Raw genomic sequence first — 56299 nt, 5'->3', positions numbered from 1 at the left:
TTAAGCCGAGTGGAGCACGGTGATGCCGCTTTCACTCCGGCGGCCCATGCATCTGACCGGCGAAAGCTCCTACCGTCCGGACATGCCCACTCTTCTGGATGTGCTGCCGCGCAACGTGGCGGCCGAGCGCGCTCGTCGCGGGTGGCTGCAGAAGGATCTGGCCAAGCAGCTCGGCTGGGGCGGCACCAAGGTGTCGGAACTGGAGACGGGCGCCCGCCGGGTGCAGGTCGACGAGCTCGGCCCGCTGTGCCGGGCCCTCGGGGTGCCGCTGTGGAAGCTGGCCGAGGGAACCGACCCCGAGGAGCTCGAGGCGCTCGGCCTCACGCCGCCGCACTGATCCCTGGTCGCGAGTTGTTGATCTCGGGGTGACGTCCTCCACGCCCGCTGTTATCGTCAGCCGGACGAAAGAGCGTCACTCGAAGGGACCCAGAGCCGTGTCCGGCAACGAGAGAACCGAGCGCTACGACCCGTCCAGCTATCCGCCGGTCGCGGTGACCGTGGACGTGGTGCTGCTGACGATCATCGAGGACAGCCTGGCCGCGCTCCTGGTGCGCCGGGGGGCCGAGCCGTTCAAGGGCACCTACGCGCTGCCCGGCGGTTTCGTGCAGCCCGACGAGACGCTGGCGACGGCGGCGGCCCGGGAGCTCAAGGAGGAAACCGGCGCCGAGGGCATGCACCTGGAGCAGCTCGGCACCTACGGCGATCCCGGTCGTGATCCGCGGATGCGGGTGGTGAGCGTGGCCTACCTGGCGCTGATCCCGAACCCGCCGGCGGTCGCCGGCGGCAGCGACGCCGCCTCGGCCGAGTGGTCGCCGGTGGCCACGTTCCTGGACAGCACGCTGCCGGACTCCCCCTCCCTGCTGGCCTTCGACCACAGCCGGATCCTGCGGGACGGGGTCGAGCGGGCCCGCGGCAAGCTCGAGTACACCGGCCTGGCCACGGCCTTCTGCCCGGAGGAGTTCACCGTGGGCGAGCTGCGCCGGGTCTACGAGATCGTCTGGGGGGTGGACCTGGACGCCCGGAACTTCCACCGCAAGGTCACCGGCACCCTCGGGTTCCTGGAGCCGACCGGCGAGATGACCACGCGCGGTGGCGGGCGGCCGGCCCAGCTGTTCCGGCAGGGGCCGACGCAGAGCCTGAACCCACCGATCCTCAGGCCGACGCCGACCGTGGTCTGAACTCCCTGCGAGACTGATTCGGTGCAGGTAAGGGTTCTGGGGTCGCTCTCACTCGAGGCCGACGGCGCGCCGGTCGACATCGGCGGGGCGCGGTTGCGATCCCTGCTGGTCAGGCTGGCCGCCGATGCCGGGTCGTGGGTTCCGGTGAGCCGGCTGGTGGGGTCGCTGTGGCTCGACACCCCGCCCGCCGACGAGGTCAACGCCCTGCAGTCGCTGGTCTCCCGGTTGCGCCGGGCGCTGCCCCGGCCCGACCTGATCGAGTCCGGCCCGGCCGGCTACCGCCTGGTCGTGGACCGGGACGACGTGGACGCCCTGGCCTTCGAGAGTCTGGTCGGCCAGGGCCGGCGGGCCACCACCCCGGCCGAGGCCGTCGAACTGCTGAGCCAGGCGCTGCGGCTGTGGCGGGGCAGCCCGCTGGCCGAGGTGACCGACGCGCCCTACGCCGAAGCCTGGGTGGAGCGGCTGGAACGGCTGCGGCTGACCGCGATCGACGAACGGGCCGACGCCCTGCTCACTCTGGGCCGCACCACCGAACCGATCGCCGACCTGGAAGAGGTGGCGGCCCAGCACCCGCTGCGTGAGCGCACCCACGAGCTGCTGATCCGGGCGCTGGCCGCCGATGGGCGTCAGGGCGAGGCTCTGGCGGTGTACGAGCGGCTGCGTCGGGCGCTGGCCGACGAGCTGGGGCTCGACCCACCGGCAGCGCTTCAGCAACTGCAGGCGCAGGTCCTGCGGGACGATGCTGCGCTGCGCGCCCCGTCCGTGGCCGAGGACCTGGGCCCTCGCCGCACCAATCTGCGGGTGCCGCTGACCTCGTTCGTGGGGCGGCAGGCCGAGGTGGAAGGCATCACCGAGCAGCTCGGACGCGCGCGGCTGGTCACCCTGGTCGGCACCGGCGGCGCCGGCAAGACCCGGCTGGCCGGTGAGGTGGCCGGGCGCCTGAACACCCGCGACGGCGTCTGGATGGTCGAGCTCGCCCCGGTGATGGACCCGGACGACGTGCCCTCCACGGTGCTGGACAGCATCGGCTCGATCGAGCGCTCCCAGGTGGAGACCTGGGTACAGCAGAAACCCCCGCTGCGCGACGCCCGGGCCCGCCTGGTCGAGGCCCTGGCCGGCCAGGACGCGGTGGTCGTGCTGGACAACTGCGAGCACCTGATCGAGTCCTGCGCCGAGCTGGCCGGTTTCCTGCTGGCGCGGTGCCCCGACCTGACGGTGCTGGCGACCAGTCGTGAGCCGCTGGGCATCGTCGGAGAGTCGATCTGGCCGGTGCGCCCGCTGTCCACCCAGGCGTCCGACTCGCTCGACTCCCCCGCCGTGCGGCTGTTCACCGATCGGGCTGCCCTCGTGCGGCCCGGCTTCACGCTTACCCCCGACAACAGCGCCACAGTCTCAGAGATCTGCCGCCGCCTCGACGGCCTGCCGCTGGCCATCGAGCTGGCCGCCGCCCGGATGCGGACGCTCGGCCCGGAGGCCCTGGCCGGGCGTCTGGACAATCGCTTCCGGGTGCTGACCGGCGGAAACCGTACGGCCATGCCGCGGCACCAGACGTTGCGTGCGGTGGTGGCCTGGAGCTGGGAACTGCTCACCGACGACGAGCGGGCCCTGGCCGAGCAGATCTCGGTGTTCCCGGGCGGGGTCACCGCCGACACCGCGGCGGCCGTGTGCTCGGGCGGCGAGCTGGACCAGGACGTGGTCGCCGACCTGCTGCTGTCCCTGGCGGACAAGTCGCTGCTGGTGGTGACCGGGGTGGATCAGGCCCAGCCGCGCTACCGCATGCTGGAGACGATCCGCGAGTTCGCCCTGGAGCAGCTCTCGGCCCGGGGCGAGATGGCGACGGTGCGCCGGGCCCACGCGAGCTACTTCCTGGCCCTGGCCGAGACCGCAGATCCGTACCTGCGCGGCCCCGACCAGCTCACCTGGCTCGACCGGCTGACCACCGAACGCGAGAACCTCCTGGCCACACTGCGTTTCGCGGTGGAGAACCAGGACGCCGACCTGGCCGTGCGACTGGCCGGGGCGCTGGGCTGGTACTGGACCATGACCAGCCGGCACGAGGAGGCCGGCAGCTGGGCCGACCAGGCGATCCGGGTTCCAGGTGAGAGTCCGCCCGGGCCGAGGCTCTTCGCGCTGATCATGAGCACGATCAGCTCCTCCCTGACCCAGGACTCCCTGCCTTCCGACGACGCCCTCGACGCGATCGAGGAGCTCGCGGCCCAGGTCGACCTGCCCTCCGCGCATCCCCTGCTGGCCGTCGTCGCACCGGCCGTGAAGGCCTTCCGCGAGGGCATGTCCGAAGGCCGTAAGGCCCTGCAGCAGAGCCTTGACCACCCGGATCCGTGGGCCCGGGCGATGCTCAGGCTGATGTCGTCGGTGCTGGCCGAGAACGAGGGCGACTTCGAGGTCACGGCGCAGCAGATACCCCAGGCGCTGGAGATGTTCCGGCAGCTGGGCGACCGCTGGGGCATCGCCACCGCCAGCAGTCAGCTCGGCGAGATCCGGCGCACCCAGGGCGAACTCGACGAGGCGATCACCCTGCTCAGCCAGGCCGCGCGGATGATGACCGAGCTGCGGGTGGCCGACGACGAGGGCTACGCGCGGATCCGGATCGCCCGGCTGCGCAAGGACCAGGGCGACCTGGCCGGGGCCCGGCGCGACCTCGAGGCCGCCCAGCACCTCGCGACCGAGGCCGGTTCGTGGATGACCCGGGCCTTCACCCTCTCCGGTCTGGCCTCGGTGGCCGCGGCCGAGGGCGACCTGGCCACCGCCCGGCGGCTGACCGAGCAGGGCCTGGAGCTGAGCCTGAACGCCCCGCGCGGGGTGCCGCAGCTGCGCGCGCTGATGCTCAGCGAACTCACGCTCTTCGAGATCCAGGCCGGCGACCTCAGCACCGCCCGCAACCGGCTGCCCCAGGTGATGGAGCAGGCCATCGGCAGCCGGGACATGCCCGTTGCCGCCCGGGTGACGCTGACCCTCGTCCACTATCTGGCAGCTACCGATCAGCGGCCCCTGGCCGCCGAAGTGCTCGGCGCCTCGGCCGTTCTGCGCGGTTACGAGGGTCTGCGCGATCCGGACGTCTCGGTTGCCCGCCGGGCCGCCATGCTCGGCCTGGACGAAGGAGTGTTCACCGCGGCCTACGAGAAGGGCCGCTCGCTGGAGCGGCCGGAGGCGCTGGAACTGGCCACCCGGATCGCGCAGCAGAGCGCCGCCGGGCCCTCGGACCCGGCGGCGTCGTCGTAGCTTCTCAGGTGCGGGAGCGGTAGGTCCGGACGGCCAGGGGCGCGAAGATCCCCATGATCACCACGGCCGCGACCAGGGTCTGCAGCACCGGGGTGGCGATCGCGCCGCCGGTGAGCAGGCCCCGGCAGGCCTCGGTGAGGTGGGTGACCGGGTTGATCTTCACCCAGGCCTGCAGCCAGCCCGGCATGGTGTCCACCGGCACGAACATGTTCGAGCCGAAGGTCAGCGGGAACATCACCAGGAAGCCGATGCCCTGCACGGTGCCGGAGTTGCGCACCGCGGTGCCCAGGAACACCGCCACCCAGGTCAGCGAGAAGGCGAAGAAGAGCACCAGCAGACAGGCGGCCAGGGCCTGGAGCAGGTTGGTCTCCACCCGGAAGCCGATCGCGTAGCCGAACGCGAAGAGCACCACGATGGTGGTGACGAAGCGGACCAGGTCGCCCAGCACCGCGCCGACCAACGGCGCCGAGCGCGGGATGGGCAGGCTGCGGAACCGGTCGAACACGCCCTTGCTCATGTCGGTGTTCAGGTTCACCCCGATCGCCAGGGTGGCGAACAGGATCGACTGCACCAGGATGGCCGGCAGCACGAACTGCAGGTAGGCCTGCTGCGAGCCGGAGATCGCGCCGCCGAACAGGTACACGAACAGCACGGTGAAGATGATCGGCTGGATGGTCACGTCGATCAGCTGTTCCGGGGTGCGCTTGATCTTGGTGATCGAGCGGCCCGCCAGGACCAGCGAATGCCGCACCAGGGCAAAGGGTTTGGCGGGGGTCTCGGAGGTCGGCGCGGTGGGTACGTCCGGCGCCTCGGTCATCAGGGTGCTGGTCATGCCGCACGCTCCTCTTCACGGTCGCGGTCACGGACGCCGGTCAGGCTGTAGAAGACCTCGTCCAGGCTGGGCAGGTGCAGCGAGAGTTCGGTGACCGCGATCTGCGCCTCGGCCAGGCGGGCGACCACCGCGGTCAGCGCGCCGTCCCCGTCGACCGGGGTGCTCAGGACCCCGCGGGCCGGTGAGTCGACCGCCTTGCCGGAGACCTGGCCCAGCAGGGTGCGCACGCTCTCCAGGTGGGCCGGGTCGGTGGGCCGCACCTGCAGGGTCTGCCCACCGACCACGTGCTTCAGTTCGGCCGGGGTGCCGTGGGCGATCACCCGGCCGTGGTCGATCACCGTGATGTCGTCGGCGAGCGCGTCCGCCTCTTCCAGGTACTGCGTGGTCAGCAGCACGGTGGTGCCGTCGGCGACCAGACCGCGCACCAGCCGCCACACGTCGTCGCGCTTGGCCGGGTCGAGGCCGGTGGTGGGTTCGTCGAGATAGATCACGCTGGGCCGCCCGACCAGGCTGGCGGCCAGGTCGAGCCGGCGGCGCATACCGCCGGAGTAGTTCTTGGCGGGCCGGTCGGCGGCCTCGGCCAGGTCGAACTGGCCCAGCAGGTGCCGGGCCCGGGCCCGGGCGTCGCGACGGCTGAGATCGAGCAGACGGCCGATCAGGACCAGGTTCTCGGTGCCGGTCAGGTCCTCGTCGACCGAGGCGTACTGGCCGGTGAGCCCGATCTGACGGCGGACCTGCGGGGCCTGGGAGACGACGTCCAGACCGGCCACGCGGGCCCGGCCCTCGTCGGGCCGCAGCAGCGTGGCCAGGATCCGGACCGCCGTGGTCTTGCCCGCGCCGTTCGGCCCGAGGACCCCGAGAACGGTGCCCTCGGTGGCCGCCAGGTCGACCCCGGCGAGGGCGGTGGTCGCGCCGAAGCGCTTGACCAGGCCCTCGGCCTCGAAGGCGAATGCCATGGGTGGCTCCCTCGGATGAGTTCAGGTGGTGCTCTGACTCGTCCAAGGTGGCCGGGCGCGCTGTCAGGCCGCGCACGCCCGGCTGTCAGCCGCTGTCAGCTCACACGTCGAAGTCGCCCCCGCCGAAGTCGCCGCCCCCGAAATCACCGCCGCCGAAGTCCCCGAAGTCACTGCCCCCGGCGTCCTCGAACTCCTGCTGGCCCGCGTCGGCCTGCTGGGTGAAGTCGTCCGCAGCGGCCTCGTAGCCCTCCTGAAACTCGCTCTCGTCGAAGCCGTCGAACATGGCGTCGGCGATGGCGGTGCCGACGAAGGCACCGGCCACCCCGGCCAGCAGACCACCGGCGACCATGCCGCCCATGCCCATGCCGCCGCCCATGCCCATCCCGCCCATGCCTCCGCCGTAGCTGGGGCGGCCGAAGCTGCGCTCCAGGGTGCCGGGGCGGCGCATCTCGGCGCGGGTGGCCATCCGGGCCAGCGACCGCGGGTCGTCGGAGGTGGCGCGCTCGTGCGGCGGTACCTCTTCGGACAGCCCGGCGAGGACCATCCGCCGCTGGTCGGGCGAGAGCTTGGCGAACGCCTCGGCGTGCGCCTCCTCGATCCGCTCGGGCGGCGCGGTCTTCAGCATGTAGCGGTAGCGGGCGATCGCGGCCTGGTCGGCCTTGGCGTCACTGCCCGGCTCGGCACCCGGGCGGGCCGGCTGCGGCGGAGGGTAGCCACCCTGCTGCGGCGCCGGCGAACCCCAGGACGGCGGCTGCTGTCCCGCGCCGTACTGCTGGTAGCCCTGCTGCTGGTAGCCCTGGTTCTGCTGGTGCTTGTCCCGTCCCAGCAGCCTGTCCAAGAAGCCCACGACGGGTCACACTCCTCCGAATAGGTGTCACGGCCTTACACCGAGACACTGCACTCCGAAGAACGAGTCCGCGACAGCAGCGGTTCCTATGGGGTGCCCGAGGGGGCCGGGGTGATCGGCCGGCTGCGCAGCAGGGTCGCGTCCCGGCTCTGACCGCCCGGCCCGACCTGCTCCACCGAGTCCACCCCACGCCCGAACACGGTGCCCACCGCCGCCTGCAGCCCGATGAAGGCGACCAGGAACGTCACCACCACGCCCCCGGCGATCAGCCCGTACTCGACCGCCGACGATCCGCGGTCGGAGAGTGGGCGAGCGGTCACGGGTCCGACCCTACGCGCCCGGTCAAACGCGTGGTCCGACATCGACGGCGCGCCCGGGCCGGGCACCTGGGTGCGTGCGCTCAGGAAGAACCGGGAAACTACTGCGACGGTCCGATCGCCGGGCCGCGGACGGAAGGGCAGTGGTGGGGAAGAAGCGGGTACGGCCCGGCCTGGTGACGGTTCTGCTGGTGGCTCTGCTGGCCGCCTGCACCGGAGGCCCGGACGGTGGCAAGCAGGCTTCTCCGACCCGCACGGCGCAGGACCCCGACAAGCCCAACCTGGTGCTGGTGCTGGTCGACGACATGTCCATGAACCTGATGCAGTACATGCCTTCGCTGACCACGATGCAGCAGGAGGGCACCACCTTCAGCAACTACTTCGTCACCGACTCGCTCTGCTGCCCCTCCCGCGCGTCCATCTTCACCGGCCGCTACCCGCACAACACCGGGATCTACCGCAACGTCGGCGACGACGGCGGGTACGTCACGTTCAAGGCGCTCGGCCTGGAGTCGGACACCATGGCGGTGGACCTGCAGAAGGCCGGTTACCGCACGGCGATGATGGGCAAGTACCTCAACCAGTACCAGCCCGGGTTCCCGGACAAGCCGCGCAAGGTCCCGGCCGGCTGGAGCGAGTGGGCGGTGGCCGGGTACGGCTACAACGGTTTCAACTACAGCCTGAACCAGAACGGTGCGGTGGTGAAGTACGGCAGCGCCCCGGAGGACTACATCACCGACGTCCTCTCCGGCCGGGCCCAGGACTTCGTCAAGCGCGCCGGCGAGCAGCACCAGCCGTTCATGCTCGAGGTCGCACCGTTCATGCCGCACGCCCCCTACATCCCGGCGCCGCGCCATGCCGATGCCCTGCCGGACGTGAAGGCCCCGCGCACCAAGGCCTACGGGGCCCGGCCGAAGAACGCGCCCTCCTGGCTCAAGCGCTACAAGCTGACCAAGGCCGACCAGAAGAACATGGACCGCGACCACCGGCTGCGGGCCCAGACCATGCTGAGCATCGACGAGATGATCACCGCGCTGCGCAAGCAGTTCGTCGAGCTGGGCATCGCCGACAACACCTACCTGGTGTTCAGTTCCGACAACGGTTACCACATGGGTGAGCACTCGCTGACCAACGGCAAGACCACCGCCTTCGACACCGACATCAACGTGCCCTTCGTGGTGGTCGGGCCGGACGTGCCCGCCGGGAAGTCGGTCGACGCGCTGGCCTCCAACATCGACATCCGTTCCACCTTCGGTGATCTGGCCGGGGCGGAGGTGCCGGACACGGTGGACGGCACCAGCCTGGCCCCGCTCTGGCGGGAGGGCGGCCAGGGCGAGGGCCGCGACTTCGTGCTGGTCGAGCACCACGGTCCGGTGACCGACAAGAAGGATCCGGACTACCCGCTGCCGGAAGGCGGTAATCCGCCGGACTACGAGGCGATCCGGGGCGCGGACTGGCTCTACGTTCTGTACGAGAGCGGCGAGCAGGAGTACTACGACATGTCCAAGGACCCGTTCCAGCTGAACAACATCGCCGCCAAGATGCCGGCCAAGCGGCTCAAGGAACTCCAGACCGCGGTGCGCCGGGCAGAGGCCTGTGCCGGCACCGCCGCCTGCACGAAGGCGCAGGGTGCGGGCGGGTGACCACGCTCGATCCGGTCAAGGCGCGGGGGGCTTTCTTCACGCCGGCACCGATCGCCCGCCACGTCACCCGCTGGGCCCTGCGCGGCCCGGGGGGCCGAGTGCTGGAGCCGGCTTCGGGGGAGGCCGCCTTTCTGCTCGCGGCCGCCGAGTCGGGTGGTTCCGAATGGCTTTTGGACGGCATTGAGCTCCACCCAGCGTCAGCGGCGGCTGCGCGTTCGGTCCTGGAGGCGACGGGGGTGCAGGCCAGCGTCACCACCGCCGACTTCTTCACGCTGCCCCCGACCGGCGACTACGACGCGGTGATCGGGAACCCGCCCTACGTGCGCTATCACGACTTCACCGGCGGCGACCGGGTGCGGGCCCAGGAGGCGGCCCGGCGGGCCGGAGTGAAGCTCAGCGGCATGGCCTCCAGCTGGGCAGCGTTCACCGTGCACGCGGCCGGATTCCTGCGGCCGGGCGGCAGACTCGGCCTGGTGCTGCCGGCCGAACTGCTCAGCGTGAACTATGCCGCGCCGGTGCGTCGCTACCTGCTGGAGAACTTCGCCCAGGTGCGGCTGGTGGCCTTCACCGAGCGCGTCTTCCCGGGCGTGGTGGCCGAGATCGTGTTGCTGCTGGCCGAGGGCTTCGGTCAGGGCGGGCCCGCCCCGCACCGGCTGCAGACGCTGCAGGTCCGTAATGCGGCGGCCCTTTCGGACGAGCTCGAGTTCGCCTCGTTCACGGTGCGGGCCCCCGAGCAGAAGTGGACGTCGGCGCTGATCCCGGCCGGAGGGCTGAGGGCATTTGAGAAGCTGCTGCCGAGTGCGGGCTTCGGCGTGCTGGGCGACTGGGGCAAGGTCTCGCTCGGCATCGTCACCGGCAACAACGGTTTCTTCGCCCTGAGCCCGGAGCAGGCCGCCGGGCTCGGCCTGGGCCCGGCCGACCTCCTGCCGCTCTCCCCGCCCGGCTCCTCGCACCTGCGCAACCTGGAGTTCTCCGCCGAAGACCTGGCCGAACTCGGCCGGGCCGGTGCCGCCACCTGGCTCTTCCGCCCGCCGGACCGGCGTACCCCGGCTGCCACTGCATATGTACGAGCGGGGGAAGAGCTGGGAGTGCACGAGGCCTACAAGTGCCGCATCCGTACTCCGTGGTGGCAGGTACGCCTGGTACCCCCGCCCGATCTGCTCCTGACCTACATGAACGCCGATGCTCCGCGGTTGGTCGAGAACACCGCCCGAGCGCATCACTTGAACTCCGTGCACGGCCTTCACCTCAGCCAAGGAGCGGCCTGGGCCGCCGGGCTCCTGCCGATGGCCGGCCTGTGCTCGGTGACCCTGCTGGGCTGCGAGACCATTGGCCGCTCCTACGGCGGAGGACTGCTCAAACTGGAGCCGAGCGAGGCCAAGCAACTGCCCCTGCCCTCCCCTGAGCTGCTGCGCGACGCAGCCCCGGCCCTGCTCGCCGTCCGCCCGGCGGTGGCCGCCGCCCTGGCCCAGGCCCGGCTCGCCGACGCGGTTGAACTGGTGGACGAGGCCCTGCTGGTCCGGACGCTGGGCCTGCCCGCCGAGACGGTGCACCACCTGCGGGCCGCCCACGCGCACCTGCAGGCCCGCCGGCAGGACCGGGCCAGCACCCGCTTCGCCCTCAATAGGTCTTCCGGCTGATGACGTCGGACCCGGCCGGCCTCAAACTGTCTCCGGCCCGGGTGCACCACCCGGACTGTCCCACCCCCGAAGCAACAGGGAGCTCGAAGCAATGGTCAGCGCCAGCACTCATTGGACCGGCGATCTGCAGAAGGGCAAGGGCCAGGTCGCCCTGGACTCCTCGGAACTGGGCACGTTCGAGGTCTCGCTGCCGACCCGGCTGCAGGCTCAGAAGGGGCACACCACCCCCGAGGAACTGCTCGCCGCGGCCTACTCGTCCTGCCTGGCGATGAACTTCTCCGGTGTCCTGGCCGCAGAGGGCCTGGAGGCCGAGCACATCGACGTCTCGGCCGACGCCCGGCTGGGCGCCGACCCGGCCGGCGGCAACCGCATCACCATCGCCCTGACCGTGCGGGTGAAGCTGGCCGGCGTGGACGCCGACCGGTTCGCCGCCCTGGCCACCAAGGCCAAGGACACCTGCCCGGTGGGCAAGGCCCTGGCGAGCGCCGAGATCAGCCTGGACGCCGCCCTGGTCTGAGCATCTGTAGAGGTCCCGGGCCGGGCGGCCCGGGACCTCTACAGACTGACCAGACCGTGCTGGTGGGCGAACACCACGATCTGCACCCGGTCGCGCAGCGCGAGCTTGCGCAGGATCGAGCCCACGTGGGTCTTCACCGTGGACTCGCTGGCGAACACCCGGGCGGCGATCTCGGTGTTCGACAGGCCCCGGGCCACCGCCTCGAACACCTCACGTTCCTTCTCGGTGAGCGAGACGTAGGCCGGCGGCACCGGGACCGCCTCCTGGAACTGGTTGTCCAGCAACGTGGACAGGTCGCTGGGGGCCAGCACGGCGTTGCCGGTGTGCACCGTGCGGATGGCGTCGCGCAGCATCAGCGGGGTGGTGTCCTTGAGCAGGAAACCGCTGGCGCCGTAACGGATCGCCCGGGCCGCGCGGTCGTCCAGGTTGAACGTGGTGAGCACGATTACCCGCACCGGCCGGGACCGTCGGCTCATCCGGTCGGGCTGGAAGATCTGCCGGGTGGCCTCCACCCCGTCCATCTCCGGCATCCGGATGTCCATCAGGACCACGTCCGGTTCCAGCTCGTCGACCAGCCGGACGGCCTCCAGGCCGTCGCCGGCCGAGCCGACCACGCTCATCCCGGGCTGGGCGTTGATGATCACCTGCACGCCGGCCCGGAACAGCTCCTGGTCGTCGACCAGCAGCACACGGATGTCGGTCTCGCTCATCTTCCGCTCACGGGCACCCACGCGGTCACGGTGAAGACCTGTCCTTCCGGCTCGGAACGCTTACGGACGTCGAGCTTGCCACCCACCGCCTCCAGCCGGCGACGCATCCCCTCGAGGCCCTGCCCGCGCCGCGGCCCCGAGCCGTCCGGGTCGATCGGGATCTCGGCGGTGTCACCCAGCGGCCCGCCGGACCAGTTGCGCACCTCGATCCGTAGATCCTGCCCCCAGGCGCCCTCCGGCCAGTGGCGTTCGACCTGGACCGGGCGGTCCCGGCGGCCGTGCCGGATCGCGTTGGTCAGCATCTCCTGCACCACCCGGTGGGCCACCACCTCCAGCTCCGGCGGCAGCGGGCGGGACTGCCCGATCTCGGTGGCCTGCACCTCGTGCCCGCTGGAGCGCACGCCCTGGATCAGTTCCTCGTAGGAGCCCGGCGAGGCGGCCGCCGCGGCCTGCTGGGCGCCGGCCAGGACCTGGCGGATGTCCTGCAGGGACGAACGGGCCGAGGTGGCGATGGTGGCCATGGTCTGCTTCAGCACCACCGGGTCGTCGTCGAGGAACTGGGCCGACTCGGCCTGGGCGAGGATCACCGCCAGCGAGTGCCCCACCACGTCGTGCACGTCGGAGGCCAGCCGGGCCTGTTCCTCCCGCAGCGCGGCGATCTCCCGGGCCTGCTCGGTCTCGCGCTGGGCGCGGGCGGTGTCGGCCTCGGCCACCTCCAGCGAGGCCTCGGAGGCGTGGGCCCGCACCCCGAACCGCACCGCCAGCCCGATCAGCCAGGGCACCAGCAGCAGCGTGAGGATGAACGCGGCCGACATCACCGGCCAGGACAGCCCGAGCGCCTCCGCGGCCAGCTCCACCGGCACCCCACCGGCGAACACCGACATCGAGTCGCGGCCCATGGCGGTCATGAAGACCAGGCCACCGAGGACCCCGGCCGGCACCGACGCCAGGCTCGCCCACAGCGTCACCGTGCTGCCCCAGCGGGCGGTGGCGAAGGCGATGTACGCGATCGCGAACTGCACCAGCATGATGTCCAGCTGGCTGGACAGCTGGACCAGGCCGACGACCCAGACCACTCCCAGCGCCACCAGGGGGTGGTGCCGGGCCAGGGCCACCGCCACCGCCATGCCCAGGACCAGCACCCCGACCTGCGGTCGGCCACTGATGTAGTAACTGACGAAGACCGTCTCGGCGAAGCCGGCGAAGAACACCACGAGCCCGGCCAGCAGGTCCGGCCACCAGGCGCGCAGCAGCCGCAGCAGGTCGTCCTGGGAGATGTTGCTCTGGTTCACCGGGTCCGCCTCCTCGATGCGGTGGAGCTCATGACAGAGCGTCCCGCACCAGCAGGTCGACCAGGGCCGGGTAGCCGGTGCCGCCGGCCGCGAACATCTTCGGCACCTGCGACTGCTCGGTGAAGCCGGGCACGGTGTTGACCTCGTTGAGCACCGGCCCGTCGGCGGTCAGGAAGAAGTCGATCCGGGCCACCCCGGCACAGCCGAGCGCGTCGTACATCGCCACCGCGGCCGTCTCCAGCGCCTTGCGCTCGGCCCCGGTCAGGTCGGCCGGCACCCGCAGGTCGGCACTGCCGTCGTACTTGCTCTCCAGATCGAAGATCCCGGTCCCGACGACGATCTCGAGCGCGGGAGCGATCAGCCGGGAGCCGTCCGGGCGGCCGAGCACGGCCACGTCCACCTCCCGCCCGGCGATCAGGTCCTCCACCAGCACCCGGTCGTCGAGACCGAAGGCCACCTCGAGCGCCTTCGCCAGCCCCGCCTCGTCCTCGATCAGGGCCACCCCGTGACTCGACCCGGCCGACACCGGCTTGACCACCACCGGATGGCTGAAAACGTATGAAGCGGCCGTGTTCCGGGTAAGCAGCAGGCCCGGGGCAACCGCGATCCCGACCGCCTGGGCCACCAGCTTGGTGACCCATTTGTCCATGGCGACCGCACCCGTCCGTACGCCTGAACCGACGTAGGGCACCTGGGCCAGCTCGCAGAGTGCGGCCAGCGTCCCGTCCTCGCCGTGCGCCCCGTGCAGCATCGGCAGCACCACGTCGCAGGTCCCGATCACCCGCACCGCACCGGCCAGGCCGATCGGACGCCACTCCTCGTCACGCCACACCCCGGTCCGGTCGACACTCAGCCGGACCACCTCGTAACCCTCACTGCTCAGGGCTTTCTCGACCGCAGCGGCGGAGGCCAGCGAGACCTCGTGCTCACAGTTCTGCCCGCCGCCGATCACGGCCACCCGGATCCTGTCGTTCATCTCTGCCTCCCCGGGCCGGCGGACCGCACCCTACGAACCGGCCGGGTACCCAGACCGGTCACTACTTCGTGCTCGATAGTTCCTGCCCACGAGGCCCATTCGGCCACCGTCGGCTCGCCCTGCTCGCCCGGTCCGAAGACGGTGACCAGATCTCCCGGCCGCGCCGAACTGCCTGGGCCGAGGTCGATCACCGCCATGTCCATCGAGATCCGGCCGACCAGCGCCCGCCGCCTTCCCCCGACCAGCACCTGCGCCTGACCGGAGGCTGCGCGGGGCAGCCCGTCCGCATAGCCCAGGGCGATCAGCCCCAGCACGGTCGCTTCCGGCGCTACCCAGCCGTGGCCGTAACCCACCCCGGTGCCCGCACCGACCTGCCGCACACTCACCAGCGGAGCGGTCAGGGTCAGCGCCGGGCGCAGCCGGTTCAGCGGGTCGATACCGAACAGTCCGGCCCCGATCCGGCTCATCGTGTGATGGCTCAGCGGGTCGTTCAGAGTGCCGGCGGTAGCGGCCAGGTGGAGGTGCTGGGGTTGCAGCCCGGCCGCCCGGGCCACCTGCACACCCCAGTCGAAGCGCTCGCGCTGCACCGCGTTCACCGGGTCGGCCGGCACATCGGCGCTGCTCAGATGGCCCATCACTCCCACCACCCGAAGGTGCTGGGCCTGAGCTGCGGCGGCACACGGCGCGGGCCAGACCGCCGGTTCGGCGCCGTCGCGGGCCAGGCCGCAGTCCAGGTGCAGGTGCACCGCGGTGCCCGCAGGCAGCGCAGTCAGGTGCTGCAGGCTGGGCACGGCCACCTCGACCTCGGCCGCCACCGCCTGGCGCCAGTCCGTGGCGACCGGGTTGAGCCAGCTGAGAACGGGGGCTCGGATGCCGGCCGCGCGCAACGCCAGGGCCTCGGCCAGGCTCGTCACGCCCAGCCGGGTGGCTCCGTTGACCAGGGCGGTACGGGCGACCTGGGTGGCACCGTGGCCGAAGCCGTCGGCCTTCACCACCGCCATCAGTTCACCGTCGATCAGCCGGCGGAAGTGCCGGGTGTTGGCGGCCACGGCGGTCAGGTCCACGCTCAGCTCGGGCTTGCCCGTTTCCGCCCCGCCGAGGGGGAGGGAACGGGCATGATCAACAAGAGTCATGCCGCACTCGTCTCCCGCACCGGTCCGTAGACGGCGTACCGGGCGCTGACTCCCAGGGCCCAGTAACGGTCGCCGAACGACCAGTGCCACCACTCGGTGGGGTAGTTGACCAGGCCCACCGAGTGGAGCGCGGCGGCCAGGAGGCGGCGGTTGTAACGGGCCGCGGCGTCGATCAGGGGAGAGTCGAAGTAGCAGGCCCCGTTCGAGGTCTCGGGGGTCGCGTCGATCTCGGTGCCCAGATCGAGCTCTTGCCCGTCGCTGTCCACGATGGTCAGGTCCACTGCAGCGCCGGCGACGTGCGGAGCCACATCGATCGGTGACACGAACCGGGCCACCAGGCTCTTCAGCGCCTCAGGGGGAGCATCCGGATGAGCGGCCCGCACCTCGGCGCTGTAGCGGTCGATGATGGCCTGCTGCTGTCCGACCGGACGGTGCCCCTCCACCACCCGAAGCCGCAGCCCCCGGGGCAGCATGGTCTGCGCCGAGGCCAGCCGACTGGCCAGACTCGCGCGCACCGGGGCCTGAGCCGGTCCATAGGCGGGAGACAGGCGCACCATGGGTTCGCCGGACTCACGCACCGGGACGGCGGACACCCGGGGGTCGGAGAGAAGAACTGTCACGATGAACAACATCGGCGTTCGGACGGATTGATCGCGTCCCCCTCAGGTACTAGAGGGCTGCCCATTGGGACAGCAAGTGAGACCTAGGTATGACGCGCTGACCCACCCTCGCGCGAAAGAGTCGAGGAATGATCCCGATGACTCTCGGCGAGATCGCCCTTACCTGTGGCGGTGAGGTCCAGGGCAACCTGGGCCGGCGCACCGTCCAAGTGACCGGCGGCGCCTATCTGGACAGCCGTAACCCGGTTCCCGGTGGTCTTTTCGTGGCTCTGCAGGGAGCCGAGTCGGATGGGCACGACTACGCCGCCGGCGCGCACGCCGTGCTCGGATCCCGCCCCACCGACGCACCGACGGTGGTGGTCCCCGATCCGGTGGTGGCACTCGCGCTGCTCGCCCGCCGGGTGGTGCAGCGGGTGCGGCCGCGGGTTTTCGCTCTGACCGGTTCGCACGGAAAGACCGGGACGAAGGACTTCCTGGCCGCCGCCCTGCCGGGTGCGGTGGCCACCGCGGGCAATCGGAACAACGAGCTCGGAGTGCCCCTGACCTGCCTGGGCGTGAGTGCGACCACGGATCAGCTGGTGCTGGAGATGGGCGCCCGCGCGGTGGGGCACCTGTCCTGGCTGACCACGATCGCCCCGCCCGACGTGGCGAGTGTGCTGAACGTGGGCAGCGCGCACGTGGGCCGCTTCGGCTCGACGAAGCTGATCGCGCAGGCCAAGGGGGAGCTGATCGAGTCGCTCGGAGCAGACGGGGTGGCCGTGCTGAACGGGGACGACCCCCGGGTGATGAGCATGGCTCCCCGGACCGTGGCGCCGGTGACCACCTTCGGGCGACGGGGCGAGGTGACCTGGAGGCGCACAACAATGGACGATCTGGGCCGGCCGGCCTTCGAACTCGGGTACCAGGGGCGGTGGGCTCCGGTGCGGCTGCTGCGCAGCGGCGAGCACCAGGTCCGGAACGCGGCCGCAGCCGCGGCGATGGCGCTGGCCGTGGGCGAGGCGCTGGAGGACGTCGCGGAGCGGCTCAGCCAGGTCGGCCCCACCGCGCACCGCCTGCAGCCCCGCACCCGCGCCGACGGCCTGCTGGTGCTCGACGACACGTACAACTCCAACCCGGATGCGGTGATGGCCGCGCTGTCCTGTCTGGAGCGGATCGGCCGGGGCCGGTCCGGGCGCACCGTCGCGGTGCTCGGTGAGATGCACGAGCTCGGCTCCCACGCGGCCGAATCCCACCGTCAGATCGGTGCTTTGGCCCGGATCTTCGACATCGACCGGGTGGTGGCGATCGGCCCGGGCGCCGGACCCACCGCCCGCGAGGCCGGCGGGGAGCACCTGCCCGACCCGGAAGCGGCTCTGCAGTGGCTGCGCTCGAACCTCGAGCCGGAGGACGTGGTGCTGGTCAAGGGGGCCCGGGCCGGCGCGCTCGACGAGCTGGTCGAGTCGCTGCTGGAGTTCGTGCCGTCGAGGCCCCGACCGGTCGGCGCAGCGCGGTGACGCTGTGAGCTGAGTTTGCCTGGTGTGAGGTGGGTAACGTTGATGGTGCCGCCTCACACCGGCGTTCGTCGTGACCGGACAAAACTCAGAAGGCCCCCGGTTTCCCGGGGGCCTTCTGATGTGCGGTGCGCGAGGGGGGAGTTGAACCCCCATGCCCTTTCGGGCACACGGACCTGAACCGTGCGCGTCTGCCTATTCCGCCACTCGCGCTTGCTGCATGCAGAACGTTAGCACGGTTCGGAGGGCGCTCAGGACGGCCCACGAGCCGGCCGCCCCCGCCGTCGTGGGGGAGCCGGGCATCTGGGGATAATCGTGGTGATCTCCGGTACCCGTCGCATCCGCGAGTTGGACCGGCTCGCGGATACGCTGGAGGTGACCGGTTCCATGACGCGGATCGTCGCGCACCCCTCACCCGTTGGGCGTAGGGGAACGACGCGGCGGCCGCCGAGATACGGACTGGTCGTGCACTGCGCAGTGACTGCGGCAGGATCTACCCCGACCGCCAGTCACTCACCGGACCGGGAGGAGGTAGCCGTGGGAATGTTCGACCGCATGGAGAAGGGCATCGAACGCGCCGTGAACGGCGCCTTCGCCAAGGCCTTCAGAAGTGAGGTGCAGCCGGTCGAGATCGCCAGCGCTCTGCGCCGCGAGATCGACGACCGCGCCACCGTGGTCGCCCGTGGCCGCACGCTCGCGCCGAACACCTTCGTGGTGGAACTCGGCCAGGGCGACTACTCACGCCTCGGCGAATGGCAGGACACGCTCGGCGACGAGCTCCGCGACGTGGTCGCCGAGCACGCCGGCACCCAGGAGTACTCCTTCGTCGGGCCGATCTCGGTCCGCTTCGAGGAGGCGCAAGACCTCGACACCGGCCTGTTCCGGGTTCGCAGCACCACCACCCGTGGCACCCGTCCCCAGCAGGCTCACCCGCAGCAGCAGGCGCTCTCCCGCGCGCCCCAGCCGCAGGGCTACGAGCAGCCGGGGTACGAGGGCTACGGTCACCAGCCCCCGGTCCACCAGCAGCCGGATCATCCGTCTCTGGTCGTGGACGGCCGGGTGTACCCCATCACCGCGGCGGTCACCGTGATCGGCCGCGGTACCGAGGCCGACGTGATCGTCGACGACATCGGTGTGTCCCGGAGGCACGCCGAGGTCCGGGTCGAGGGCGACCGCCTGGTCGCCGCCGACCTGGGGTCGACCAACGGCACCTTCGTCGACGGCGAGCGGATCAGTACCGCCGAGGTCGTCGACGGGAGCCAGATCAAGATCGGCCGTAGCACCCTCGTCGTCCGCTTCGGATCATGGTGATGAAACCGCGATGAGCGAGCTCACGCTGACCCTGCTGCGGCTGGGTTTCCTCGCACTGCTCTGGCTGCTGGTGCTGTCGGTCGTGGCGGTCCTGCGCCGCGACCTGTTCAACAGTGCCCGGGCCGGGCGCCGCCCGGCGATGGCCGGAGCCCCGGCCCCGATGCCGGGGGGCGGTGGTGGCAGGCCCCAGACCCAGCAACCCGAACCGCCACTTCCGACACAACTTGTCGTGACTGCGGGATCACTGAAAGGCACCGTGATTCCCCTGGGCCAGGCTCCGATCCTGATCGGACGGGCCCCGGAGAGCACGCTCGTGCTCGACGACGACTACGCCTCCGGCCGGCATGCCAGGCTGTCGTTGCGGCACGGTGTCTGGATGGTCGAAGATCTCGGGTCAACCAACGGGACCTTCTTGGGACGCAACCGCGTTCAGGACCCGGTACCGATCGCCCCCGGAGCACAGGTCCGGATCGGGCGTACCGTCCTAGAGCTGCGGAGGTAAGACATGGCGATCGCGTTGCGGTATGCGGCGCGCTCCGATGTCGGCCTGGTCCGGTCCAACAACCAGGACTCCGGCTACGCCGGCCCCGATCTGCTGATCATCGCAGACGGCATGGGCGGACACGCGGGCGGTGACATCGCGTCCTCCCTGGCCATCGGGGAGATGGCCCCGCTGAACGACATGGAGCACGGGTCCGACGCGGCGCAGGGCGAGCTGCTGGAGTCGTTGCGGCACGTCCAGCGTGAGCTGGAGCAGCGGGTGGCCGAGGAGCCGGCCCTGTCGGGCATGGGCACCACGGTCACGGCGCTGCTGCGGGTCGGCAACGGCCGGCTGGCGCTGGCCCACATCGGCGACTCGCGGGCCTACGTGCTGCACAACGGGCGGCTGGAGCAGATCACCCGCGACCACACGTTCGTCCAGCGGCTGGTCGACGACGGCCGGATCACGCTGGCCGAGGCCGAGCAGCACCCCCAGCGTTCGGTGCTGATGCGGGTGCTGAGCGACGTGATGGACGACGTCGACCCCGACCTGTCCATGATCGACGCACGGATCGGCGACCGGTACCTGCTGTGCTCGGACGGCCTGTCCGGCGTGGTCAGCTTCGAGACGATCGAAGAGACGCTGGCCTTCGGCAAGGACCCGGCCAGCACCTGCGACCAGCTGGTCCAGCTGGCCCTGCGCAGCGGCGCCCCGGACAACGTCACGTGCATCGTCGCCGACGTGGTCGACTCGGTCAGCTCCCCCGTCAGCATCGAGCCGGTGGTCGTGGGAGCCGCCTCTCTTCATCCCCAGCCGCGGATCGGGTTCGGCGGGTCCGCGGCTGAACGAGCGGCCGAGCTGACATCCACTGCCCCGATCCCGGTGGTGCGCGACTACGACCAGCGTGACCACCCGGCCGAGCAGCTGTACGGCGACGGGTACTCCGACCGTTACGAGGACCAGTACCAGCAGCAGCCGTACCAGGACGACTACAGCGACGGTTACCGCGACCAGTACGACGACCGCTACCAGGACTCCTCCCGCCAGGAAGAGCCGCCGCCCGGCCGTCGCCGGGCCGGTGGCCGTGGCGAGAGCGAGGGTGGCGGCAAGCGCCGCCGCGGTCTGCGCCTGGGTCTGGGCCTGTTCCTGGTGCTGGTTCTGGCGGCCGGGGCCTTCGGCGCCTACCGGTGGACGCAGGGGCAGTACTTCGTCGGGTCCGAGGCCGGAGCGGTGGCGATCTTCAAGGGCCTGCCGCAGTCGGTCGGCCCGATCAACCTGAAGAGCATCGACACCCGGGTGCCCGAGGTACAGGTCACCAACCTGTCCGAAGACACCCAGCGCCGCCTCGAAGACGGCATCGCGGCCGACGACAAGGCGGACGCCCAGAGCAAGGTCGGCCAGCTTCGCACCGAGGCCGACTGCCGAGTGGCGGCCGCGAACCCCACGCCCACGGTCACGCCCACCGTCGAGCCGACCGGCTCGCCCAGCGCCACCACGGGCAAGAACAACGGCGCTGCAGCGACCACGGGTCCGGGCACCACCACCAGTGAGCCCGCCCCGACCACGACGTCAACGGCGCCGGGTGGTGGAACCGCGTCCGACTGCGCGGAGGCGAACTGATGGCGGCCGCGAGATCCACCTCGCCCCGCACCGGCCGGAACATCGAGGCCCTGCTGATCGTCGTGGCCATCGGCCTGGCGATCGGGGCCTACGCGATGGTGGGCCTGGCGATCAACGACGCGTTGCCGCCGGGCATGCTCGGCTACGGCGCCGGTCTGGGTGCCCTGGCCCTGGTCCTGCACCTGGCCGTGCGCCGGTTCGCGCCCTACGCCGACCCGACCCTGTTGCCGCTGGCGATGCTGCTCAACGGCCTCGGCCTGGTCATGATCCATCGCATCGACCTGGGCCGGGGTCTGGACTTCGCCAACTCGCAGGCGTTCCGGCAGCTGCTGTGGACGTCGCTGGCGGTGGTCGCAGCCACCGTGGTCATCGTCTGGCTGCGCGATCACCGCATGCTCAGCCGCTACACCTACGTGGCTATGGCCGCCGGTCTGGTGCTGCTGCTGCTGCCGCTGACCCCGTTCCTGGGTAAGAACCTGAACGGCGCTCGCATCTGGATCGGGCTCGGCCCGTTCTCGTTCCAGCCCGCCGAGATCGCCAAGATCTCGCTCACCATCTTCTTCGCCGGCTACCTGGTCACCGCACGAGACTCACTCTCGCTGGCCGGGCGCAAGGTGCTCGGGGTGCAGCTGCCGCGCGCCAAGGACCTGGGCCCGTTGCTCACCGCCTGGGGTGTCACCCTCGCGGTGCTGGTGTTCGAGCGTGACCTCGGTACCTCGCTGCTGTTCTTCGGCATGTTCGTCGGCCTGCTCTACGTGGCCACCGAACGGGCCAGCTGGGCCCTGCTCGGTGTGCTGCTGTTCGTCGGCGGCGCGCTCGTGGCCTGGAGGCTGTTCTCGCACGTGCAGCGCCGGGTCGACTACTGGCTCGACCCGTTCAGCCCGGACCTGATCGACTACAGCGTGCAGATCGTCCAGGGCCTGTTCGGCATGGCCAGCGGCGGCCTCATCGGCACCGGCCTGGGCGAGGGCCGGCCCTACGGCAACACCATGTACTTCGCCGAGAGCGACATGATCTTCGCTTCGCTGGGCGAGGAGCTGGGTCTGGCCGGTCTGTTCGCGATCCTGGTGGCGTACGCGCTGATCGTGGAGCGCGGCCTGCGCACCGCCATCGCCGCCCGCGACGGCTTCGGCAAGCTGCTGGCCACCGGTCTTGCCTTCACGCTGGCCCTGCAGGTGTTCATCGTGGTCGGCGGCGTCACCCGGGTCATCCCGCTGACCGGTCTGACCCTGCCGTTCATGGCCGCCGGTGGTTCCTCGCTGCTGGCCAACTGGACGATCGTGGCGATCCTGCTGCGTATTTCCGACTCCGGCCGCCGCCCCCCGGTGGCTGCCGACGGCCCGCTGTTCGACCTGCCGTTCGACGAGCTGCCCGAAGAGCTGAAGAACGACCCGGAGTTCCAGGAGGACAGGCGCAGGCTGGCCGGCCCGGAAAGTGATCAGGAAACGGTGGTGGTCCGGTGAACAGCCCGATCCGCAGGCTGGCAGCCGTCATTACCCTGCTTTTCGCCTCGCTCTTCGTCAGCGTCACCTACATCCAGGTGGTCTCCGCCAAGGAACTGGACGAGCACCCCCGTAACACCCGCTCTCTGATCAAGGAACGCAGCCGCGAACGAGGCCAGATCCTGGCCGGCACCAAGGTGCTGGCCACCTCGACGCCGAGCGACGACGTGTACCAGTTCCTGCGGGAGTACTCGGCCCCCCAGATGTATGCGCCGATCACCGGCTACTACTCCCTGGTCAACACCCCGTACGGGCTGGAGAGCGCGGAGAACGAGTACCTGTCCGGCTCCTCGGACGAACTGTTCCTGCGCAGCCTGACCAACCTGCTCACCGGTGAGCAGCCGAAGGGCGCCTCGGTCGAGACCACGATCAACACCAAGGCGCAGAAGGCGGCCTGGGACGCGCTGGGCAACCAGCGCGGGGCGGCGATCGCCCTGAACCCGAAGACCGGCGACATCCTGGCCATGGTCAGCAAGCCCTCGTACAACCCGAACGACCTGGCCACGCACGACACCAAGGCCGCCCTCGACGCGTACAAGAAGCTGAACGCCGACGAGCTGGAACCGCTGATCAACCGCAACATCGGCCAGCTCTACCCGCCGGGCTCGACGTTCAAGATCGTCACCTCGGCGGCGGCCATGTCGAACGGTGACTACTCGGCCAACTCGGAGAACGGGATCATCGGCCCGGTCACCCTCGATCTGCCGGAGACCACGGCCACGATCAGCAACAGCGGCAACCACGGTTGTGCGGACGGCACCCCCACGCTTCTCGAGGCCTTCGAGATCTCGTGCAACACTACGTTCGCCAAGCTGGCCATGGATCTTGGCCAGGACGTGATGCAGGAACAGGCCACCAAGTTCGGCTTCGGCCAGACACTGACCATCCCGCAGAAGGTGGCCGACAGCGTCTTCGCCGACACCGAACTGAACGCGCCGCAGCTGGCCCAGTCCGGCATCGGCCAGTTCGAGGTCCGCACCACCCCGCTCCAGGTGGCCATGATCGCGGCCGGCGTCGCCAACGACGGTGTCGTGATGCGGCCCAACCTGGTCAAGCGGGTGCTCAGTGCCGACGGCAAGACGGTCTCCGAGCGCAGCCCGGAAGAACTTTCCGAGGCGGTCACCCCCGACGTGGCCGAACAGCTGACCGAGATGATGGTGGCGACCGTGAGCGAAGGAACCGGTACCGCCGCACAGATGAGCGGTATCGAGGTGGCAGGCAAGACGGGCACCGCGCAGAATGCGGAAGGCGCCGCACCGCATGCCTGGTTCACCTCTTTCGCGCCTGCGGATGACCCGGAGGTGGCGGTCGCTGTGGTGGTCGAGAACGGTGGAAACGCAGGCAGCGAGGCTTACGGCGGTACGGTCGCGGCACCGATCGCCAAGGCCATGATGGAGGCGGTGATCGAATGATCACCAATGTTGGTCAACGACTTGGTGAGCGTTACGTCCTGCGCGAGCGCCTGGCCGTGGGTGGCATGGGTGAGGTCTGGGCCGCGGTCGACGAGGTGCTCAACCGGCCCGTCGCGGTCAAGGTCCTGCGCACCGACCTGGCGCCGGACGCGAACTTCCAGGCCCGGTTCCGCGCCGAGGCGCGCACCGCGGCCGCTCTGAGCCACGGCGGTATCGCCGCGGTCTACGACTACGGCGAGGCCCTGGGCTCGGCGTACCTGGTGATGGAGCTCGTGCCGGGTGATCCGCTGTCGGCGATGATCGCCGACGAGGGGGCGCTGGGCTCGGACCGGACGCTGTCGATCGTGGGTCAGGCTGCACGCGCACTGCACGCTGCCCACCGGCACGGCGTCATCCACCGGGACATCAAGCCGGCGAACCTGATGGTCACGCCCGAGCTGCGGGTCAAGGTCACCGACTTCGGGATCGCCCGGCCCCGCGACCACGAGCCGCTGACCGCCACCGGCCAGGTGATGGGCACCGCCCACTACCTCGCACCGGAGCTGGCCCGGGGGGAGACGGCCTCGCCGCTGTCCGACGTGTACGCGCTGGGTGTGGTGGCCTACGAGTGCCTCACCGGGTGGCGGCCGTTCGAGGGCGACAACCAGGTCGCCGTCGCCACGGCCCACCTGCAGGACGAGCCGCCGCCGCTGCCGGAGACCATCCCGGCGCAGATCCGCAGCATCGTGATGTCGGCGATGGCCAAGAACCCGGCCAAGCGCCCGCAGGGCGCCGACGCGCTGGCCTCGCTGATGGAAGATGCCCGGCTGCGCGGTCTGGGCGGCCCGCGGACGTCCGCTCCGGACTCCGACGAGATGGCCGCCCCGGTCAGCCCGCAGCGGGGCAACGCCGAGCCGGCGTGGCCGCAGGCCGATCCGGCCGCGCGTCGTGGTCCGGCGCCCGACCGCAACCCCGGCCCGGGCCGTCCGACGGCCTGGGAGTCCCGGGGCCGGGGCCCGCGTGAGCAGGAGCAGTACGACCAGCGCGATCCGCGAGGTCAGCGCGACCCCCGCGACATGCGTGACCCCCGTGGTCAGGCGCCCCTGGCCGACACCGGCTACGCCCCCGGCCCGGATCACAGCTACCGCCGCGATCCGCGTCAGCAGCAGCCCAGCGGATACCGCCCGCAGAACAACGGCGGCTACGACCAGCAGCAGTACCTGGACTCCGGGTACGACCAGCGCGATCAGAGGGATCAGCGGTCGGCCTACGCCGGCGGCCCCTCGGGCGGGCGTGGCCGTCAGGACGACGACCCGTTCTCGTCGCTGGGTGCCGGGGGCGACTACCCCTCGCGCAGCGCCAACCGGGGTCCCAGCCGGAACCGGGCCACCCACGGGCGGTCCTCGCAGTCCGGCGGTTTCCCCGGCGAGGCCTCCTCGGGCGGCCGGCGGAAGCTGTCGATCCCATTGATCGCGCTGATCGCTCTCGTGGTGCTGGTGGCGATCGTCTACGGCGTGAGCAAGGCGAGCGCGGCGACTCTGTCGGAGGCGGCCGGGTTGCGATCAGGTCACGTCACCTCCTCCGTGTCCGTCGAGCGCAACACGGACATGGTCACGAGCGTCGGGATCAGAGGATGATGGACGCGGCTTGGACGACGCGAGGATGGAACCGGTGAACGACAACGTGCGGGTGCTCGGCAACCGCTACGAGATCGGCGGCCTGCTCGGCCGGGGTGGCATGGCCGAGGTCCACGAGGGCCGCGACCTGCGCCTGGGCCGCACCGTCGCGGTCAAGCTGCTGCGCACCGACCTGGCCCGCGATGCCACCTTTCAGGCCCGGTTCCGGCGCGAGGCCCAGTCCGCCGCCGCGCTGAACCACCCCTCGATCGTCGCCGTGTACGACACCGGCGAGGAGTCGATGGTCGAGGCCAGCGGCGGGGTGGTGAACCTGCCGTACATCGTCATGGAGTACGTGGAGGGCCGCACCCTGCGTGAGGTCCTCGGCGAGGGCCACCACCTCGACGTCGACGCGGCGCTGGAGATCACCACCGGCGTGCTCGCCGCGCTGGAGTACAGCCACCGCATCGGCATCGTGCACCGCGACATCAAGCCGGCCAACGTGATGCTCACGCCGGTCGGCGACGTGAAGGTGATGGACTTCGGTATCGCCCGGGCGATGGCCGACTCCTCCTCCACGATGACGCAGACGCAGGCCGTCATCGGCACCGCCCAGTACCTGTCCCCTGAGCAGGCGCGCGGTGAGCAGGTCGACACCCGCAGCGACCTGTACTCGGCCGGCTGCCTGCTCTACGAACTGCTCACCGGCCGTCCGCCGTTCATGGGCGACTCGCCGGTGTCGGTGGCCTACCAGCACGTGCGTGAGCAGCCGATCCCGCCCAGCCACGTGGTCGGCGGGATTCCCGAGGCGGTCGACCGGATCGTGCTGCACTCCCTGGCCAAGGGCCGGGACGAGCGCTACCAGACCGCTCAGGACTTCCGCGCCGACGTCGAGGCGGCCCGCGGCGGTCGGCAGATCTACGCGCCGATGCCGGCGATGACCGGTTCCAACGCCACCACGCAGTTCATGCCGGCGGCCGACGGCACGCGGGCGATGCCGCCGGTGCCGAACGCGGCTGCGCAGGGCGCTGCGATGTACGGCGACCAGGCCACCACGGTCGGCGGCAACCCCTACGACCCGTATGGTCAGCAGCCGGAAGAGTACGGCCGCCGCTCGCGCGAGGTCGAGCCGAACAACCGCAAGCCGCTGGCGATCGCGGCGGCGGTGCTGGCGGTGATCGTCGTGTTCGCGGTGATCCTGAGTCAGACCGTCTTTAAGGGCAACGACGGCGACGGCGGGAGCGGTGGGGGCGGCGATACTTCGACCCAGGTCACCATCCCGGACAACCTCCTGGACACGGCTGTGAAGGTAGCCCGGCAGAACCTGGTCGAAGCCGGGATCCCGAAAGAGAACATCAAGACCAAGACCGAAATTACCGACGACAGCTCCAAGGTCGGCAAGGTCACGAAGGTCGACCCGGATGAGGGCGAGAGGATCACCACTGCCGACACAGTCACCCTGACCGTCGGCAAGGACGCGAACAGCGCCCTCGTTCCCACGCTGAACGGTCTGACTCTGAACGAGGCCAAGGCCGCCCTGGATGAAGAGGGTCTCGAGGTCGGGGAGACCAAGGAAGCCACCCGCAGCAGTTCCACCACTGCGGGCATCGTGGTCGGCAGCGATCCGGGTGACGGCGTCAAGGTCAAGCCCGGCTCCTCGGTGTCGCTGACCATCACCTCGGAGAACGTCGAGGTGCCCCAGCTCGAGGGCCTGAACTACGGAGCGGCCAAGAAGGCGCTCGAGGCAGTTGGCCTGAAGGCTCAGCGCAACAACGTCGAGACTGCGGACTACCCGGCCAACCAGGTGTTCGAGGCGGAGAAGGGTGTCGGTGAGTCGGTGCCCCGGGGCTCGACCGTTGGTCTGAACGTAGCCAAGGCCCCGGCCGTCGAAGAGACCACGGAGCCCACGGAAGAGCCGACTCAGAGCGAAGAGCCTGAACCGTCGGTCACCACCACGACCCCCGCTCCGTCGGTCACGTCCAGCGACGACAGCGGCGGGGACGAGGGCGAAGAAGACGACGAGAACGCCGACGGGATCATCGACATCCCCTGATCCACGTCGGCAAAGCAGGTGGGGCCCGGGCTACTCAGCCCGGGCCCCACCTGCTTTGGAACAAAGGACGATCAGCGGCGCACCAGCGGTGCCATCCCGGCCGAGCGCTCCACCGCCCCCTCGTCGCCGCAGACCGCCAGCCAGTTCGCGAGAATCCGGTGCCCACCCTGGGTGAGCACCGACTCGGGGTGGAACTGCACCCCGAAGAGCGGCAGCTCGCGGTGCTGCAGGGCCATCACTACCCCGCCCTCAGTACGGCCCGTGACCTCCAGCTCCGCCGGCACGGTGTCGGCGACGACGGCCAGCGAGTGGTAGCGGGTGGCTGTGAACGGCGTGGGCAGGCCGTGCAGGACGCCGGTGTCGTTGTGCAGCACGTCGCTGGTCTTGCCGTGCATCAGCTCACTGGCGTGGGTGACGGTAGCGCCGAAGGCCTCCCCGAGCGCCTGGTGCCCCAGGCAGACGCCGAGCATCGGCTGCTGGCGCTCGGCGCAGTGCAGCACCATCTCCGGGCAGATGCCCGCATCCTTAGGTGCCCCGGGACCTGGTGACAGGAGAATCCCGTCGTACCCATCGGCGTCCTCAAGTTCCACCTCGTCGTTGCGCCGCACCACGCACTCGGCGCCGAGCTGGGTCAGGTAGCCGGCGATCGTGTAGACGAAGCTGTCGTAGTTGTCGACGACGAGCACTCTGACGGACTTCACTCAGGACTCCTGCGGGCTCTCGGTGGTCTTCTTGGACTTGGACGGGGAGGTCGGCGAAGCACCCGGCGTCCCCGCGACCCGGGCGTGGCTGAGGCTCAGCGGCCCCTGGTAGGCGGGGAAGTCCAGAGCCTGTGAGCTCTCCACGTCCCAGCCCAGCCGCAGCGACGCCACGTACTGCAGGTAGATGTTGATCTGGGGGGATGCGTCGACCGCCGAGCGCATGCCGTCCACGTCGCCGATGGCCCGGATGACGTAGGGAGGGGAGTAGACCCGCCCCTGCAGGATCAGCGTGTTGCCCACGCACCGCACCGCACTGGTCGAGATCACCCGCTGGTCCATCAGCATCATCGCCTCGGCCCCGCCCGCCCACAACGCGTTGACCACGGCCTGCACGTCCTGCTGGTGCACCACCAGGTCGTCCGGCCGGGCCTGGTCGGGCACCGAGGAGTCGCGGGGCGCGTCGTCCAGGGTGATGGTCAGCCCGGGCCCGCTCACCGGCAGCAGACCGGCCACCGCCTCCACGTCGGCCGAGCCCTCTTCCAGCCCCCGGATCGTGGCATCGGTCTGGGCCGCGGCCTCGGTGTCGGTCCGGACCTGCTCGCGCAGCTCCGCGACGCGGGTCGACTGCTCCTGCACGCGATGGTTCTCGGCGACCAGCAGGTCGGCCAGGCTGGCCCGCTCCGACCGCAGCTGGGTGCCGTGCGAGGTGTAGGCGCTGGTGCTGAACAGCAGACCGGCCACCACCAGCACGGCCCCAACGCCGAGGGCCCCGGCCCGGGTGCGGCGGGGCGGCCCGACCACCGGCCGGGCGGTGCCTCCGAGCGGAAGACGGGGGTTGGCCGGCACCGGGCGAACTGGGCCGTGACTGTGTACCTCAGCTGAATCGTCCGATGCGGGGGCCACGGCACTACGCTAGAGGAAGTCGCCGCACGCCCATGGCCCCCCGTGGCGCGTGCAGTCGCCCTTGAGAGCAGCACCTGTCCCCGGAGGAGTATTCCCATGCCCGAGTCGAAGCAGCGGAACAAGGGTGGGTACGAAGCCCCCCGCGGCAAGGCTGCTGCCCCCAAGCCCAACGGCCGGTTCTTCGCGCCGATCATGGTCACGTTCCTGCTGCTGGGCCTGGCCTACATCGTGGCCTACTACCTCACCCAGGGCGACTACCCGGTGCCCAGCCTGGGCGACTGGAACCTGGTCGTGGGCATCGGCATCGCCCTGGTCGGGTTCGGCATGCTCACCCGCTGGCGCTGATCTTCCCCCTGTGGAATTACACCTGTGAAAGTTCTCCCCAGACTTATCCACAGGTGTGGAAAAGCGCAGGCCGGCCCGTCGGCAGGGCTGAAAAACCCTGCATGACGGGCCGAATCGTCACCCAACCCGCGAGACGGACGAAATCCCGAAATGCCGGTGAAACCGACAGTGCCCGCAGTGGTTTTCGACATCGGTGGGGTGCTCACCACGTCCGAGGGCGGCGTGCCCGAACTGTCCGACCTGATCGGGGTCGAGCGTGAGCGGTTCGCCGGCCCGTACTGGGCGCACCGGGCCGACTACGACCGCGGCACCTCGCCCCGGGAGTACTGGGCCAAGGTGGCGGCCGACCTCGGCCTGGAGTGGTCGGACGAGGACATCGCCCGCTTCGACCTCTTCGACGCCCGGCGCTGGTTGCACCTGGCCCCCAGCCGGCTGGAGCTGATCACCGGCCTGCAGGACGCCGGGGTGAGCACGGCCCTGCTGTCGAACGCGCCGGCCTCGATGGCCCGGGTGGTGAAGGACAGCGACTGGTCGGCCGGGTTCGACCAGCGGGTGTTCTCCTGCGACCTCGGCCTGGTCAAGCCGGACCCGCGGATCTACCGGGCGGTGGAGGAGCGGCTGGGGCGCCCCGGCCCGGAACTGGTCTTCTTCGACGACCGGCCGCCGAACGTGACCGCGGCCCGGGAGCGGGGCTGGCAGGCCCACCGGTGGACGACACCGGAGGCCTGCCGCGAAGTGCTGGTCGAACTGGGACTGCTACCCGCCTAGCGGGACCAGCAGCCCTTCCGGAACGGTACTGATCTTGACCGCGTAGGCGGCGGCCAGCACCAGGACCAGACCGGCCAGACCCACCGCCTGCACCGCGGTGCGGTTGGCCCGGGGGGCGTAGGCCAGAGCCGCAGCGGCCACGACCCCGGTCACCAGCCCACCCAGGTGGGCCTGCCAGGCGATGTTGGGCACTACGAAGCCGAACGCGAAGTTGATCGCGATCAGCACCAGGACCTGCGTGGCGTCGCGGTTCAGCCGGCGCTGCACCACGAAGAACGCGCCGAAGAGGCCGAACACCGCGCCGGAGGCACCCACGGTGGGGGTGAGCCAGCCCGAGCCGTTCTCGAGGTCGGCGCTGGCCAGCACCAGGTAGCCGATCGAGCCGCCGAGTGCACTGATCAGGTACAGCGCCACGAAACGGACCCGGCCGAACAACTGCTCCAGGTACGGCCCGGTGACCCACAGGGCGTACATGTTGAACAGGATGTGCAGCGGGCTGGACTGCGAGTGCAGGAACGCCGCGGTGAGCAGCCGCCAGGGCTCGGACAGCGCGTACGGCGGGTAGAACGAGAAGTCGACCGTGACCTGCGAGTTCACCTGCTGCAGGAGCCAGGCGACGGCGCACAGGCCGATGATCGTCAGGGTGACGACGGGCCGGCCGCCCTGTGTCACTGCTGCCCCGAACGGGGTGCGGGCCGTGCGTACGCCCTTGTTCTGCTCACGCACGCAGTCCACGCACTGCACCCCTACGGCCGCGGCGCGCTGGCACTCCGGGCAGACCGGCCGCTCGCAGCGCTGGCACCGGACGTAGGAGACGCGGTCCGGGTGGCGCGGACAGACCGGTTCGGCCGCCGCGCCACCCGTGGAGGGCTGAGAGCTCACCCGCGCTCGATGGTGACCCGCTCGATCACCACGTCCTTCTCCGGACGGTCCCGACGGTCGGTCGGGGTCTTGGCGATGCTGTCCACCACGTCCCGGCTGGACTGGTCGGCGACCTGGCCGAAGATCGTGTGCTTGCCCTGCAGGTGGGTCGGGGTGCTCACGGTGATGAAGAACTGCGAGCCGTTGGTGCCCCGGCCGCCCCGGACCCCGGCGTTGGCCATGGCCAGCAGGTAGGGCTGGGTGAACGACAGTTCCGGGTGGATCTCGTCGTCGAAGTTGTAACCCGGGCCACCGGTACCGGTGCCGGTCGGGTCACCACCCTGGATCATGAAGCCCTCGATGACCCGGTGGAAGATGATGCCGTCGTAGAAGTGCTTGCCGTTGTTGGCGCCCTCCTGGGTGCCCTCGGCCAGCTCGACGAAGTTACGCACCGTCTTGGGCGCGTGGTTCGGGAACAACTGGATCCGGATGAGACCGTGGTTGGTCAGCATGTCGGCGTACAGGTTCGAGGGAAGCTGCTCGGTCAACGGGGTGTACCCCTTCTCAGTGGCGGTTGCGTGCCCGGGAAGTCTGTCACGGACGGTGCCTCGCGACCTTTGCGGTCCGTACGCACAACGCACCGGCGCCCGGGGATGATCCCGGGGATGGCATCCCGACTTGGCCGTCGCGCCTAAAGATCACATAGTGGATCGGACGACAGAGCTCGGGTGGCAGATTGCTCAGATCGCGGAACGATGGACGCCAACGCGGCACCACCCAGAGCTTCGGCGAGTGACCGCACGAGAAGGAGGACGATGCCGTGAAGGCGCGAAGCAAGAGGGCCAAGGCACAGAAGGAGACCCGGGCTCAGCTGCGGTCCGCGCTCGACACCGCGGCGGTCAACGCCCGCACCGGTGGCACCCTGGTCGTCGAGCGGGTCACCCCGGTCGCTCACGCGACCAAGGACAAGGTGACCGTCGTGACGAAGGACAAGGTGGTCCCGGCCGTGCGTAACGCCGCCGACCACGCCGGTCCGGCCCTGGAGAAGGGCTACGCGCAGGCTCGGGAGAAGGCCGCCCCGGTGGTCGCCCAGGGCCGCGACAAGGTCGTCGACGACCTGCTGCCCAAGCTGGCCGAGGCGATCGCCGCGGCCTCCGCCGCGGCCATCGCGGCCCGGGACAACGCCGTCGACCACGCGCAGGAGCGCGCCGCCGTGGCGGTGCAGAACCTGCCGGCCAACAAGAAGGCCCAGAAGAAGGCGCGTCGCCAGCAGCGTCGTCGTCGCTTCCTGATCTTCACCGTGATCACTGCGGCGGCCGGTGCGGCTGCCGTGGTCTGGAAGCAGCGCAGCGCCGCCCAGGACCCGTGGACGCCCGACCCGGGGGTCACCACGATCAACGGCGCCGCCAACGGCACCCCGCTCGCCACGCCCGGCACCCCCGTGGTCCCGGTCGAGGAGGACGAGGCCGACGTGATCGGCCGGGACGCCAAGACGGACCGCTGATCCGAGCAGCTGGACGACCCGGTCACCCCTCGTGGGTGGCCGGGCCTTCCGTCTGCTGCCGCAGTTGGGCGAGCACCGCGCGTTCCTTGGCGAAATGCCGCTCGGCGCGGTCGTTCTCCCCCTGAGCACGGGCCAGTCGGCCCAGATACCCGGCGACCGGCCCCAGAGCCAGCATTCCGCTCCCCGCCCCGGCCACCTCGTCCTCTGCTGGAAGTAGTTGCGCGTAAGTCTTTCTCATGGCCGACTGGTCACCGGACCGGATCGCGGCCAGGGCGTGCAGCACCGTGCGGGCCTCGAAGAGCAGATCACGAGGGGACGCCGGTGGCGGGCTCACGCCGGTGAGCGCGTCGAACCAGGGTCGATAGGGGCCGAAGTCCAGATCAGCCAAGTGCTTTCCGGTACCGCCGTGCATCACGTCGAGGCCGAGCAGGGCCAACGGCAGGATGCCGTTCTCGACCCCGGGCATCCCCGTGCCCGGCAACTTGGCCGCGGCCTGGGCGTACGCGGCTTGCGCGACCTCGGCCGGACCGGTGAGGGCGGCGCGCAACGCTCGGTACCAGGCCGTGAACACCCCGATCAGCGGAATGCCGTGGGCTTCGGCAAGCTCGTCCGCAGCCCGGGCGTGTCGGTCGGCGGCCGACAGGTCGGCCAGCGCGGCGTAGGACTGGACCAGGATCAGGTGACCCAGCACGGCCACCGTCGGTAGCTCCTGTTCGGCGGGCTGACCTGCGGCGATCTCGACAATCTGATGGCCGATGAGAGCGCGCTCGCGGGCCAGGCCGGCGCGGCCGAAGGTCTGCAGGAATCGGCCGTTCAGGGCCAGGGCGAGCAGGTGCGGATCGTTCAGCCCCCGGGCCAGCTGCTCCGCCTCCCGAGCCGCTTCCATTCCGCGCGGACCGCTGTCCGCCCGCCGCTCCAGGGCGATCGTGATCAGTAGGCGGGCGCGTTCGGAAGGGTGTTCCTCCCCCAGCGCCTCGATCCCGACCAACGCCCGCTCCGCCGACTCGACCAGAAACGTCGACAGTTCCTCGTCGTCGTTCGCGGTCCAGATCGCGGGCACCTCGAAAGCGCCGACCACCTGGGCGAAGAGCAGCGGATCGGCGAGATCGCCAGCAGCCCGCACGGCCTCCGCCCGGTACTGCCGCGCCTGGGTCAGCTCGCCGGTGACCGCGAGCGCCCGCACCAGGCCCATCAGCGCCTCCAGCCGCTGCCGCCGCCCGATCGCCCCGACCGGGTTCGGATCCTGCGTTCGGATCGCTGCGTGCCAGAGGCCGTCACCGGAAACCTGATTTTGAGAGGGTTTTTCGAGATGGGGAGCCTGGTCGAGGATGTCTCTCTCGAGCTGCCGCAGCGGCTCACCGGGATCGATCCCCAGTTGCTCGGCCAGAACCTCACGGGCCCGCCGCAGCGCGGCCAGTGCATCCCCCTGTCGGCCGCTGCGGTACAGCCCGAGAGCCAGCAGCCGCCACCCGTCTTCCCGCAACGGCTGCCGGTCGACCTGCGCCTCCAGGTCGAGAACGACCGCCGCCGAACGCCCCAGCGCCAGCCCAGCCTCGGCCCGACGCTCTACGGCCAGCGACCGGAGCTCGTCCAGCCTTTGCACCTCCCCGCGAGCCCACGACTGATCAGCGAACTCTGCGTACGCAGGCCCTCGCCATCGTCCTAAAGCACGTTCTAGCTGGTCATGGGCCGCAAGCGGCTGCCCTACGGAGAGCAGCCGCTCCCCCTCGCGGACTCCGTCCGCGAACCGCCAGGCATCCACCTCTTCCGGGCGCAGCGCATAACCCGGCGCCTGCGTGACCAGCAGCCGAGAAGCGGTCCGGGCCGGCCGCCGGGGCTCCAAAGCCTTCCGCAACGCCCCGACGAACGTCTGCAGCGAGCCGAGCGCCCCCTCGGGCGGCTCGTCCCAAAGGTCATCGATAAGCCACTGCACCGGCACCACGCGCGGTGCGGCAATCAGAAGCCTGGCCAGGACAGCACGATGCCGGGGGCCGCCCAGTTTGACTGGCTGTACGTCGCTTTCGACCTCCAGGGGGCCAAGCACGGCAAAGTTCAGCATCGGGCCTCACTTTAAGCTGTTCGGCGTGCTGACGAGCCACCGCCAGCCCCCCACCCGCCCTGGGAAACACGACACGCCCGAAGCAAGGTTGAGAACCCAAACTGCACCCGGCACTGATTGAACACTGATTGGCCCACCCCACCGTAGAGCCCATGAACAACTTCACCCAGCAGCGCATCGAAGGCACGAACGGCGTCCACCTCAACGTGGCCGTAGGCGGCTCCGGCCCGGCGATCGTCCTGCTCCACGGCTTCCCGCAGACCCACGTCTGCTGGCGCGAGGTGGCCTCCGAACTCGCCCGGACCAACACCGTCATCTGCCCTGACCTGCGCGGATACGGTGACAGCGACAAGCCCGAAGACACCGGCGAGACCTACTCCAAGCGCACGATGGCGGCCGACGTGGTGGCGGTGGCCAAGAACCTCGGCTTCGAGAAGTTCGCCCTGGCCGGCCACGACCGCGGTGCCCTGGTGGCGATCCGGGCCGGCCTCGACCATCCGGGGGTGATCACTCACCTGGCCTCGCTCGACGTGTTCACCACCCTGGACATGTGGGACGTGATGGCCGGCCGGTCGGCGGCCGTGGGCTGGCACCTCTACCTGATGGCGCAGCCCCCGGGCCTGCCCGAAGCCATGATCAACGCCGTGCCGGACGAGTTCTTCGGCCACTTCCTCGACATCTGGGCCCGGACCCCGCTGCCGGCGGACGTGCGCGAGGTGTACCTGAAGAAGTCCCGCGACGCCGTCACCTCGATCGTCGCCGACTACCGGGCCTCGATCGGCATCGACGTGGAGCACGACGAGGCCGACCGCCGCGAAGGCACCCGGCTGCAGATGCCGGTCGCGGTGCTGCAGCAGGACTGGGGGCCGCAGATGACCGGCCAGGCCGTCGCCCGCTGGCAGGCCTGGGTGCAGCAGCCGGAGAACCTGGTGCACCGCACGGTGAACTGCGGGCACTTCATGGCCGAGGAGGACCCGACGCTGATCGTTCAGGCGCTGCGCGAGCTACTGGCCCGGTAGGTCGCTGTCGCCGCCGAGGTTGCCGATCATCCGCCGCAGCGTGTTGATCGTGGTCACGTAGTCCTCGGTGGAGATCCCCGAGCGGGTGTCCTGCTGCGCGCCGGACATCCGCTCGCGGGCCTTGGCCAGTTCCTGCTCGCCGAGCGCGGTCAGGCGGAACCCGTCGGACTCCTCCAGCCAGTCGCGCTCGATCAGGTCGTCGAACACGTCCTCGAGTTCGATACCCAGGTCGTCGAAGGGCTGGAGCCTCATGGCCAGCTCCGTCCGGGTCCATTTCCCCGGATCACCGGCCACGTGGTTCAGCGTCCACCAGTGCGGCTGGGTGAGCTGCTGAACTGCCAGCTCGGCCCGCAGCCGGCCCACCGTGGCCTGGTAGGCCACCCGGCTCCAGTAGCCGATCGGCTGGGCCGACACCTGCTCGTCGGGGTATTCGGCGATCGCCACGGCGCTACCTCCTGCTCAGGGACGGATGGCCACGGTAGGAAGTGAACCGCGCTTCAGGTCAAGCGCTGACCGGCGCCGGAGCCTCGGTCTCGGGCGTGAGCACCACCGGGTCGGGGTGGATGGTGGCCAGCAGAACCCGCAGCACACCGACCCAGACCAGCGCCGCGCCGACCATGTGGGCCGCCACGACCACCCAGGGCAGGCCGTCCAGGCTCTGGTAGACGCCGATCGTCATCTGCCCGACCAGCAGGCCGAGAAGGATCAGGCCGCGCCGGCGGGTCTTCAGGTCGGCGGCCTGGTGCGCGGCCCAGGTGACCGCACCGGCGAGGACCAGCACGAGCGTGCCGAGCAGGCCGTGGACCCAGGCCAGACCGGCCCAGTCCAGGTCGATCCGGTGCACCTCGCTGGAGTCGCCCGGGTGCGGGCCGGCGCCGGTGGTCAGGGTGCCCGCGACCACCAGGAGCGCAGCGACCGCGACCAGGACCCAGGCCAGTCGGGTGCGCCGCGGGCGCGTCGGGTCGACCGGAACCTGATTGAGGACGACCGGACCCTCGGTGGCCTGGCTGCGCAAGAGGGCCTTGGCCCGGGCATAACGAGTACCCGGGCCCTCGGGCAGGGAGTGCCGGCTCCAGTCCGCGAAGGCCGGGCTGTGCGCGTAGTCGTAGCTCAGCGTCGTGGTGGTCAGCAGCAGCGTGGCCGCGCAGAAGTGGATCGCCACCATGTACGGGTTCAGCCCGGTCCAGACCGTGATCCCGCCCAGCACCGCGTTCAGCACGATGATGAAGAACTGCGACCAGGTGGTGCGCACCAGCCAGCGGTTGGGCACCTTCTGCAGCCGGGCGGTGATGATCGCCAGCCCCACCGCGACCGAGATCACGAAGGTCAGCATCCGGTTGGTGAACTCGATGGTGCCGTGGATGCCCATCTCGGCGGGCACGATCAGCGAGTCGTCGGTGCACTTGGGCCAGGTCGGGCAGCCCAGACCGGAACCCGTCAGCCGGACGATCCCGCCGGTCAGGATGATGCCGATGCTGCACAGCAGAGCGAACGTGGTGGCCCACCGCACCGCTCGGGGGGTCAAGCTGACGTAGGGCTCCAGCAGGCCGAACGGCGTACGCATGCCTCGAGTCTGTCATGCGCTCACCGATGATCGGTGGCCGGGCGGGCTTTCTGGTGTCCGTTGCGTCGAATTGAGGACGATTGGGCGCCGGTTTGCGGGACGAAGGTCAGGTTTCCCGGCGGCGCAGGTCGGGAAAGATCGGTCCCAGGTCGGAATCCGGGGCAGTCTTCATGTCGTGCCGGGGCCGCGCCTGCCTCGGAATGAGGCCGGTGCGGGGGGTGAGCATGGGCACTTCCCCGGATTCCGGCTCGGCCTTTCGCGGAACCGGCACGGAGGCGTTCGCCCGGGCCAGTTTCACCCGGTCCAGCGAGATCGCCCCGTCGTAGGCCGAAGAGGAGATCGTCGAGTCCTGGCCGATGCGGTAGGTGATCTTCTCCGGGCTCTTGCTGCTGGCCGCGTGCGCCTCGCCCCCGCTGAGATTCAGCACGATGACCCCCAGCACGATCAGCACCACCCCGGAGACCCGCGGCAAGGTGAGCGACTCACCGAACAGCATGATCCCGGCGATGGTGATCGCGGCCGTGCCGATCGCCGACCAGATCGCGTAAACCAGGCCCACGTCGAAGGTTTTCAACGCGAAACCCAGGAGTGTGAAACACCCGACGTAGCCCACCACCACGATCACGCTGGGCCAGAAACGGGTGAATCCGTCAGCCGTCTTGAGACTGAGCGTCGCAATGACCTCCAGTGCGATAGCCCCTGCCAAGGCCAGCCAAGCCACGAAATCCCCCTGATCCGGACGCTGATCAACTTCTGTCGAAGCCTAACCCGAAACTGACTGCGGAGTAGGTGTAGACGGGGCAGAGGGCGCGAATTTCCACCAAGCCGAGGCTCATTTCGGGGGTGCCCCCTGCAAATCGGTCATTCGATGACCCGATTCGAATTCCACTCTTCCGGCACAGGGTTCACACGGATTCACAGACGTCCCACAAGAATTTCCCACAGCTCACATTCAGACTGCTATGTCGATCGGCCCAGCTGCCCGGAAGAAGGTGATCACCTCAGAACTTCAGGAGGAAGCCGTGGCCATCACCGACATCGTCGTACCCCGGCGGCGCCGTCCCCAGCCGTCGCCGGCCGGGTCCAGCGCGGCCTGGAACGCCTGGGGCACCATCGCATCCGTCACCGTCGACGACCCGGCCGCGCTGAACGTGGCCCGCCGGATCGTGGCCCGGCAGTTCGCCGCCGCCGAGAAGGCCGCGGCGCGGTCGCGGCCCGACGCCGAGCTGCACCGGCTCTACGGAGCCGCCGGGCGTCCGGTGACCCTCAGCCCACTGCTGGCCGAGCTGGTCGCGGCCGCCCTGGCGGTGGCCGAGCGCACGGCCGGCGATGTCGACCCCACGGTCGGCGCGGCCCTGACCGCACTGCATTACGCAGGTCAGGACCGTTCCGGTCTGCCGGTGTGCGGGTCGCGGGCCACCGGCGTGCGGCCCGCGCCGGGCTGGGAGCAGGTCCGGCTCGAGGGCCGCCGTCTGCAGGTGCCGCCCGGCACCACGCTCGATCTCAGCGCCACGGCCAAGGCCGCCATCTGCGACCTGGCGGCCGCCCGGGTGCGCGAGCGGGTGGACGCGGGGGTGCTGGTGCAGCTGGGTGGGAACGTCGCCTCGGCCGGACCGGCACCGGACGAGGGCTGGCGCGTGCCGGTGCTGGACCGGGACGGTTCGCTGCCCAGCGAGGTCTATCTGTCTGCGGGCTCCGCGATGGCCACCTCCCGGGCCGGGGCCCGGCCCACCCGTTCTTCCCGGCGGCGCGACGTCCCGGTCAGCTACCTGATCGATCCGCACACCGGTGACCTTCCGCTCCCGGTCTGGCGGATGGTCAGTGCCATCGGCTTCACCTGCCTGGAGGCCACCACCTACGCCACGGCCTCACTGGTCCGGGGTGCGCGGGCCCGCGACTGGCTCACCCAGCTCTGGGTGCCCGCCCGCCTGATCACAGTTGGTGAGGACGAGGTCCTGTCCGGCAACTGGGCTGCTCACACCCGTCCTCTCGAGCCCACCCACGCCGTCCATTGAGATTTATGACGCCTGCACCTCACGTTCCGGTGCCTGCGGAACGTCTACCTGATGAAGGCAGCTGTCTTCCGGCTGTTTCCGATCCCCACGACAAGGACCACCTCTGATGACGACCACTCTCGACACCTCGGCCGGCGCCGGGTCCTCGGAGTCCGGAAGACATGCGGCCCCGCCCGATCTCTCACCGCCCCGCTCCCGGCTGAACCGGCTGGTCCGCGGCCGCGAAGAAGATCCGGCCTGGGTGCGCCCGGCGCTGGCCGGCCTGCTGGTGTCCACCGCCTTCCTCTACATGTGGGGGCTCGGCGAGTCGGGCTGGGCCAACTCCTTCTACTCGGCGGCCGTCCAGGCCGGTTCCGAGAGCTGGAAGGCGTTCTTCTTCGGCTCCTCCGACGCCGCCAACTCGATCACGGTCGACAAGCCGCCCCTCGCTCTGTGGCCGATGGCCCTGTCGGTGCGCATCTTCGGCCTCAGCTCGTGGAGCATCCTGCTGCCGCAGGCGGTGATGGGTGTGGCCACGGTCGGCCTGCTCTTCACCACGGTCCGGCGTCATTTCGGCGCCGGGGCAGGCCTTCTGGCCGGTGCGGTGCTGGCCACCACGCCGGTGGCGGCCCTGATGTTCCGCTTCAACAACCCCGACGCCCTGCTGGTCCTGCTGATGACGGCCGGGGCCTACTTCGTGCTGCGGGCCGTCGAGCACGCCCGGCTGCGCTGGCTGATCCTGGCCGGGGTCATGGTCGGCCTGGGCTTCCTGACCAAGCAGCTGCAGGCCCTGCTCGTGGTGCCGGCCTTCGGCCTGGCCTACCTGTGGGCGGCGCCCACCACGTTCGCCAAGCGCATCGGTCACCTGCTGGCCGCCTTCGCCGCGATGATCGTGTCGGCCGGCTGGTGGATCGCGATCGTCGAACTGGTCCCCGCCTCGGCCCGGCCCTACATCGGCGGTTCGCAGAACAACTCGATCCTTGAACTCACCCTCGGCTACAACGGCCTGGGCCGGCTGACCGGTGACGAGACCGGAAGCGTCGGCAGCAACGGCAACTGGGGCGAGACCGGCATCACCCGCCTGTTCACGTCCGAGTTCGGCGGGCAGATCACCTGGCTGCTGCCGGCCGCCCTGATCCTGCTCGTGGCCGGTCTGGTCGTCACCCGAAAGCTCCCGCGCACCAGCACCTCCCGGTCCGCCTTCGTCATCTGGGGCGGCTGGCTGGTGGTCACCTTCGTGACCTTCAGCCTGATGCAGGGCATCTTCCACGCCTACTACACGGTGGCCCTGGCCCCGGCCATCGCCGCACTGGTGGGCATCGGCGTGGCCACCCTCTGGCGCACCCGCTCGGTCGTGGCCACCTTCGTCCTGGCCGGCACCGTGCTGGCCACCGCCCTGTGGAGCTACACCCTCCTCGCCCGCAGCTCCGACTGGCACCCCTGGATCCGCTACGCCGTACTGGTCAGCGGCCTCCTCGCCGCCGTCGGCCTGGCCGCCTCCAGCTGGCTCGCCGGCCAGGTCCGCGGCCCCGCCCGCCAGCGCATCATGTTCGGCATCGGCGCCCTCGCCGTGTTCTCCGCCCTGCTCGGCCCCCTCAGCTACTCCCTCAACACCGCCTCCACCGCCCACACCGGCTCCATCCCCTCCGCCGGCCCCAGCGTCAGCCAGAGCGGCTTCGGAGGCATGGGCGCGGGCGGAAAAGGCGGCGGCCCAGGCGGTATGGGTGGCGGTGGCGGCACGGGTGGCGGCACCGGCGGGGCAACCGGCGGCAACGGCTCCACCACCACGCCCAACCAGTCCCAGGGCGGCAGCACTTCCCAATCCCAGGGGGGCACGTCCCAGTCCCAGGGCGGCAGCACCTCGCAGTCCCAGGGCGGCACGTCCCAGCCGCAGGGCGGCCAGTCCTTCGGCCGGGGCACCGGCGGTGGCGGCGGCATGGGCGGCGGCGGAGGTGGCATGGGCGGCCTGCTCAACGCCACGACACCCAGCGACGAACTGGTCGCCGCCCTCCAGGCCGACGCCGACTCCTACACCTGGGCTGCGGCCACAGTCGGCTCCAACAACGCCTCCGGCTACCAGTTGGTCTCCGAAGAACCCGTCATGGCCATCGGCGGCTTCAACGGCACCGACCCCTCCCCCACCCTGGCCCAGTTCCAGGAGTACGTAGCCAACGGCGAGATCCACTACTTCATCTCCGCCGGCAGCATCAGCCAGAACAGCATGGGCGGCAGCGACGCCGCCGCCGAGATCACCGCCTGGGTAGAGGCCAACTACTCCACCACCACGATCGGAGACACCACCGTCTACGACCTCACCCAGCCCACCACCTCCACCACCACAGCCGGCTAACCCCCCATCCGCGCCGCCCCACTCCCCCAGGTGGGGCGGCGCCCCAAAGCCGCATTGCCCCAGGCCACAGCGCCTTACACCCACACCCGGCCACACCCACACCCCGGCTACACCCACCCCCGGCCACCCGGCCCCGCACCCGGCCCCGCACCCGGGCCCGCACCCGGGCCCGCACCCGGGCCCGCACCCGGGCCCGCACCCGGGCCACCCCTACCCGTACCTGCCAGACATACCCACGCCCGAGCCACCAACCCCCACCTCTGGGCCACCCCACCCGGCCACAACCAAACCCACCAGTCACCTCGCCACCCTCAAACCCGCCCAGCCGCACCACACTCACACCGGCCACGCCCACACTGACCACACCCGAGCCCCCGCACCCGGCTACCCATCCCCACACATCCCGGCCATTACTGAGCCACCCCGTACCTCGCCGCCTTGAGCAACCCCCACGCAGCGCCAGCCGACTGACCTACTTCCTTCCAGCCGCCCCGCTCACCCCGCTACCGAGGCCGAGCCATCCCCCAGCCCAATATCGAGCCGCCTTCGCCCTGCCCACATCGGGCGGGGCGGTGCTGTGTCGTCAGGCCTGCGGCGTCTTGACCAGACCTCCGCCGCAGAGGTCCTTCAGCCAGGAGGCCGGGCGACTCGCGGCTGCAGCCCGCGGGTGGCCCGGCCTCTACGCATTAAGAAATTGTCGCTATGAGGCTGTTTCTTCATACGTAGAGCCACCGACGGTCAGCGGATGGGGCGGCGGGCGCTTTCCGCGTCCGGCTTCGGGAAGGCACGAACTGCCAAGCCGCTCAAGAAGCTGGATCGGTCCTGAACCGTTCATGACCAATCTTTGCCCCGAACGCCCGGACGAAAGGGCAGCGGCCGAATCAGTGATTCATATCCTGGTCGACACAGAATGATCAGATCCGCAGGCCGCGGCAGGCCATTCAAAGGCCCTCCTGAGACCTGAATGATCTTGCCCGCACAGCAGCTTCCCGCCACCAACAAATCAGGTCCTGACCTGCGCGATCCATTACCGTCGACGGTTCTCTCAGCTGATCTTGACCGGCATCATTCCGACCACGCGCAGCAAAGATCATCACGGCCTGCCCGATGGGTCCGGGCATTTTTCACAGTGTTCAGACGCGGCGTCCGACGTTGTTCATCGCGTAGCCTCGCTTGCGCTTACACCGCAGGCAGTGAACGCGCACTCTGAAACAACAGGGAGAACCGTGGGAGAGATCGTCTACACCGGCATCCTGGTCAGCGGGGCGATCGCGGCCGGGCAGATGGCCTGGCTGGGGATGGACAAGCTGGTCGGCCGGCTCGGCGTCGAGCCCCGCGACTGGCTGGCGGCCAAGCTGCGTAGCGAGAGCTGATCTCTCTTCCGAACTGCCGATAGCCTCGGCGCTCGTGACCCTGCGAGTGCTGGTGGCGGACGACCAGGAGCTGATCCGGACCGGTTACGCCACGATTCTGTCGGCCCAGCCGGACATGGACGTGGTGGGCGAGGTCGGGGACGGCCGGGCGGCGGTGGATCTGGCCCTTGAACTGCGGCCGGACGTCGTGGTGATGGATGTGCGGATGCCGGTGCTCGACGGCATCTCGGCCACTCGCGAGATCGCCGGGCCTGGGGTCGAGAACCCGGTGAAGGTCCTGGTCGTGACCACGTTCGAACTGGACGAGTACGTCTACGAGGCGCTCCGGGCGGGGGCCAGCGGGTTTCTGCTGAAGGACTCCCCGCCGGCCGAACTGCTGAACGGCATCCGGGTCATCGCAGCTGGTGAGGCGCTTCTCGCCCCGGCCGTCACGCGGCGTCTGGTCGGGCGGTTCGGCGAGCGGGTGCGTCCTCGTTCGACCGCCGGCGATGTTCTGGCGGCCCTCACCCCGCGCGAGGTCGAGGTGCTGCGCCTGATTGCCGAGGGCCTGTCCAACCCTGAGATCGCCGACGCGATGGTGGTGAGCCGGGAGACGGTGAAGACCCACGTCTCGCGCATCCTGACCAAGCTGGATCTGCGGGACCGGGTGCAGGCGGTGGTGTTCGCGCATCGGAACGGACTGGTCACCGAGGCCGACTAGGCACGGCCCACCACTGCGCAAAGGTGGCTGACCGACGTCCGTAATCGGGTTTTGAGCCCTGGTATCCCTCAGGTGAGCTACCCGAAGTGCGCTCTCGTGCGGGACGCGCCCACCGGCGTCCGTTTTCTAGCGTTCTGGGTGTGGCCGAAACGGCCGAAAACCTTACCGAGAACGAGGAGATCGCGATGCTCGCCCGATTGCAGAACCACACCGCGGCCCGCCTGGTCGTACTGATGGTGGCGTTCCTCGCCCTGAACGCGGCAGTGGCTGGTCCATTGTCAGCGATGGTCGAGACCACGTCGCCGTTCATGGCCCTGGTCGTGCTGGCGCTGGGTGTGCTGGCGGCCGTGGCGTCGATCCGACTGTACCGCTGGGTGATTGGCAAGCTGGAGAATCGCCAGGCCAGCGAGGTCGAGCCGGGTACAGCCCGGGCCGGCCTGGTGCGCGGTGCTCTCGCCGGGTTCGGACTGTTCGTTGTCGTGGTGCTGTTGATCGCCACCTTTGGCGGATATGACTCCCTGAGCGGAGGTTCGCTCTGGGCCGCGCTTGCGACAGCAGGGATGATGACGGCGGTCGCCACCATCGAGGAGATCGTGTTCCGGGGCATTCTGTTCCGGCTGCTCGAACAGCTCACCGGTACCGTCGGCGCGTTGGTCGGCTCGGCCCTGGTGTTCGGCTTCCTGCACCTGATCAACCCCAACGGTTCCCTCTGGGGAGCGGTGGCCATTGCCATCCAGGGCGGTCTCATGCTGGGCGCCTACTACGCGGTGAGCCGTTCGCTGTGGCCGCCGATCGGACTGCACTTCGGCTGGAACTTTGCTCAGGCCGGTATTTTCGGGGCTCCGGTCTCCGGGTCGGACTCCAGCGGCGGTGGCATCCTCGAGAGCACGCTCGACGGTCCGTTGCTGATTTCCGGTGGTGAGTTCGGCCCGGAGGCCAGCCTGTTCTCGGTGCTCGTGTGCTCTGTGCTGACCGTCTACTTCCTGCGGCGGCTGCGGCGCCTGTCCCGCACCGAGGCCGTCAGCTAGAGATTGTTCTCGGCATAGACCATGAGGGCGTCGCGCACGTACTCGGCGTACGGCGTGGGATCCTCACCGTCCGGAGTGTAGTAGCTACCGAAACGCGGGTCAGCTACGTACATTTCCCCGAGGCCAATCACGTAGCCCCGGCTCACTTCGGTGGACAACGACAACCAATGGACGTGTCGGCGCGCGATTTCCTGGGCAGTCTCACCGTGCGCCGGCTCCCCGGCCTGCTTCGCCCGGGCAAAATCCTGGGCCACGTCCAGCCCTTGCTGCTTGATCTCGTTCTTCTGCTCCGGGGTGAGTGACCGCCACCAGCGATCGCCCTTCTCGTACGCGTCGCGGCCCCAGCGCTGGGTGACCTCTTCCTCGTACTGCGTGTGGTCGAACCCGTCCAGTGCTTCCTCAGCCATCAGTGGCTCCCCTCTCTCGATCCTGCGGATGGTCGTCCGGATCGATTCGGCCTGCCGCTCGATCCGGTCCTGTTCTCGCTCAAGCAGTTCCAGGTGCCGACGCAACGCCACGACCTCGTCCTTCTCCCCGTCCAGCACCTCGGCGACGGCCGGCAGCCCAAGTCCGAACTGACGCAGCAACAGGATTCGCTGCAGCCGGACCAGCCCGGCCTGGTCGTAGTAGCGCTGACCGTTGGGCCCGGTCCGGCTCGGCGCCAGCAGTCCCACGTCGTCGTAGTGCCGCAGGGTGCGACTCGTCGCCCCGGTGAGCCGGGCGATCTCCTGGATGGACCATTCCATCGCCATCACTCCCGCACTCGGTTACGGGATCCACGGTAGGAGTTGACGCTGCGTCAATGTCAACTGTTCGTCCCGCAAACGCCGAAGGCCGCTCCCGCGCTGGCGGAAGCGGCCTTCGAACGGGCAGCTCAGTTCTTCAGCTTGTTCTTGCCGGGGCCACCGTTGATCAGGTCCTTGCCGGGACCGCCGTAGAGCTGGTCGTTGCCGGCCCGCCCGAACAGCTTGTCCGCACCGGAACCACCGTAGAGCTGGTCGTTGCCCTCGCGGCCGTCGAGCCGGTCCTTCCCTGCCTCGCCGTAGAGCAGGTCGTTCTTCGAACCGCCCGTGAGCTGGTCGTTGCCCGGCCCACCGTAGGCCTTGACCTTGCCGTCGCCGCTGATGATGTCGTTGCCCGCACCGCCGTACAGCAGGCTGCCGCTCCCGCCGCTGATGCCGTCGTTGCCGGCATCGCCGTACACCTTGTTCTTGCCTTCGTCTCCGTAGAGGAAGTCGTCGCCGGCACCACCACGGATCACGTCGTCACCAGCGTCACCACGAATGGTCTGAGCACCCGATCCACCGGTGATGGTGTCGTTGCCCTCGCCTCCGCTGAGCGTGGTGTCGTTACCGGACGCGGCCAGGGTGTCGTTGCCCTCGCCGGCCTCGACGGTGATTCCGGTTACGCCAGTGATGGTGTCGTTGCCGGCGCCGCCCCAGACCGTGGTGCGCGCGTTCGAGCCGGTGCCGGTGAACGTGTCATTGCCTTCACCGAGCGTGAAGTTGTTGCGGAGTTCGGTGCCACTGAGGTTCTCGAACCGCACAGTGTCGTCCAGGTCGTACAGCCGGATGATCGTGTGCGCTCTCGGCCCCTCGCTGTTCTTCGGGGCGACGCTGGCGATCGTGCAGGTCACGAGGGTGAGGTCACCTGCGACCGGGTACTCACAGCCCGGGAACACCGAGATGTTGGCGTTGTCGTCGAGGGTGTAGGTGAAATTACGGGTGGAGCCGACCTTCTCGACGGTGATGGTCAGGTCGCTCTGCTGCCCGTAGGCACCCCGGTACTCGAGGTACTGGATCCCCGCCTCGGCCCCGTCCTCGTAGGTGACGACGCGCGCGCTGGCCTTCGCCCCGGCCTCGGTCGCGTCGGCCCGGTCCCCGAAGCTGATGGCCGCCAGGCCGACCCCTAGCAACGAGGCGACCGCCGCGAGACTCAGCAGCGAACGGGGACGGCGGCGCTCAGCCATGAGGGGATCTCCAGGATCAGGAGCTGGATACGCAACGAGCTCAGGGGGCATCCGGCACGATCGAGGACGAATGCGGTCAGAGAGTACCGCTTTTTGAGACCTGCTGTGTGACCGGAACGGGGCGCTCGTCCGGTACCTGACGAGCGCGACGTTCCGGTCACCCCGGATCAGCCGACGCCGGCCTCCGCGTTACCCAGAACCTTGACCCCCTCGGCGAACTCGACCCACTGGGCGTCGGTCCAGCCCAACGACAGCGGGCCCTGCACCACGACGTTGTGTCCCTTCGCGTCGGTGAAGGAAACCTTCACCATGGGCGAGTCATTGGTCTCCTTGTCGCGGCGCAGCTTGCCTTCCTGACCGCTCACCTCGATCTCGGTGGTGGTGCTGTCGAGGCTGCCGGGCTCCATCCCCCAGGACTTGAGCTCCTCGTCGGTGGGCACGTAGTCCTCTTCCGCACCAGCGGCGTCCTTGGACTCGAGCATGACCGCGATCTTGCCCACGAAGCTGTTGTAGTCCTGGTCCTTGAACCCCTTGGGCGCGATCGTCAGCGTGAAGTCGTCGCCCCCCTGGATCTCCCAGCCCTTGGGCACGAACCCGACGTCGTAACCCGGCAGCTGCTCGCCGGTGTAGGCGACGAGCTGGATCCCGGGCAAGGAACCCTTGGCTGCGGTGGTGGCGGGGGCCGTCGTACCGGCCAGGGCCGGTGGGGTGGAACCGCCGTCCGAACCACCGGTGACCAGCACTCCGCTCACTGCGGCGATCACAGCCATACCGGCCGCCCCGGCGCCGAACCGGGTCATCCGCCGCTTGCGCAGCTCACCGCGGCCGCGGGCGATGTCCGCAGCCGGGTCCACCGGCCTGTCCTGCACCGAAACCGCCTTGTCCAGGATGTCTTTGAGCTCGTTCATCGGTTGGTCCTTCCCATCTGATACGCGGGTGCCACGGCCTGCGGCGGCACCGTGAGGAGGTCCCGCAGTTTCGCCGTCCCCTTCGCCGCCTGGGACTTGACCGTGCCCTGGGTGCACCCGAGGATCCGGGCACTCTCCTCGACACTGAGATCCAGCCAGTAGCGCAGGATCACGACGGCCCGCATCCGGCTGGGCAGGGCGGCCAAGGCGTCCCTCACCCGCTGCCCGTCCGACCCGAACCGCCCCTCGTCCAGGCCCGCGATCCCTTCCGGGCCCTCGAACGCGGGCACTTCCGGAAGCTCGGGCGTGGACCGTTCCCGCCGCCACCAGGGACGCCGGGTCTCGTCGATGTGGCTGTTCAGCAGGGTGCGCCGGGCGTACGCCAGCTCGCCGTCCTTGCGTCGCAGCCTCGGCCAGGCCAGATACACCTTGGTCAGCGCCGTCTGCACCAGGTCCTCGGCCTGGTGCCCGTCGCCCGCCGTGAGCAGGCAGGCGAACTTCAACAGCGAAGTCCGGTTTGTCCGGACGAACGTGGCGAACTCTTCGTCACGATTGGAGCGCGGCATGTGGGTACCTCCTTCGCTCCCTGTACGGATCCGGTGCTCTCCCAGGTTGCCTCCGGACCGAACGAAGAGGACGCCGGTTCAGCCGTCTGTAGGAATCGCCACCAGGGCCAGGATCTGGTGGGCGACGCTGCCGGGACGAGCGCTGACCCGCATGTGCACCCCGGCGCTTCCGGCTCGGTCCAGGCTTCGGCGCACCGTACGGACGGCCGTACTGGACAGCATCGTCGCTTTCTGGAGGTCCAGGACCAGCGTGGGCGATCCCGGCGTGATGCACAGAGCCAGTTGCGCCTCCAGCTCCCCGGTCGTCGCCGCGTCGATGGGACCGCTGACGCGCAGCACGTTCTGATCGGCCTGGGGCTCGAGGAAGACGTCCGCGACCAGGGCATGCTCCACCGGGCGACGCGGGTCGGCATGGTTCGACTGTTTCCAGGGCCGGTACTCGACCCGCACCTGCGTGCCGTCGTCCGGGCCCCGGTCGTACTCGATCGACACCGACTCGGAGAGCTGCTGGATCAGAGCCAGCCCGATTCCCCGGCCGTCGTCGACCTGTGTGCGGGGTCGCCAGCTCCCTTGGTCAGTCACCTGCAGGACCAGCATTCCGCGCTGATCAACGCCGGCATCCACCCCGACAGGACCTCCGGCGCCGTCGTAGGCATGCTCGGCCGCGTTCTCGCACAACTCCGTGACGATCTGGTCCAGTTCGGCCAGAGCGGCCCCGTCCACCTGGTCGGGGCGGAAACAGGCCCTCAGGGCCTGGCGCACACCGCCGGCCCCGGTACTTTTCGTTTCGAGGCTGAGATCGGTCAGAGCGGGGGCACGTTGCAACGCCAGAAGGGTGATGTCGTCACTGGCCCCGGTCTCGCGGGTCAGTCGTTCGAGCACCTGCGTGGTCGAGCGGTCCACCGCGGCCGGCAGGCTGAACACTGGGAACAGTTCGTCCCGCAACGCAGCCTCGGCGATCTGGCGCAGTTCGACGGTGCCCTGGGTCACCGGCACTCCTGGCCGCTCGATGATGCCGTCGGTGTAGAGCAGGAGCACCCGTTCTCGCTCGAGCTGCCCGGTCAGCATCGTCCTGGGCCCGCCCTCACCCAGCGGACCTGCGCCGCTGGGGTCGAGATACATGCTGGCGCCGGCCGGCCCGGTGATCAGCGGCGGCGGGTGCCCGGCCGAGCAGTACTGCAACCGGCCGTCGGCCACGTCGAGTGACACCACGCAGATGGTGCTGCCACGGGCGCCGGGCATGACTTCCACGAAACGGTCCAGCGCGGCGACCACCTGGGCCGGATCGGCGCCGGAGTGCAACCGTTCCAGAGTGACGGCCCGCAGCTGCGCCATCACCGCTGAGGCATCGACACCGTGACCGACGACGTCGCCCACCACCGCCGCGACCACGTTCCCGGGCAAGGGCAGCACATCGAACCAGTCACCACCGGCTGCCTGCTCGGCTCCCCCGATCGAATAGCTCGCAGACACGTCCAGTCCCGGCAGCACCGGCAGTCGGGAAGGCAGCAGCGCCCGCTGAACTTCGGCAATGACGTCGGTGGCGCGCTGAAATCGCCGGGTCAGCTCGGCCGTTGCGGCAGCCTCGGCCTCTTCCCGCAGAACGGTGGCGGTGGTGTCGCGGCCGGTGCCGACGGTGCCGACGATCTCGCCCTGCCGGTTCCGCAGCGGGCTCACCTCGAAATCGATGATGATTTCTTCCTGGTACCCCTGCGGCGTGGACACCACGAACCGCGTCCGCTTCAGGTCGGTCGGCTGCCCGGCGAAGGCCCGGTCGTAGATGTCGATCAGCCCTTGCCCCTGAGCACCCTCCAGGAAGTCGACCAACTCCAGCCCCACCGGGTTGAAACCGCCCAGAACCCGCAGCAGCGCCGCATTCACGGTCACTACCCGGCGCGTCGAGCCGACCGCAGCGATCACGTACTGCCGGAGCTGGTGCAACACCGCCGCGCGCACACCGTCGGAGCCCACACCGACGTCACCGCCGAAGTCACCGTCGTCCACGCTGCCCCCGTCACTGCTCGACAGGGCCAGGCCCTGGACCTCACTGGATCGCGCGGTTCGACCGTACTACCGCAGCGGCGACGCACGGGGTCAGCTTGAGTAGCCGACCGCAGAACCCGGAATCTCTTGCGAACGAGCAGGGCCCGGGACCGAATCACCGGACGGCCCGGGGACGCTCAGGTACCCGTCCAGGGTCCCAGCAGACGGAAGGGGCCGCTCCCGATTTTCGGAAACGGCCCCTGACCTGTGGTGGAGACGATGGGACTCGAACCCACAACCCCCTGCTTGCAAAGCAGGTGCGCTACCAATTGCGCCACGTCCCCGAGGTCCGCGAGCGAGAAGGGCTACTCGCGGGACGGGAGGTTCAGACCTTGTCGGTCGCCGTCGCCCACGGCTGGGTGGGCTTGCTGGTTCCGACCTTACGCCAGACAGCGACGCCGGCTGCGGACGCGACCGCGACCATCAGCAGCTTCTTCATGAGGGTTTCCTCCCCGTCCTTGAGGGCGACGTCTCTGCCGCCCTTCGAGCAGGACGAGATTATCACCGCCGCCCACCGCCCGGGACGCGCGGCCGGTGCGGTGGCAAGGGCTGGTCGCGCAGCTACGGGAGCGGGTCCCGCACAGGGGCGAAGCAGCAGGTCAGGACGGGAAGTCGGGGGTTAACAACTATTGGCTCGCCGAGGCTGCTCATCTCTGTCCGCCGGCGCCGGGTGGCGGCTAGGATCGGACCTGATCCAGTGCAGCCCCCGAGGTGCGAGCTTTACAGCAGGCGAAGTAGTTCCTCGGCCGCTCCAGTGCAACTTCGAGGGGTTTCTCATGCTCGCTGCCGCCACCCGCGCGATGGCAGTCCTGTTGGTGGACGACGATCCGGGCGATGTGCTGATGATCGAGGAGGCGCTGGAGTCGATCGGCGCCCCGCGCAACGTCTACGTGGCCAACGACGGAGAGGAAGCGGTCGCCTTCCTGCGGCGCACCGGCGAGTACGAGGACGCGCCGCGCCCCGACGTGATCCTGCTCGACCTGAACATGCCCAGGATGGACGGGCGGCAGGTGCTGGCGGAGATCAAGAACGACCCGGAGCTGCGCAGCATCCCGATCGTCGTGCTGACCACCTCGCAGGCCCCGACCGACATCCTGAGCAGCTACTCGCTGCACGCCAACGCCTACGTCACGAAGCCGATGAACCTCGACGGGCTGACCGAGGTGGTGCGGCGAATCGACCATTTCTACGCGAAGATCGCGCATCTTCCCGGTCACCGGCCCAGCGACGAGGAATAGACCCACCTTTATCCACAAGGCTTTTCACAGCCTGGGGATTATGCATCGGCCGCCTCCAGGCGGCGTAGGGCGAGCAGTGCACCGAATCCCGGGACGATCGAGAATGCCCTGGTGGTCTTTTCTTTCGTGATCGTCCAGGTCAGCACAACAGCTATCAGGTAGGCGCAGCCGTGGATCGGGCCGAGCGCCGAGGCCAGGGCTGCGACGTGCACCGTGGCCAGGTTGAGCAGCAGCATCACCAGCGACAGGGCTTCCACCGCAGCTGCGGCCCGCAGACCGCGCAGAGCACCAGCAGACACGCTCACACCCCCGTCGACGAGCCGGGGCGCACGATCATCAGGACCACCACGGTGGCCCAGATCAGGCCGAACAGCCCGGTCAGCATGCCCAGGCGGGGCAGCAGCGAAGACACCGGGGACGGGTCGCCGGGTGCGCCCAGCAGTTCCATGACCCGGCGCTGAGCAGGCACGACGCCCCAGGCCAGCAGGGCCGCGCCAACCACCGTCAGGGCCATCGAGATCCAGATCCAGTAGTCGCCCAGCACGCCCATGGCCGAGGCGGTGCCGATGCCGAACACCGGCACCGCCAGGCCGGCGACCGCGTATCCGGTGCTGATCCGGTGCAGCGCCCTGAGCACCGAGAACGGGCCGGCGCGATCCTCACCAGCCGCGACGGCCTCGCGTGCGTAGCGGGGGAAAAGGCTGGCGGCGGCGGTGAGCGGCCCGATCAGGATGATCGCCAGCACGACGTGGACGGAGAGCAGGACGGCCTTCATGCAGGCAAGGTTACAGTCAGACTTAAACTGCTCCGCAAGTGCCAGGATGAGCCGGTGACGCGACCGCCCGAACCCAGCCCCGGCTTCCTGCTGATGAACATCGGCCGGACGATCCGCACCGAGGTGGAGGCCGTGCTGAAGGAACGGGGCACGTCACTGCGGCACCTGTCGGCCCTGGGGCACCTTTCGCGTGAACCGGGCCTGTCCTACAGCGAACTCGGCCGTCGGGCCGGGGTCACGGCGCAGAGCATGCAGGCCACGCTGCACCAGCTCCAAGACCTGGGCGCGGTCGAGCGCCGCACGTTGCCGGGCCGCGGGCGCACCGCCGACCTGATCGTCACCGAGGCCGGAAGTGCGCTCATCGCAGCTGGTTTCCAGGCCATCCGGCAGGTCGAGGAGAAGGTCCTCGAGCCTTTGGACGAGGAACAGCGGCGCGCGCTGACCGCTCTCCTTCTGCCGGTCATGGCGGGAAGACCCGGGCCGAAGCCTCAGGCGGCGGAGTGAACCCCGCGAACCAGGCGGGCAAACGTCTTCAGTTCAGATCCCAGAGGCGCTCGATCGCGAGCCGGAGATCCTCCGCCGCGGGAGCCTCGCCGGTGACCGTGGCCTGCAAGAACACCCCGTCGACGAGGGTGGCGAGGGCGTAGCCGGCAGGTCTGCCGGCTACCCGCGTCAACATGTCGCGCAGCCCCAGCAACCAGTGCGTGGCCAACGGCCGTAGCTCGGGCGTGTGCCCCGCCGCGAGATAGAGCTCGCACTCCAGCCGGGCGCGGGGCTGGTCGGCCAAGTACTCCAACACCAACTGCGTAAGGACGTTTGCGGGCCTCCCGTCAGTCGGCTCACCTTGAGCGCGCAGCAGTTGGGGTTCCCACCGCAGCAGATCCGCGTCCCAGGCTTCGGCGGCCTGTTCCAGAGCAGCCGCGACGAGGTCCTGCAGGGTGGGGAAGTAGTAGGTGGTCGCCCCGAGCGGCACCCCGGCCCGGGCCGCGATCGCCCGGTGCGTAGTGCGCGCGACGCCCACCTCCGCAACGACCTCGACGGTGGCCGCGAGCAGGGCGCGGCGCCGGCCTTCGGGATCCCGGGAGTTCGTCACCCGCCTCAGTGAACCCCAGCCACGTTCAGGATCACCACTCCACCGATGATCATCGCTGCTCCGGCCAGCTTGGCCAGGGTCAGCGGCTCGCCCAGGAAGGTGGCCCCGATCAGCATGATCGCCGCGATACCCATGCCTGACCAGGTGGCGTAGACGACCCCCACGGGCAGGTACTCGACGATCCGCGAGAGCAGGATGAACGCGGCCGCGTAGGAGCTGAGACACAACAGCGTCGGCCCGAGCCGGGAGAAGCCCTGTGTGGAGGGCAGAAGACTGGTGCCCAGAACCTCGAGCGCAATCGCCGCGCCCAGCATGATGTACGCCATCGCCAACTCCTGTACGTCTGTACTAGTACGTCTGTACAAGTTCAGTGGCAGGCGAATTTGTTCCTGATGGGTAAGAAGAGGTTCAGATACAGAGGAGCCCCGGGCGACAGGCGTGAAATACGCGCCCGTCGCGCCGGGGACCAACACCTGCTTGGATAGCCGATCCGGACAACTGTGGATCTAGCGTGAGGTAGGCATGGCGGCGAACTCCCGGGCCTGGCTGGCCGCAGCGATCGTGCTGCTCTGTATCGCCCTGCCGGAACTCGTTCTGCGCGGCATCGTCGACGGCAAGCCCATGGGGCTCGCCGTCGGCGTGGTGTTCCTGGCCGCTTCGGCCCTGTGCTTCTGGCAGGCCCGCTACGAGAAGCGCCAGGCCGAACTCAGGAAGCCGGACGCAACTGAAGAACCGCCAGAGCCCGACCAGCCACAGTGAGCGGCTTGCCGGCCTCGACCACCGGACCGGGCTCGACCGTGACCATGGGCACCGACATCGCCGAACCCTGCACCGGAACCGCCGGAGCGTGGATCGGCTGACGGCCGGGCTCGGTGCTCAGCACGAGTTCCCAGTTGGCGCCGAAGTTCTCCGGCGGGACGACGAAGTCGATCGGCTGGTCATGAGCGTTGTAGCAGACCAGGAACGAGTCGTCGACGACACGCTCGCCGCGGGCGCTCAGGTCGTCGATGCCCTGCCCGTTCAGGTAGACCAGCACCGCCCGGCCGAAGCCGGAACCCCAGTCCTGGTCGGTCATCTCAGAACCGTCGGGCCGGAACCAGGCGATGTCCGGCTGGGTCTCCGAGCCCTGGGCCCGCACCGGTAGGCCGTTGAAGAAGCGCCGGCGGCGGAAGACTGGGTGGTGGCGGCGCAGCGTCGCTGCAGCCCGGGTGAACTCCAGCAGGTCCTGGTCCACGTCGGACCAGGACACCCAGGACAGCTCGTTGTCCTGGCAGTAGACATTGTTGTTGCCGTTCTGCGTGCGACCCAGCTCGTCACCATGGGCGATCATCGGGACACCCTGCGAGAGCAGCATGGTCGCGATGAAGTTGCGCTGCTGCCGGGCCCGGATCTCCAGCACCGACGCATCGTCGGTCGGGCCCTCGACCCCGCTGTTCCACGACCGGTTGTGGCTCTCGCCGTCGTTGTTGTCCTCGCCGTTGGCCTCGTTGTGCTTCTCGTTGTACGAGACCAGGTCGCGCAACGTGAAGCCGTCGTGCGCGGTGACGAAGTTGATCGAGGCCACCGGGCGCCGGGCGGAGTGCTCGTAGAGGTCGGCCGAACCGGTGATGCGTGAGGCGAACTCACCCAGGGTGGCCGGCTCGCCGCGCCAGAAGTCCCGCACGGTGTCGCGGTACTTGCCGTTCCACTCAGTCCACTGAGGCGGGAAGTTACCGACCTGGTATCCGCCAGGACCGACGTCCCAAGGCTCGGCAATCAGTTTCACCTGGCTGACCGTCGGGTCCTGCTGCACCAGTTCGAAGAAGCTGGAAAGCCGATCCACGTCGTAGAACTCGCGAGCCAGGGTGGAGGCCAGGTCGAAGCGGAAGCCGTCGACGTGCATCTCGGTGACCCAGTAGCGCAGCGAGTCCATGATCAGCTGGAGCGAGTGCGGGTGCCGGACGTTCAGGGTGTTGCCGGTGCCGGTGTAGTCCATGTAGTAGCGCGGGTCGTCGTCCATGACGCGGTAGTAGGCCCGGTTGTCGATCCCCCGCATGGAGAGCGTGGGGCCCAGGTGGTTGCCCTCGGCGGTGTGGTTGTAGACCACGTCGAGGATGACCTCGATGCCCGCCTCGTGCAGCGCCCGCACCATGGCCTTGAACTCCTGCACCTGCCCGCCGGGCGTGGTGGTCGAGGAGTACTTGGTGTCCGGGGCGAAGAAGCCGATCGTGTTGTAGCCCCAGTAGTTCGACAGGCCCTTGTCGATCAGCGTGGAGTCGTTGGCGAAGTGATGCACCGGCATCAGCTCGATCGCCGTCACCCCGAGCGCGGTCAGGTGCTCGATGATCGCCGGGTGGGCGATGCCGGAGTAGGTGCCGCGCATCGCCTCGGGCACGTCCGGGTGGGTCTGGGTCAGGCCCTTGACGTGCGCCTCGTAGATCACCGTGTCCGCGTACTCGTGGCGCGGGGGCCGGTCGACGCCCCAGTCGAAGTACGGGTTGATCACCACGGACTTCGGCATGTGGACGGCCGAGTCCTGGTCGTTGCGCGCGTCCGGGTCGCCGAAGGGGTAGCCGAACATCGACTCGTCCCAGTCGAACTTGCCGTCGATCGCCTTCGCGTAGGGGTCGAGCAGCAGCTTGTTCGGGTTGCAGCGATGCCCCTGCGCCGGGTCCCACGGGCCGTACACGCGGTAGCCGTAGCGCTGACCGGGCTGGATCCCCGGGAGGAAGACGTGCCAGATGAACGCGTCGACCTCGGGCAGTTCGACCCTGGTCTCGTTGCCGGCCTCGTCGAAGAGACACAGCTCGACCTTCTCGGCGACCTCGCTGAAGATCGCGAAATTGGTTCCGTATCCGTCGAAACTGGCCCCGAGCGGGTAGGCCTTACCAGGCCACACGCCGAGGGCGGACGGCGAGGAGGCTGGATCCGTCACACTGACTCCCTGAAATGCCAAGGCGGGTCTCAGCCGAAGTGCTGAGCCAAGATCATGACCCGGAAAGGGCGTCTTTGCACCTTGAAGAGTCAACTTGACGGCGATGTCCGAGGTGCTCGTCGTGCCTGCGTAGGGGAGCATGGGCAGGTGCTGCTGGACGTCCGCACGATCTACGCCGAACCGGCCGCGCTCGAGCTCGAGCGGGGCCGGCAGATCGTGGCGAGGTGGCCCGAGGCCGAGGTGATCGAGGTGGCCTCGG

The 56299-nt window shown here is 69.7% G+C and carries 55 protein-coding genes and 2 tRNA genes (1 of these 57 running past the window's edge); 27 read left to right on the top strand and 30 right to left on the bottom strand.

Annotation, left to right across the window (positions count from 1 at the left end):
* Positions 1-82: 82 nt before the first annotated feature.
* The 3 genes from LWF15_RS15580 (at position 83) to LWF15_RS15570 (ending at position 4418) form a co-directional block, all read left to right on the top strand.
* Entirely contained in the window at positions 83-337 is a 255-nt protein-coding gene (locus tag LWF15_RS15580) for a helix-turn-helix domain-containing protein (RefSeq protein ID WP_232811530.1), read from the top strand.
* A gap of 97 nt (positions 338-434) precedes the next feature.
* A complete protein-coding gene (locus tag LWF15_RS15575; protein WP_232811529.1) occupies positions 435-1178 on the top strand; it encodes an NUDIX hydrolase in 744 nt (247 codons plus the stop codon).
* Between the two features lie 21 nt (positions 1179-1199).
* Entirely contained in the window at positions 1200-4418 is a 3219-nt protein-coding gene (locus LWF15_RS15570) for a BTAD domain-containing putative transcriptional regulator (protein ID WP_232811528.1), read from the top strand.
* Positions 4419-4422: 4 nt separating this feature from the next.
* On the opposite strand, the gene LWF15_RS15565 is transcribed toward LWF15_RS15570, so the two are convergent.
* From LWF15_RS15565 to LWF15_RS15550, 4 genes are all read right to left on the bottom strand, one after another.
* Positions 4423-5250, bottom strand: coding sequence for an ABC transporter permease (locus LWF15_RS15565; protein WP_232811527.1), 828 nt, complete (start codon positions 5248-5250; stop codon positions 4423-4425).
* Complete coding sequence (locus LWF15_RS15560; RefSeq protein ID WP_232811526.1) at positions 5247-6206, bottom strand: ATP-binding cassette domain-containing protein; 960 nt, start codon at positions 6204-6206, stop codon at positions 5247-5249. Before LWF15_RS15560 ends, LWF15_RS15565 begins: the two co-directional genes overlap by 4 nt.
* 100 nt (positions 6207-6306) lie before the next feature.
* The gene (locus tag LWF15_RS15555) at positions 6307-7053 is read right to left on the bottom strand and encodes a hypothetical protein (protein ID WP_232811525.1); all 747 of its coding nucleotides are present in this window, start codon (positions 7051-7053) and stop codon (positions 6307-6309) included.
* 86 nt (positions 7054-7139) lie between these two features.
* Positions 7140-7373 carry a Flp family type IVb pilin gene (locus LWF15_RS15550; protein WP_232811524.1) on the bottom strand — a complete coding sequence of 78 codons (234 nt, stop codon included), beginning with the start codon at positions 7371-7373 and terminating at the stop codon, positions 7140-7142.
* Positions 7374-7513: 140 nt separating this feature from the next.
* Here LWF15_RS15550 and LWF15_RS15545 point away from each other — a divergent pair, with 140 nt between their 5' ends.
* The 3 genes from LWF15_RS15545 to LWF15_RS15535 all read left to right on the top strand — a co-directional run bounded on the left by LWF15_RS15545 (position 7514) and on the right by LWF15_RS15535 (position 11170).
* Positions 7514-9013: a sulfatase family protein gene (locus tag LWF15_RS15545; protein WP_232811523.1), complete on the top strand. Its 1500-nt coding sequence runs from the start codon at positions 7514-7516 to the stop codon at positions 9011-9013.
* Positions 9010-10653: an Eco57I restriction-modification methylase domain-containing protein gene (locus LWF15_RS15540; protein ID WP_232811522.1), complete on the top strand. Its 1644-nt coding sequence runs from the start codon at positions 9010-9012 to the stop codon at positions 10651-10653. Before LWF15_RS15545 ends, LWF15_RS15540 begins: the two co-directional genes overlap by 4 nt.
* A gap of 91 nt (positions 10654-10744) precedes the next feature.
* Complete coding sequence (locus LWF15_RS15535) at positions 10745-11170, top strand: OsmC family peroxiredoxin (protein WP_232811521.1); 426 nt, start codon at positions 10745-10747, stop codon at positions 11168-11170.
* Between the two features lie 38 nt (positions 11171-11208).
* Here LWF15_RS15535 and LWF15_RS15530 read toward each other — a convergent pair whose 3' ends face one another.
* The 5 genes from LWF15_RS15530 to LWF15_RS15510 are packed head-to-tail and all read right to left on the bottom strand — an operon-like array spanning position 11209 to position 15901.
* Positions 11209-11880 (bottom strand): response regulator, encoded by a 672-nt coding sequence (locus LWF15_RS15530; RefSeq protein WP_232811520.1) that lies wholly within the window; start codon positions 11878-11880, stop codon positions 11209-11211.
* Positions 11877-13172, bottom strand: a complete 1296-nt coding sequence (locus LWF15_RS37565; RefSeq protein ID WP_232811519.1) for a sensor histidine kinase — start codon at positions 13170-13172, stop codon at positions 11877-11879. Before LWF15_RS37565 ends, LWF15_RS15530 begins: the two co-directional genes overlap by 4 nt.
* A 28-nt stretch (positions 13173-13200) precedes the next feature.
* Positions 13201-14148: a D-alanine--D-alanine ligase family protein gene (locus tag LWF15_RS15520; RefSeq protein WP_232811518.1), complete on the bottom strand. Its 948-nt coding sequence runs from the start codon at positions 14146-14148 to the stop codon at positions 13201-13203.
* Positions 14145-15281, bottom strand: a complete 1137-nt coding sequence (gene alr / locus LWF15_RS15515) for an alanine racemase (protein WP_232811517.1) — start codon at positions 15279-15281, stop codon at positions 14145-14147. The genes LWF15_RS15520 and alr overlap by 4 nt, the downstream gene beginning before the upstream one ends.
* Positions 15278-15901, bottom strand: a complete 624-nt coding sequence (locus LWF15_RS15510) for a M15 family metallopeptidase (protein WP_232811516.1) — start codon at positions 15899-15901, stop codon at positions 15278-15280. The genes alr and LWF15_RS15510 overlap by 4 nt, the downstream gene beginning before the upstream one ends.
* A gap of 128 nt (positions 15902-16029) precedes the next feature.
* On the opposite strand from LWF15_RS15510, the gene LWF15_RS15505 reads away from it, so the two are divergent.
* Positions 16030-17394: a UDP-N-acetylmuramoyl-tripeptide--D-alanyl-D-alanine ligase gene (locus LWF15_RS15505; RefSeq protein ID WP_232811515.1), complete on the top strand. Its 1365-nt coding sequence runs from the start codon at positions 16030-16032 to the stop codon at positions 17392-17394.
* Between the two features lie 126 nt (positions 17395-17520).
* Here the strand turns inward: LWF15_RS15505 and LWF15_RS15500 are convergent.
* Positions 17521-17604, bottom strand: a tRNA-Leu gene (locus LWF15_RS15500).
* A 330-nt stretch (positions 17605-17934) separates the two neighbouring features.
* Here LWF15_RS15500 and LWF15_RS15495 point away from each other — a divergent pair.
* The 7 genes from LWF15_RS15495 to pknB are packed head-to-tail and all read left to right on the top strand — an operon-like array spanning position 17935 to position 27365.
* Complete coding sequence (locus LWF15_RS15495; protein ID WP_232811649.1) at positions 17935-18702, top strand: FhaA domain-containing protein; 768 nt, start codon at positions 17935-17937, stop codon at positions 18700-18702.
* A 10-nt stretch (positions 18703-18712) separates the two neighbouring features.
* On the top strand, positions 18713-19204 hold the full coding sequence (locus LWF15_RS15490) for an FHA domain-containing protein FhaB/FipA (RefSeq protein ID WP_232811514.1): 492 nt from the start codon (positions 18713-18715) through the stop codon (positions 19202-19204).
* Positions 19205-19207: 3 nt separating this feature from the next.
* A complete protein-coding gene (locus tag LWF15_RS15485; protein ID WP_232811513.1) occupies positions 19208-20803 on the top strand; it encodes a PP2C family protein-serine/threonine phosphatase in 1596 nt (531 codons plus the stop codon).
* Positions 20803-22266: an FtsW/RodA/SpoVE family cell cycle protein gene (locus LWF15_RS15480; RefSeq protein ID WP_232811512.1), complete on the top strand. Its 1464-nt coding sequence runs from the start codon at positions 20803-20805 to the stop codon at positions 22264-22266. Before LWF15_RS15485 ends, LWF15_RS15480 begins: the two co-directional genes overlap by 1 nt.
* Positions 22263-23717, top strand: coding sequence for a peptidoglycan D,D-transpeptidase FtsI family protein (locus LWF15_RS15475; protein WP_232811511.1), 1455 nt, complete (start codon positions 22263-22265; stop codon positions 23715-23717). Before LWF15_RS15480 ends, LWF15_RS15475 begins: the two co-directional genes overlap by 4 nt.
* Complete coding sequence (locus LWF15_RS15470) at positions 23714-25333, top strand: protein kinase domain-containing protein (protein WP_232811510.1); 1620 nt, start codon at positions 23714-23716, stop codon at positions 25331-25333. The genes LWF15_RS15475 and LWF15_RS15470 overlap by 4 nt, the downstream gene beginning before the upstream one ends.
* A gap of 25 nt (positions 25334-25358) precedes the next feature.
* Positions 25359-27365: a Stk1 family PASTA domain-containing Ser/Thr kinase gene (gene pknB / locus LWF15_RS15465; protein WP_269810257.1), complete on the top strand. Its 2007-nt coding sequence runs from the start codon at positions 25359-25361 to the stop codon at positions 27363-27365.
* A gap of 71 nt (positions 27366-27436) precedes the next feature.
* Here pknB and LWF15_RS15460 read toward each other — a convergent pair whose 3' ends face one another.
* Positions 27437-28066, bottom strand: coding sequence for an aminodeoxychorismate/anthranilate synthase component II (locus tag LWF15_RS15460; protein ID WP_232811508.1), 630 nt, complete (start codon positions 28064-28066; stop codon positions 27437-27439).
* Positions 28067-28912, bottom strand: a complete 846-nt coding sequence (locus LWF15_RS37560; RefSeq protein WP_232811507.1) for a DUF881 domain-containing protein — start codon at positions 28910-28912, stop codon at positions 28067-28069.
* 153 nt (positions 28913-29065) lie between these two features.
* Here LWF15_RS37560 and LWF15_RS15450 point away from each other — a divergent pair, with 153 nt between their 5' ends.
* On the top strand, positions 29066-29314 hold the full coding sequence (locus tag LWF15_RS15450; RefSeq protein ID WP_232811506.1) for a cell division protein CrgA: 249 nt from the start codon (positions 29066-29068) through the stop codon (positions 29312-29314).
* A gap of 177 nt (positions 29315-29491) precedes the next feature.
* Positions 29492-30082 (top strand): HAD family hydrolase, encoded by a 591-nt coding sequence (locus tag LWF15_RS15445; RefSeq protein WP_232811505.1) that lies wholly within the window; start codon positions 29492-29494, stop codon positions 30080-30082.
* Here LWF15_RS15445 and LWF15_RS37555 read toward each other — a convergent pair.
* Together LWF15_RS37555 and LWF15_RS15435 are read right to left on the bottom strand one after the other, a co-directional pair.
* Entirely contained in the window at positions 30071-30964 is an 894-nt protein-coding gene (locus LWF15_RS37555; protein ID WP_232811504.1) for a rhomboid family intramembrane serine protease, read from the bottom strand. The genes LWF15_RS15445 and LWF15_RS37555 overlap by 12 nt on opposite strands.
* Positions 30961-31455: a peptidylprolyl isomerase gene (locus tag LWF15_RS15435; protein ID WP_232811648.1), complete on the bottom strand. Its 495-nt coding sequence runs from the start codon at positions 31453-31455 to the stop codon at positions 30961-30963. The genes LWF15_RS37555 and LWF15_RS15435 overlap by 4 nt, the downstream gene beginning before the upstream one ends.
* Positions 31456-31763: 308 nt before the next feature.
* On the opposite strand from LWF15_RS15435, the gene LWF15_RS15430 reads away from it, so the two are divergent.
* Positions 31764-32447 carry a hypothetical protein gene (locus LWF15_RS15430; protein WP_232811503.1) on the top strand — a complete coding sequence of 228 codons (684 nt, stop codon included), beginning with the start codon at positions 31764-31766 and terminating at the stop codon, positions 32445-32447.
* A 22-nt stretch (positions 32448-32469) separates the two neighbouring features.
* Here the strand turns inward: LWF15_RS15430 and LWF15_RS15425 are convergent, their stop codons facing one another.
* Positions 32470-34506, bottom strand: coding sequence for an AfsR/SARP family transcriptional regulator (locus LWF15_RS15425; protein WP_269810232.1), 2037 nt, complete (start codon positions 34504-34506; stop codon positions 32470-32472).
* Between the two features lie 152 nt (positions 34507-34658).
* Between LWF15_RS15425 and LWF15_RS15420 the strand changes: the two genes are divergently transcribed.
* Positions 34659-35525, top strand: coding sequence for an alpha/beta fold hydrolase (locus LWF15_RS15420; RefSeq protein ID WP_232811501.1), 867 nt, complete (start codon positions 34659-34661; stop codon positions 35523-35525).
* On the opposite strand, the gene LWF15_RS15415 is transcribed toward LWF15_RS15420, so the two are convergent.
* From LWF15_RS15415 to LWF15_RS15405, 3 genes are all read right to left on the bottom strand, one after another.
* The gene (locus tag LWF15_RS15415) at positions 35511-35969 is read right to left on the bottom strand and encodes a hypothetical protein (RefSeq protein ID WP_232811500.1); all 459 of its coding nucleotides are present in this window, start codon (positions 35967-35969) and stop codon (positions 35511-35513) included. The two genes, LWF15_RS15420 and LWF15_RS15415, sit on opposite strands and share 15 nt — an antisense overlap.
* Positions 35970-36027: 58 nt before the next feature.
* Positions 36028-37089 (bottom strand): COX15/CtaA family protein, encoded by a 1062-nt coding sequence (locus LWF15_RS15410; protein WP_232811499.1) that lies wholly within the window; start codon positions 37087-37089, stop codon positions 36028-36030.
* A 106-nt stretch (positions 37090-37195) separates the two neighbouring features.
* On the bottom strand, positions 37196-37810 hold the full coding sequence (locus tag LWF15_RS15405) for a DMT family transporter (protein ID WP_232811498.1): 615 nt from the start codon (positions 37808-37810) through the stop codon (positions 37196-37198).
* A gap of 301 nt (positions 37811-38111) precedes the next feature.
* Between LWF15_RS15405 and LWF15_RS15400 the strand changes: the two genes are divergently transcribed.
* The 5 genes from LWF15_RS15400 to LWF15_RS37550 all read left to right on the top strand — a co-directional run bounded on the left by LWF15_RS15400 (position 38112) and on the right by LWF15_RS37550 (position 44534).
* Positions 38112-39104 (top strand): FAD:protein FMN transferase, encoded by a 993-nt coding sequence (locus LWF15_RS15400; RefSeq protein WP_232811497.1) that lies wholly within the window; start codon positions 38112-38114, stop codon positions 39102-39104.
* Between the two features lie 106 nt (positions 39105-39210).
* Positions 39211-41433 carry a glycosyltransferase family 39 protein gene (locus LWF15_RS36430; RefSeq protein ID WP_269810230.1) on the top strand — a complete coding sequence of 741 codons (2223 nt, stop codon included), beginning with the start codon at positions 39211-39213 and terminating at the stop codon, positions 41431-41433.
* A 1226-nt stretch (positions 41434-42659) separates the two neighbouring features.
* Positions 42660-42806: a hypothetical protein gene (locus LWF15_RS15390; RefSeq protein ID WP_232811496.1), complete on the top strand. Its 147-nt coding sequence runs from the start codon at positions 42660-42662 to the stop codon at positions 42804-42806.
* Between the two features lie 34 nt (positions 42807-42840).
* The gene (locus tag LWF15_RS15385; protein ID WP_232811495.1) at positions 42841-43506 is read left to right on the top strand and encodes a response regulator; all 666 of its coding nucleotides are present in this window, start codon (positions 42841-42843) and stop codon (positions 43504-43506) included.
* A 140-nt stretch (positions 43507-43646) separates the two neighbouring features.
* The gene (locus LWF15_RS37550) at positions 43647-44534 is read left to right on the top strand and encodes a CPBP family intramembrane glutamic endopeptidase (RefSeq protein WP_232811494.1); all 888 of its coding nucleotides are present in this window, start codon (positions 43647-43649) and stop codon (positions 44532-44534) included.
* On the opposite strand, the gene LWF15_RS15375 is transcribed toward LWF15_RS37550, so the two are convergent.
* The 7 genes from LWF15_RS15375 to LWF15_RS15345 all read right to left on the bottom strand — a co-directional run bounded on the left by LWF15_RS15375 (position 44531) and on the right by LWF15_RS15345 (position 50459).
* On the bottom strand, positions 44531-45280 hold the full coding sequence (locus LWF15_RS15375; RefSeq protein ID WP_232811493.1) for a MerR family transcriptional regulator: 750 nt from the start codon (positions 45278-45280) through the stop codon (positions 44531-44533). The genes LWF15_RS37550 and LWF15_RS15375 overlap by 4 nt on opposite strands.
* Before the next feature lie 128 nt (positions 45281-45408).
* Positions 45409-46503 carry a calcium-binding protein gene (locus tag LWF15_RS15370; RefSeq protein WP_232811492.1) on the bottom strand — a complete coding sequence of 365 codons (1095 nt, stop codon included), beginning with the start codon at positions 46501-46503 and terminating at the stop codon, positions 45409-45411.
* 167 nt (positions 46504-46670) lie between these two features.
* Positions 46671-47411: a hypothetical protein gene (locus LWF15_RS15365; RefSeq protein WP_232811491.1), complete on the bottom strand. Its 741-nt coding sequence runs from the start codon at positions 47409-47411 to the stop codon at positions 46671-46673.
* Positions 47408-47977, bottom strand: a complete 570-nt coding sequence (locus tag LWF15_RS15360; RefSeq protein WP_232811490.1) for a SigE family RNA polymerase sigma factor — start codon at positions 47975-47977, stop codon at positions 47408-47410. Before LWF15_RS15360 ends, LWF15_RS15365 begins: the two co-directional genes overlap by 4 nt.
* 78 nt (positions 47978-48055) lie before the next feature.
* Positions 48056-49981 (bottom strand): SpoIIE family protein phosphatase, encoded by a 1926-nt coding sequence (locus LWF15_RS15355; RefSeq protein WP_232811489.1) that lies wholly within the window; start codon positions 49979-49981, stop codon positions 48056-48058.
* A gap of 247 nt (positions 49982-50228) precedes the next feature.
* Positions 50229-50304: transfer RNA gene (locus LWF15_RS15350), tRNA-Ala, on the bottom strand.
* A 41-nt stretch (positions 50305-50345) separates the two neighbouring features.
* On the bottom strand, positions 50346-50459 hold the full coding sequence (locus LWF15_RS15345; protein ID WP_232811488.1) for a DLW-39 family protein: 114 nt from the start codon (positions 50457-50459) through the stop codon (positions 50346-50348).
* 337 nt (positions 50460-50796) lie between these two features.
* Here LWF15_RS15345 and LWF15_RS15340 point away from each other — a divergent pair, with 337 nt between their 5' ends.
* A complete protein-coding gene (locus tag LWF15_RS15340) occupies positions 50797-51258 on the top strand; it encodes a response regulator (RefSeq protein ID WP_232811487.1) in 462 nt (153 codons plus the stop codon).
* Between the two features lie 38 nt (positions 51259-51296).
* Here LWF15_RS15340 and LWF15_RS15335 read toward each other — a convergent pair whose 3' ends face one another.
* Entirely contained in the window at positions 51297-51557 is a 261-nt protein-coding gene (locus LWF15_RS15335) for a hypothetical protein (protein WP_232811486.1), read from the bottom strand.
* 2 nt (positions 51558-51559) lie between these two features.
* The gene (locus tag LWF15_RS15330; protein WP_232811485.1) at positions 51560-52033 is read right to left on the bottom strand and encodes a hypothetical protein; all 474 of its coding nucleotides are present in this window, start codon (positions 52031-52033) and stop codon (positions 51560-51562) included.
* 54 nt (positions 52034-52087) lie between these two features.
* On the opposite strand from LWF15_RS15330, the gene LWF15_RS15325 reads away from it, so the two are divergent.
* Positions 52088-52537 (top strand): MarR family winged helix-turn-helix transcriptional regulator, encoded by a 450-nt coding sequence (locus tag LWF15_RS15325; RefSeq protein WP_232811484.1) that lies wholly within the window; start codon positions 52088-52090, stop codon positions 52535-52537.
* A gap of 28 nt (positions 52538-52565) precedes the next feature.
* Here LWF15_RS15325 and LWF15_RS15320 read toward each other — a convergent pair whose 3' ends face one another.
* Both LWF15_RS15320 and LWF15_RS15315 read right to left on the bottom strand, forming a co-directional pair.
* Positions 52566-53126, bottom strand: coding sequence for a TetR/AcrR family transcriptional regulator (locus tag LWF15_RS15320; protein ID WP_232811483.1), 561 nt, complete (start codon positions 53124-53126; stop codon positions 52566-52568).
* Between the two features lie 5 nt (positions 53127-53131).
* Entirely contained in the window at positions 53132-53452 is a 321-nt protein-coding gene (locus tag LWF15_RS15315; RefSeq protein ID WP_232811482.1) for a DMT family transporter, read from the bottom strand.
* Positions 53453-53648: 196 nt separating this feature from the next.
* Here LWF15_RS15315 and LWF15_RS15310 point away from each other — a divergent pair, with 196 nt between their 5' ends.
* Positions 53649-53885, top strand: a complete 237-nt coding sequence (locus LWF15_RS15310) for a hypothetical protein (RefSeq protein ID WP_232811481.1) — start codon at positions 53649-53651, stop codon at positions 53883-53885.
* Here LWF15_RS15310 and glgX read toward each other — a convergent pair.
* Positions 53833-56040 carry a glycogen debranching protein GlgX gene (glgX, locus tag LWF15_RS15305; protein ID WP_232811480.1) on the bottom strand — a complete coding sequence of 736 codons (2208 nt, stop codon included), beginning with the start codon at positions 56038-56040 and terminating at the stop codon, positions 53833-53835. The genes LWF15_RS15310 and glgX overlap by 53 nt on opposite strands.
* A 147-nt stretch (positions 56041-56187) precedes the next feature.
* Between glgX and LWF15_RS15300 the strand changes: the two genes are divergently transcribed.
* Positions 56188-56299, top strand: the 5' end (the start) of a protein-coding gene (locus tag LWF15_RS15300) for a spore photoproduct lyase family protein (RefSeq protein WP_232811479.1). Its footprint extends 941 nt past the window's final position; 112 of the gene's 1053 nt are visible here — the first part of the coding sequence; it begins with the start codon at positions 56188-56190; the stop codon falls past the right edge of the window.

This window comes from Kineosporia rhizophila (genome assembly GCF_021277265.1).
Lineage (GTDB): Bacteria > Actinomycetota > Actinomycetes > Actinomycetales > Kineosporiaceae > Kineosporia > Kineosporia rhizophila.
Note: the sequence above shows the minus strand (reverse complement) of the source record. Positions and strands in the feature narration are given on the sequence as shown.

What these genes read in the sequence shown, in the direction of transcription:
- LWF15_RS15470 (WP_232811510.1), top strand. Translation starts at nt 23,714, where the DNA reads ATGATCACCAATGTTGGTCAACGACTTGGTGAGCGTTACGTCCTGCGC.
- LWF15_RS15450 (WP_232811506.1), top strand. Translation starts at nt 29,066, where the DNA reads ATGCCCGAGTCGAAGCAGCGGAACAAGGGTGGGTACGAAGCCCCCCGC.
- LWF15_RS15365 (WP_232811491.1), bottom strand. Translation starts at nt 47,411, where the DNA reads ATGAACGAGCTCAAAGACATCCTGGACAAGGCGGTTTCGGTGCAGGAC.
- LWF15_RS15360 (WP_232811490.1), bottom strand. Translation starts at nt 47,977, where the DNA reads ATGCCGCGCTCCAATCGTGACGAAGAGTTCGCCACGTTCGTCCGGACA.
- LWF15_RS36430 (WP_269810230.1), top strand. Translation starts at nt 39,211, where the DNA reads ATGACGACCACTCTCGACACCTCGGCCGGCGCCGGGTCCTCGGAGTCC.
- LWF15_RS15505 (WP_232811515.1), top strand. Translation starts at nt 16,030, where the DNA reads ATGATCCCGATGACTCTCGGCGAGATCGCCCTTACCTGTGGCGGTGAG.
- LWF15_RS15580 (WP_232811530.1), top strand. Translation starts at nt 83, where the DNA reads ATGCCCACTCTTCTGGATGTGCTGCCGCGCAACGTGGCGGCCGAGCGC.
- LWF15_RS15310 (WP_232811481.1), top strand. Translation starts at nt 53,649, where the DNA reads ATGGCGGCGAACTCCCGGGCCTGGCTGGCCGCAGCGATCGTGCTGCTC.
- LWF15_RS15340 (WP_232811487.1), top strand. Translation starts at nt 50,797, where the DNA reads ATGCTCGCTGCCGCCACCCGCGCGATGGCAGTCCTGTTGGTGGACGAC.
- LWF15_RS15315 (WP_232811482.1), bottom strand. Translation starts at nt 53,452, where the DNA reads ATGGCGTACATCATGCTGGGCGCGGCGATTGCGCTCGAGGTTCTGGGC.
- LWF15_RS15435 (WP_232811648.1), bottom strand. Translation starts at nt 31,455, where the DNA reads ATGCTGACCAACCACGGTCTCATCCGGATCCAGTTGTTCCCGAACCAC.
- LWF15_RS15375 (WP_232811493.1), bottom strand. Translation starts at nt 45,280, where the DNA reads ATGGAATGGTCCATCCAGGAGATCGCCCGGCTCACCGGGGCGACGAGT.
- LWF15_RS15330 (WP_232811485.1), bottom strand. Translation starts at nt 52,033, where the DNA reads ATGAAGGCCGTCCTGCTCTCCGTCCACGTCGTGCTGGCGATCATCCTG.
- LWF15_RS15495 (WP_232811649.1), top strand. Translation starts at nt 17,935, where the DNA reads ATGTTCGACCGCATGGAGAAGGGCATCGAACGCGCCGTGAACGGCGCC.
- LWF15_RS15420 (WP_232811501.1), top strand. Translation starts at nt 34,659, where the DNA reads ATGAACAACTTCACCCAGCAGCGCATCGAAGGCACGAACGGCGTCCAC.
- LWF15_RS15520 (WP_232811518.1), bottom strand. Translation starts at nt 14,148, where the DNA reads ATGAACGACAGGATCCGGGTGGCCGTGATCGGCGGCGGGCAGAACTGT.
- LWF15_RS15490 (WP_232811514.1), top strand. Translation starts at nt 18,713, where the DNA reads ATGAGCGAGCTCACGCTGACCCTGCTGCGGCTGGGTTTCCTCGCACTG.
- LWF15_RS15535 (WP_232811521.1), top strand. Translation starts at nt 10,745, where the DNA reads ATGGTCAGCGCCAGCACTCATTGGACCGGCGATCTGCAGAAGGGCAAG.
- LWF15_RS15560 (WP_232811526.1), bottom strand. Translation starts at nt 6,206, where the DNA reads ATGGCATTCGCCTTCGAGGCCGAGGGCCTGGTCAAGCGCTTCGGCGCG.
- LWF15_RS15485 (WP_232811513.1), top strand. Translation starts at nt 19,208, where the DNA reads ATGGCGATCGCGTTGCGGTATGCGGCGCGCTCCGATGTCGGCCTGGTC.
- LWF15_RS15530 (WP_232811520.1), bottom strand. Translation starts at nt 11,880, where the DNA reads ATGAGCGAGACCGACATCCGTGTGCTGCTGGTCGACGACCAGGAGCTG.
- LWF15_RS15410 (WP_232811499.1), bottom strand. Translation starts at nt 37,089, where the DNA reads ATGCGTACGCCGTTCGGCCTGCTGGAGCCCTACGTCAGCTTGACCCCC.
- LWF15_RS15565 (WP_232811527.1), bottom strand. Translation starts at nt 5,250, where the DNA reads ATGACCAGCACCCTGATGACCGAGGCGCCGGACGTACCCACCGCGCCG.
- pknB (WP_269810257.1), top strand. Translation starts at nt 25,359, where the DNA reads ATGGAACCGGTGAACGACAACGTGCGGGTGCTCGGCAACCGCTACGAG.
- LWF15_RS15345 (WP_232811488.1), bottom strand. Translation starts at nt 50,459, where the DNA reads ATGAAGAAGCTGCTGATGGTCGCGGTCGCGTCCGCAGCCGGCGTCGCT.
- LWF15_RS15480 (WP_232811512.1), top strand. Translation starts at nt 20,803, where the DNA reads ATGGCGGCCGCGAGATCCACCTCGCCCCGCACCGGCCGGAACATCGAG.
- LWF15_RS15370 (WP_232811492.1), bottom strand. Translation starts at nt 46,503, where the DNA reads ATGGCTGAGCGCCGCCGTCCCCGTTCGCTGCTGAGTCTCGCGGCGGTC.
- alr (WP_232811517.1), bottom strand. Translation starts at nt 15,281, where the DNA reads ATGACTCTTGTTGATCATGCCCGTTCCCTCCCCCTCGGCGGGGCGGAA.
- LWF15_RS15425 (WP_269810232.1), bottom strand. Translation starts at nt 34,506, where the DNA reads ATGCTGAACTTTGCCGTGCTTGGCCCCCTGGAGGTCGAAAGCGACGTA.